Here is a 57671-nt window from a genome sequence, read left to right as displayed (position 1 = left end):
GGAAAAGTCGCCCCTGGCGACGCGCCGGTTCGACCACAGCATCAGGCCCACCGACAATCCCGTCAGCGCGAGGCCGAGTGCCCACGCCAGTGCGCCCAGGACCACCATGGGCGTAGCCCAGGACAGGTTCGTCCCGAAGAACCACACCGCCTCCGCGCCCAGGGCCAGCGACGCCATCGCCGGGTAGATGAGGACCATCGGCTGGATCCAGGTCTTCGCCAGGACGCGTCTCAGCCGCAGGTCGCCCCGCCGCTCCGTCAGCCACTGCTCGTAGCCGAGCCCGCCGGGTACCTTGGGGCCGAGCTCGGTTCTTATGTAGTGCGCCGCCCGGTTGATGAGGTCGTGGCTGTGGACCCATTGGGTGCAGAGCAGGTAGGCGGCGAACGGGATGATCAGCAGCAGCGGCATGCGTCCGCTGCCGGAGAGGGCGAACCCGAACACCGCGCCGGTGGTGGTGATCAGCACCGTGGTCGTCTTCCACTGCTGCTCGGAATGCAGCACGATTTCGGCGCGCAACGCGGTGAATTCGGCCAGGGGCCCGGCGTGGGTCTCGGCGGCACGTCTGCGAAACATCATTCCCTCTCCATCCACCAAGCGGACAAGAACTGACCTGTATCGCCGTTACCGTGAGGTCACCAACTCGAAGGGAACTCACGATGACCGCTACCCCCGACGGCTACACCACGGTCGCCCCCTGGGTCGTCACCAAGGACACCGGTGCGCTGCTGGACTTCGTCGCCGCGGCCTTCGACGGCGTCGAACTGGGCCGGGTTCCGCTGGAAGACGGCAGCATCGGGCACGCCGAGATCCGGATCGGCGACACGGTCGTGCTCGCGTTCGACCAGCACGACGACTGGCCCGACCTGCCGTCGCTGCTGCGCGTCTTCGTGCCCGACGCCGACGTCGCGTTCGACGCCGCGCTGCGGGCGGGCGCGAGCGAGGTCACCGCGCTGTCGGACAACGCGTTCGGCCAGCGTGGTGGCCGGGTCCGCGATCCTTTCGGCAACATCTGGTGGATCACCGCCGCCGTCGAAACCGTGGCGGCGGACGAGGGCATGCGCCGGCTGGGTGAGCCTCGGTACCAGGAACAGATGCGGGTCGCGCAGGAAACCCTCGACGCCGAGCTCAGCGGCCGCGCCCGCGGGCGGGCGAGTGCGGTGCTCACGTCGTAGGCGTTTCCCCGGGCCGGCCTCGCTCTGTCCACTGAGGACAGGGCGAGGCCGATCGCGCGACGCCGGTCCGCGAGTTCGTGTGCGGCTCGCCGACAGGTGGTGGAATACGCCCTCGCCCTGCTGGGGGTCAGCGACTCCCGCGCCTTGGTCGCGGACGACGTCACCACACCGTCGATGGCCATTGTGGTGTCGGCGATGGAGCGGGCGGCCGGCGGCGCGGGCGCTGGTGCTCACCTCCGGCCGGGTCGAGGCCGGCGCGCTGGCCGGACGGCTGCTCGCGGAGCTGCGCGCGTACGAGCACGACGGCGGCCGCGTGGTGATCGTGGGGGACACGGACCTGCCGTTCCACTCCGTCCGGTTCGACAACCGCGGGGCGGCGGCCCGGCTCGGCCGGTACGTGGCCGGGACGGGGCACCGGCGGGTCGTGATCGTCGCCGGCGCGCCGGGGCAGGCCGCGCCGGAGGCTCGGACGGCGGGGCTGGTCGAGGGCCTGCGCGCGGGCGGCGTCGACGAATCCGCCGTGCGGATCGTGCCCTGCGCGGTGAGCCGGGAGGGCGGGTACGAGGCGGCGCACCGCCTGGCCGCCGAAGGGCTGCGGGGGACCGACGCCGTCCTGGCGGTCAACGACCTGATCGCCGTCGGCGCTGCGCGCGTTGCGCGAGGCCGGGGTCGCCGTGCCGGCTGACGTGTCGCTGACCGGGTTCGACGACATCCGGCCGGCGGTCAACGTCACGCCGAGGCTGACCACGATGGCGCTGCCGCTCGCCTACGCCGGCACCGAGGCGATCGGGCTCGCCCTCGGCGAACCCGGCGCGATCACCCACGTGACCGTCGAAGGGCGGCTGGTGGTCCGGGACAGCACACGGGACCGGGCGGCCGGCTGATCCGGAGCGCGGAATGCGTTTTCCGCCGAAGCGGGCGAAGTCGCGCGGTGAAGCGGGTCAGGCCGGCTCGGCGTCGGCCATGAGGGCGCGCAGCCGCGTGCCGTGCTCGGCGACCTCGCCGAGCAGAGCGTGGCCGGCCTCGTCGCCCCACAGCTTGCCGACGAGCCGGCGGTACTCCGGCAGCCGCGGGAGCTTGCTGTCGAGCCGGAAGAGGATGGCCAGCGGGCGCCGCTGCCACCAGCGGCGGATCCAGTCGACGGGCTGCGTCACCAGCAGGGCGCCGTAGCTCGTCGGCAGGGCCGGGCCGGCCGCCGCCTTCACGGCCTTCTCGGTGAGGTTGAGCATCTCGGTCAGCGACACGGTTTCGCGGTCGGGGCCGCTGGCTTCGGCCAGCAGCGTGCGGTACCTGGCCAGCAGCTTCCGGCGCTCCCGGACCGTGTCGGCGGTGCGCAGCGCGGCCTTGAAATCGCCGAAGTAGCGGCGATAACGGCGGAATTCGTCGCGCACGCGCAGCAACTGCTCCGGGACGTCGTCGAGCGACGACGCCCGCGAGAGCACCAGCGCGCTGATCGGCGGGATCGGGACGGTCGACATCGCCGCCCACTCGGCGACGAGATCGCCGCCGTTGAGCGGCTCGTCGAGCGATTCGCTGACCTTGTCGTACAGCTGACGCGGCAGCGACCGGTACGTCTTCTGCAACGTGCCCGCGACGAACGGCACCCGGTCGAAGTCCGGGAAGTAGTCGAGGCCGTGCGCGGCGGCCACGAGGAGGTAACCGTTGCCGCGGTACATCCGCTCCTTGACCGAGCCGTCCCGGCTGCGGCTGCTGGCGTACCCGCCGAGCGCGTCGACCTGGGCGAGGAGGTTGTTCAGCCCGGTCGTGTAGTCGAGGCCGGTCACCGCGCCGGTCGCGTCGACGGTGGGGCCGGGACCGCCGGCGTCGAGGGTGATGCGCTTCGCGAGCTCGTCCGGCAGCCGCAGCATGACGCGCCGGAGCTCGTCGGCGGACAGGGCCGGCCGGAACGTGCGGTAGAGCCCTTCCCCGCCGAGCCGCCGGCCCAGGACGGTTTCGCGTTCGTCCGCCGCGTCGAGCGCTTCCAGCCGGTCGAGGAGCACGACCGCTTCGCAGAGCGCGCAAAGATCGAGGAAGAACGGCAGGGTGAGGGCGTCCGGACGAGTCAGGACCGTGCTCGCGTTGCCGACCAGGGTCTGGGTCACCAGCGCCACGTTTTCCCCGGTTTCGGCCACGTCGCCCATTCTATGCTGGGGCGGTGACGTTCCTCCTCGAACTCGGTGCGACGCGCGTCGAAGCGACCGAGTTCGCCGGCACCGACCTCCCGGCCGTGCGCGCACTGGTGGAGCGGGGCGAAATCGTGCTCCTGCGCGACGAAATCCCCCAGGACGGCACCTTCGACCAGTGGCCGCGGGACGTCGCGGAGTCGATCGGCGAGTGCGCGGTGGTGCCGCTGTCGGCCCTGACCGGGGCGGGCGGCCCGCGGTACCCGCTGGTGGTGGGCCGGCGCGAGAGCATCCGGTTCCTGTGTTCGTACGCCGATCGGGTGCCGGTGCCGTGCGAGGCCCAGCCGGTGGTGACGGACTACCGCGAGTTCCGGCACCTGTGGGTGAGCGACCCCCAGCCACCCGACCCGGACGGCTGGGCGATCGGCACCACGCTCGCCCGGATGCACGCCCGCAACGTCCTGCACGGCGACGCGCACCGCGGGAACTGGCTCTTCGACCGCGACGGCACGGCGCTGGTGCACGATCCACGGCCGGTCTTCCTGCACTGCCGGCCGAGCGCGGAGCAGTGCGCGACGGACATCCGCCCGCTGCTGCCGTCCCTGACGCCGGCCGGGTGGCAGAGCTTCCGCCTCGGCTACCGCCGGTCCTGGCCGGCGGAGGGGCGGGTCATCGACCTGATCCAGCTGAGCGACCTGACCGGCTGGGCCGCCGCCTTCCGCGCCGGTGAGTTCGCCCGGGCCGTCGAACTCACGGCCGGCCAGCTGGAGACCGAGGACACGCCGATCGTGCGGGTCATGCTGCTGGCGAACCGCGCGATGGCGCTGAGCCGCACCGGACGGCACGACGAGGCACTGCGGGACTGTCGCACGGCCTTGGAACTGGCGAAACGACGTTGCCCGCACGTCGGCAACGGGCTGGGGATCACCTTGGCCATCGTGCTGGCGGGCCAGGGGCACCGGAGCGAGGCGGTGAACGTCCTGCGCTCGGTGAGTGGTGAGCCGGAGCGGATGCTGGCGCGGCTGGAGCGGCCGGGCGTGCAGCTGCCGATCATGAACCTGTGACCGGCCGGCGGAGGATCGTGATGGAGTGGCCGACCTCGTCGATCGGGGTGCTGGTGCGGATCAGCGCCGCCAGGCGGTCGTCCGCCTTGGCCAGCGCGGAATCCGAGACGACGAGCAGCCCGTGCACGGACTCCGGCGGCACCGCGAGCGGGTCGGCGGCCTGGATGCCGTAGAACGACGGCACCCCGCTGCCCTTGTAGACCAGCCACGCCCGCTCACCCGGGTACCGCTGCCGCAGGCGGTCGGCCAGCCGGCCCAGGTCCTGGCCCCAGTCGACGTTGGAGTCGTGCAGCTGCCGGTGGGTCCGGGCCGGGCCGCCGAACGCCTCGTTGGAGTACGGCAGGTAGTACGGGAACGTCCGCAGCGAGCTGACCGCCACCAAGGCGACCAGGCCTGCCACGAGGCCGTGCGCCCACCGCCGCCGGACGGTGACCACCCCCGCCGCCGCGACCGCCAGGAACATCGGCACGAAGATCGCGTACCGGACGCCGAGGTCGCGGCTGCCCGTCATGGCCGCGGCCAGCAGCACGGCCGCGGGGACGAGGACGTAGGGGGCCGCCGGGCGCAGCCGGGGCACCACCACCATCGTGACGGCGCCGGCCGCCCAGAGGGCCAGCGCGCCCAGCGGTGTCTTCACCAGGAGCGCGGCCGGCAGGTAGTACCACAGCGCGCCGACGTGCGGCTCGCCGAACAGGAACGTGGTCCACACCTGGTCTTCGAAGCCGAACTGGACGCGCATGCCGCCGAGGTACGGCTCGGGCAGCGGCAGCAGGCCGGCGAGCGCGCGCAGGCCCTCGACCGGCGGCAGGCCCGGTGGCGCAACCCAGCGCAGCCGCGGATCGACGGCCAGGTAGGAAATCCACACGACGGCGACCGCGAGCAGCCCGACGCCGAGGGCGGCCGCGACGCCGGTCCCGAGGCGCCGGACGGTCCGGTGCGGACCGGTGGCCCGCCAGGCGGAAAGCACGGTCAGGAGCAGGACCACCGGAACCGCGGCCAGGGCGCTCATCTTCGTGGCCACGGCCGCGCCCAAAGCGAGCCCCGCCAACGGAAGGTAAAGAACGGGACGTCGCCGGGCGCGCCACAGCAGCCACGCCGACGTCACCAGGAACCCGGCCATCGGCACGTCCAAGGTGGCCAGTGAGCCGTGCGCGATGATGTCGGGAGAAAGCGCATACAGCGCCAGCGCGACGACCCCGCCGGCCGGGCCGGCCAGATCGCGGGCGAACGCGAAGACGACCAGCCCGAACAGCAGCGTCAGCACGATCACCGGCAGCCGGGCGGCGAGCAGCAGCCGGCCCGGGTCCTGGCCCGACTCGTACAGCAGGTGCCGCCCGAGCTGAGTCTGGTCTCCGGTGAACCCGGCGTCGACGTGCGCGCCGGTGAAGGCCAGCCCGGTCGCGATGATCAGCTTGCCCAGCGGCGGGTGCTCGGGGTTGTACCGCAGGCTGTGGTGTTCCAGGGAGAACACCGCCGCGCCGGCGTACACCGGCTCGTCGATGGTCGGGGTCTGCTCGACGGCCGTCGTGATCATCGCGACCGCCATCTCGGCGAGCAGGACGACCACGGCCGACGCGAGCAACCACCGCCGCCACCGGCCGGGCGGACGCACGCCGGCCCGCGGCGGGACGTCCGCCCGGATCGCTTCGGTGATCATCTCCTGAAGACGTCCGGCGGCGGCGATGGTTCCGTGCGGAGAGCCGGCCGGGGCGGCAAGTAACTTTCACGGGTTCCGCCAGGCCGGGTGCCAGTGTTCCGAAAGTCGGCCGAAACTTTTTGCGCGGCGCTCCGGCGGCGTGTTGTTCTGCTGGCACGGGGGGAATTCACCGAAGGAGAACACGGATGGCGGAAAGTTCGTCGGACCTGCGCCGCAGGCGCTGGTGGCGGTCGACGACCACTCGAGTGCTGGCGGGCGTGGCGAGCGTGGCGGCGACCGCAACCGTTCTGGTGACGGCGCCGGCGCCCGGCGCGGACGCCGCGGCCAGTACCCTGGGCGCCGCGGCCGCGCAGACCGGCCGGTACTTCGGCACGGCGATCGCCGGCAGCCGGTTGAGCAACTCCGCCTACACCACGATCGCGGCCCGCGAGTTCAACATGGTGACGGCCGAGAACGAGATGAAGCCGGACGCGACCGAGCCCAACCAGAACCAGTTCAACTTCTCCGCGGGCGACCAGATCTACAACTGGGCGGTCAGCCGCGGCATGAAGGTGCGCGGGCACACCCTCGCCTGGCACGCGCAGCAACCGGGCTGGATGCAGAACATGGGCGGCAGCGCGCTGCGCAGCGCCATGATCAACCACATCCAGAAGGTGATGGCCCACTACCAGGGCAAACTCGCGCACTGGGACGTCGTCAACGAGGCCTTCAACGAAGACGGCAGCCGGCGGCAGTCGAACCTGCAGGGCACCGGCAACGACTGGATCGAGGTCGCGTTCCGGACCGCGCGCGCGGCGGACCCGTCGACCAAGCTCTGCTACAACGACTACAACATCGACAACTGGAACTACGGCAAGACGCAAGGCGTCTACCGCATGGTGCAGGACTTCAAGGCCCGCGGCGTGCCGATCGACTGCGTCGGCCTGCAGGCCCACTTCACCGGCGGCAGTTCCGTGCCGAGCAGCTTCCAGACCACGATCTCCAGCTTCGCGGCGCTCGGCGTCGACGTGGCGCTCACCGAGGTCGACGTCACGAACTCGAACACCTCGCAGTACCAGGCGCTGACGCAGGCGTGCATGAACGTCGCGCGCTGCGTGGGCATCACGGTGTGGGGCGTGCGGGACAGCGATTCCTGGCGGGCCAACGAAAGCCCGCTGCTGTTCGACGGCAACGGCAACAAGAAGGCCGCCTACAACTCGGTGCTGAACGCGCTCAACGCCGGCAGCCCGACCACGACGCCCACGACCACCCCGACGGGGCCGACGACGTCCACCACGCCGACGACACCCACCACGCCGGGCGGCGGCAGTTGCACCGCAACGCTTTCGGCCGGGCAGTCCTGGGGTGACAGGTACAACCTGAACGTCTCGGTCAGCGGCTCGTCCACGTGGACGGTCACGATGAACGTGCCCAGCCCCGCGCGGATCAGCGCGACCTGGAACATCAACGCCAGCTGGCCCAGCAGCCAGGTGCTGATCGCGAAACCGAACGGCAACGGCAACAACTGGGGTGTCACCATCATGCACAACGGGAACCGGAACTGGCCCAGCGTCAGTTGCAGCGCCTCCTGAGTGGCGCGTTCCCGCCCCGCTGGGGCGTGGTGGGTGCGGCGCTGGGGTTCCGCCGCACCCACCACGGGACCGGTGTTGCCGGTGCTTCACCGCCCCAAGGGCACGGGCACCGGGCGCACCGCGACATCGCGGTAGACCCCTTCGAACGTGTCCACTGTGGAATCCAGGTCGTGCGCGGCGATCAGCTCGAGACTGGCCCGGCCCATCGCCGTCCGGGCCGGCTCGTCGGCCAGGACCGCGGTCAGCCGCCGGGCCAGTTCTCCGACGTCGCCGGGCGGGTAGAGCCAGCCGTTGTGCCCGGGCCGCACCAGGTGGGGCAGCGCCATCGCGTCCGCGGCCACGACCGGCTTGCCCGCGGCCATCGCCTCCATCGTCACCAGGCTCTGCAGCTCGGCGGTGCCCGGCATGCAGAACACCGCGCACCGCCGGTAGGCCCGCACCAGCTCGGCGTCCGGGACGAAGCCGTGGAAGGTCACCCGGTCCGCGATCCCCAGCCGCGTGGCGAGCGCTTCCAGCCTGCCGCGTTCGCTGCCGTCGCCGACCAGCTCGACGTGCGTCTCCGGGGGCAGGGAGACCGCCGCTTCGAGGAGCTCGTGGACGTTCTTCTCCGCGTCCAGCCTGCCGACGAACAACACCGACGGCGCTCCGGCGGGTTCGGCGGGCGGGCCGGCGTAGTGCGCGCGGTCGACCCCGCAGGAGATCGCCAGCACCGGCCGGTTCAGGCCGTTCCGCTCGAGCAGCCGGGCCGCCCGGGGCGTCGGGGTCGTGCACACCGTGGCGCGGTCGAAGACGCGGACGAGGTCACGCCACGCCAGCCGGGTGAGGGGGCGGTGGGTCCAGCGGGGCAGCGGCCCGTAGCCCAGCAGGTTCTCCGGCATGAAGTGGTTGGTGGCGACCACCGGGACGCCGGTCGCGACGGCCGCGCGCACCGCCCGGCGGCCGACGAGGAAGTGCGCCTGGGTGTGCACGACGTCGGGGTCGATCGCGGCGAGCAGCGCCGGCACGGCCTGGGCCGTCCGCCACGGCGGGCAGATCCGGAACGTCGGGTGGAAGGGCGTGCGCCGCGACCCGATCCGGTGGACCGTCACGCCGGCCGTCGTCTCGGTGAAGGTTTCGCCGCTGGGTGACGGGCAGAGGACGTGGACGTCGTGTCCGCGCGTGGCCAGCCCGGACGCCAGCCGGTAAGCGAAGTTGGCGGCGCCGTTGACGTCCGGCGGGTAGGTGTCCGCGGTGATCGCGATGCGCAGCGGGCCTTCGCGCCGCTTCGGGCGGGCGGGCGCGGCGGGTGACGGCAGTGCGCGGGTCAGCAGCACGAGCCCGGCCACCGCGACCACCCCGGGCAGGGCCAGGCCGCCGAGCCGGCCCGGAGTCAGCTCGCCGTAGGCGAAGACGCCGATGAGGACCGCGCTGAGCGGGTCGACGATCGTGGTCGCGCCGGCCACGACCGGGGCCGGTCCGCTCGCGTAGGCCTGGTGCAGCAGCCACGCGCCGGCGAGGGTCGCCGCCACGGCCTCGGCCACCACGAAGACGGTGAGGCCGCCGCCGAGCGGGGCGACGGCCGCCGCCCGGATCAGCGCCGAGGTGAACCCGAAGAGCACCGCCGTCGCCAACGCGGACAGCAGGGAGCGGGCCCGGCCGCGGGTGGACCGGGCGGCCGCGGCCAGCCCGGCCGCGCCGAGCAGCGCCCACTGCGCGGTCCCGAGGCCGGGGGCCGGCAGGGCGGCGTCCGTGGCCGTGGCGGCCAGGGCGACGAAAGCGGCCAGGCCGGCGACGCTCATCGCGAGCGCGGTGAGCACGGCCCGCGTCAGTGGCGTCCGCGCGAGCAGGACCGTGAGGACGAGGGTGAGCACGCCGATCGGCTGCACGACGGCGAGCGGGGCCAGGGTGAGCGCGAGGACGTGCAGCAAAGCACCCAGCCCGGCGAGCCCGATCCCGGCGTACCAGCCGGGCGTGCGCAGGACCGCCCGCAGGCCCGGCAGCCGCAGCACCGGACCGGTCACCGCCCGGTGGACGGCGCGGTGCTGTAGGTGGACGGTGCCGGCGAAGCAGCACGCGCCCGCGGCGGCGAGGCCGATGGCCAGTGTCAGCATGGTTTCCTCCCGGAACGCAGGACGGCGAGGGCCGGCTCGCCGAGCAGGACGAGGTAGACGACGAAGACGAGCCGCTCGGCGAGCCCTTGGAACAGCGGGCCGTCGAAGCCGCCGGGCGGCGCGAGGAGCACCGGCAGCTGGCTCAGCAGGAAGACCGCGAGGGCGGCCCACGCCCAGCGCGTGTACCGCCGCAGCCGGCCGGCCAGGCCGCGGTGCCGCGGGTGGTGCGCGGCGCTCCGGGCGAGGAGCCCGGCCGCGGCCGGCAGGCTGACGAACAACACCAGGCCCGCGTAGCGGTGGACCTCGGCGGAGAAGGTCATCGGCGCGCCGGTGGGCGTGGTGGGGAAGAACGCGCACAGCGTCAGCCCGGCACCCCAGCAGCCGGCCAGCGCGACGACGGGCCGGGACACGGCCAGCCCGGCCCGGTCGAGGCCGGCCAGCAGGCAACCGGTCCCGGCGGCGAGGGCCAGCACGCAGACGGCGAATCCCCCGGCGGCGGGGGACAGGGCGTAGTCGCTGATGACCTGCCGGACCGGATCGACCACGGCGGCCTGGGTGACGTGCAGGACGAGGGCGGTCACGACGGACAGGCCGAAGCACGCGATCGCGGCGGTGGCCCACACACCCGCGGTGCCGTGCCGGAGGCCCGCGGGGGCGGGACGGATCGTTTCGACGGTGGACACGATTCGAACTTCGGGTCCGCGGATGAAAGAACCTTAAGAACCGCCGCCGAGCGGATTAAGAAAAGCGGGCGGCCTCCGACGGCAGCCACACCCGCAGCTCCGCGCCGCCGCCCTCGGCCGCCCCGGCCACCACCGTGCCCGCGTGCGTCGCGACGATCTGGGCCACGATCGCCAGCCCGAGACCCGAGCCGGGCATGGACCGGGCCGCGGTGGCCCGGTAGAAGCGCTCGAAGACCTTCGGCCGGTCCTGTTCGTCGATGCCCGGCCCCTCGTCGGCGACCGTCAGCTCGGCGTGTCCGTCCGTTGTGGACAGAGCCACCCGGACCGTGCCGCCCGGCGGGCTCCACTTCGCCGCGTTGTCCAGCAGGTTCAGCACCACCCGGGACAGCCCGCCCGCCTGCCCGGTCAGGGGCGCGGGCGCGGCCGCGACGGTGAAGACGACCTGCGGCCAGCGGGCCCGGGCGCGGATGACGGCGCCGTGCACGACGTCGGCGAGGTCGAGCGGGCCGGACGGCTCGGGGTCGGTGTTCTCCGCGGCCAGTTCGACCAGCTCGGTGGTGAGGGTCGTCAGCTCCTCGGCCTGGACGCCGAGATCCCGCAGCAGCCGGGCGCGGTCGTCCGCGGCGAGGGACCGGCCGGACGCGAGCTGCTGCTCGGCGTAGGTGAGCAGCTCGACGTTGGTGCGCAGGCTGGTCAGCGGGGTCCGCAGTTCGTGCCCGGCGTCCTGGACGAGCTGCTGCTGCGCGGCCTTCGACGCGGCGAGCGCGGTCAGCAGGTGGTTGACGGCGGTGGCGAGCCGCGCGATCTCGTCGCGGCCGGACACCGGGATCGAGCTGTCCAGGTCCTGCGTCTCGGCCACCTTCTCGACGGCCCCGGTGAGCCGGTGCACCGGCCGCAGGCCCGTGCGCGCGACAGCCCAGCCGACCACGCCCGCGAGGGCCGTGCCGACGAGCCCGATCCAGGTGAGCAGCGTCCGGAGGTCGTCGAGCGTCTCCTCGATGCCGAGGACGCGGGTCGCGACCTGGACCGCGCCGCCGGGCCGGGGTGTGGTGCTCACGCGGTAGACCGTCTCGTCCCCCGGACCGGCGTCGGCGAGGTCCTGGCCGCTCCCGCTCGTCGCGACGCGGGCGGCGGGCGAGGACACCGGCCCGAGCCACGCCGCTCCCGCGGTACTGGAGACGGCGTGCCCGCGGTCGTCGAGGAACCGGACGACCGCGGGCGGCGGCAACCCGGCCAGCCGGAGCAGCCGCCGGATCTCCGAGGGCGGGTCGTCGTCGTCGGACCAGGTCCGCGGCAGTTCGTCGGCACTGCGCAGCGCGCGCAGCGCTTCGTCGGGGGTCGCGGCCGACACCGCCGCGGCGGTGTCGGCGCTCAGCCGGCGGTCCAGGTCCTCGTACATCCGGCCGTGCATCAGCCACCAGCCCGCCAGCGACACGACGACGACGGCGAGCGCGACCCCGAGCGTCGAAAGGAGCGCGACCCGCGCGCGCAGGGTGAGCTTGCGCCGTCCCAGGCCGCGCAGCAGCCTCACAGGGGGTCCTCGCGCAGGACGTAGCCGACGCCGCGGACGGTGTGCAGCAGCCGCCCGCCGCCGCCGGCTTCCAGCTTCTTGCGCAGGTAGCCGAGGTAGACGTCGAGGCTGTTGGAGCTGCTGCCGAAGTCGAAGCCCCAGACGTGTTCGAACAGCACCGACCGGGTGAGCACCTGCCGCGGGTGGCGCAGGAACAGCTCGAGGATCGCGAACTCGGTCCGCGTCAGCCGGACCGGACGGCCCGCGCGCACGACCTCCCGGGTGGCCGGGTTGAGCGCGAGGTCGGCGAAGCGGAGGTCGGCGGGGGATTCGGGGACGGCTTCGTACCGCGCGCGCCGCAGCAGGGCACGGACCCGCGCGAGCAGCTCCTGGAGGGAGAACGGCTTGGCGAGGTAGTCGTCGGCCCCGGCGTCCAGCCCGGCGACCCGCGCGGTGACGTCGCCGCGCGCGGTGAGCATCAGCACCGGCACGAGGTTTCCGGCGGCCCGCAGCCGCCGGCAGGTTTCCAGCCCGTCGAGCACCGGCATGGTCACGTCGAGGATGACGCCGTCGGGCTCGCGGTCCCGGATGACGTCCAGGGCCGCCTGGCCGTCCTTGGCGATCTCGACGGCGTAGCCCTCGAACCGCAGCGTGCGCGACAAGGAGTCGCACACGGCGTCCTCGTCGTCGGCGATCACGATCAGCACCCTGCCGATTGTCCGAGGCAGCGGAGCCGGCGGCCAGGCGCGGTGCTAAGAAACGGTTAAGAACCGGGCCGGGCGGTCCCGGTGGCGGGCGCGACCCCCAACGCCGCGCCCGCCACCGGGTCGCCCCGGCATTCCCCCTCGGCCACCGTGCCCCTAGGGTTTCCGACGCCGTCCTCGTTTCGTCCTCGCGCCGGCATCCGCCGCTCCACCTGCGCGTTTCGAAGGCCGGGCGCGGGGCTGGGCCGTGACGAGGTGGGGGGATGCGATGAGGTTCCGGATTCTCGGGACGCTGGAAGTGCGGGCGGACGGGGCTCGGGTCGGCCTGGCGAGCCCGCGGCAGCAGCGCGCGCTCGCCGTCCTCCTCCTCAATCCCAACACGGTCGTCCCGGTGGAGCGCATGATCGACGCCCTCTGGGACGACGAGCCGCCGGCGACGGCCGTGAAGCAGGTGCGCAACTGCGTCTCCGCCCTGCGGAGCCGGCTCGGCGAGGCCGGCGGGGCGATCGTCACCGACGGCCCCGGGTACCGCCTGCGCGCCGACGCCGACGAGCTCGACTCCCTCCGCTTCCGCCGGCACGTCGCGGCCGCGCGGGGACTCGCCGCGCAGGCCAAGCTCGCCGACGCCGTCGAAGAGATCCGTGCCGGGCTCGCCCTGTGGCGGGGTCCCGCGCTCGACGGGCTGCGGACGACCACGCTGGCCGGCCGGGCCGCGCTGCTCGACGAGCAGCGCGGCGACGCCGTGGAGCTCGGTGCCGGCTGGCGGCTGCGGCTCGGCGAAACGGGCGAGGTCGTCCGCGAGCTGACCGAGTTCTGCGGCGAGCACCCGACGCGCGAGCTGTCCCACCTGCTCCTGATGCGCGCCCTCGCCAAGGAGGGCCGCTACGCCGAGGCTTCGACGGTGTTCCACGGCCTGCGCCGCCGGCTGGCCGGCGAACTCGGCGTCGACCCGAACCCGGAGCTCCGGCGGCTCCACGACCGCATTCTCGCCGAGGCCGCGCCCGAACCCGCTGACCCCGAGCCGGAAGCCGAGCCGCCCCACCGGCTCGATCGCGCGGTGACCGAGCTGGCCGAAGCCGTCACGTGGCAGTGGCGTGCCGAGGCCGAGCTGCGTTCGCTGCACCGCCCCCAGCCGATCATGCTGCGTTGGTCGGTGGCCGCGCGCCCGGGAAAGCGCGTGCTGCGGGGCGATCTCCACGACATCGCCGGGACGTTCGCCGCGTTGCCCGTGCGGCAGCTGGTCGTGCTCGGCGACCCCGGCTCCGGCAAGTCGGTGCTCGCCCTGATGCTGACGCTGGAGCTGCTGCGCACCCGCACGCCGGACGCGCCGGTACCGGTGCTGCTCTCGCTGGCTTCGTGGGATCCGCGGCGGGAACACCTCGACAGCTGGCTGGCGGGCCGGCTCGCCGAGAACCACCCGGCCCTGCTCAACGCGCGCGAGTACGGGGCCGGCGCGCCGACCCGGCTCGTCCTCGGCGGCCACGTCGTCCCGGTCCTCGACGGCCTCGACGAGATGCCCGCCGACCTGCGCGTCGTCGCGCTCGACGCACTGGACCAGACGATGGCGGTGGGGCGCTCGCTGGTGCTGACCTGCCGTTCCGCCGAGTACGAGCAGGTGACGCGCGAATCCGGCGCGGTGCTGAGCGCCGCCACCGTGGTCCGGCTCGAACCCGTCGCCCGGGAGGAGGCGATCACCTACCTGTCCGCGCGGCAGGGCGAAGACCGCTGGCTGCCCGTCGCCGAGCGGCTGCGCCGCGATCCGGACGCGGCACTGGCCCGGGTGCTGCGGACGCCGTTGATGGTCGACCTCGCGCGGATCGGCTACGGCCGGCCGCACGCCGATCCCGCGGAACTGCTCGCCGCCGCGGACGCGGACGCCCTCGAAGGGCAGTTGCTCGATTCCTTCGTCCCCAACGCCTACGCGCGGGTGCCGCAGCCGCCGGGGCGGAACCCGAAGACCAGCCCGACCGGGCGGTACACCGCGGAGCAGGCGACGCGCTGGCTGGGGTTCCTGGCCCGGCATCTCGAGCGGGCGCGCAGCCGGGACCTCGCCTGGTGGCAGCTGTACCGCGCGGTGCCCGCCGGCACCCGCGCGAGCTTGATCGGCGTGCTGATCGCGGTGTTCTTCGTCGTCACCGGCTGGGTCGCCGACGGACCGGAGCTGGCGGCGGTCTACGGCCTGTCGTTCGGGGGCGCCGGCTACCTGACCCACCGCTTCGGGCGGCCGCCCGAGCCGCTGCGCACCGAGCTGCGGTTCGCCGGCGCGGCCCGGAAGTTCGCCGGTCGCTTCGCGATCGGCGCGGCGGTGGGCGTCCTGCTCGGCCTGGGCTGGTCGCTGGCGGCCGGCCTGGTCGGCTTCCTCGCGCTGGTGTTCGGCCTGGTGTTCGCGGTGCACGTGTGGCTGGCGAAACCGGTCGACGCCAGCCGCGTGTCGAGCCCCCGGACGATCCTGCGCAACGAGCGGACCGGCGCGATCGCGTTGTCCGTCTCCTTCATGGTGTCGCTGGGGCTGTTCGACGGGATGGCGTTCGCGTTCACGGCCCAGACGCGGTTCCTGCCGGTGCTGGGCGGTCACTACGACCTGGCGCTGGCCGTCGCCGGCGGGGTGGCGGGCGTGGCGTTCGGGTTCTTCATGGCCCGCGGCGTCGCGGCGGCGTGCTACGGCGTCGCGGGCGCGCTCGCGGGCGGCCAGGTGTTCCCGGCGGCGACGAACGCGGTGCTGCCGATCGTGGCGGGGGTGTGCTTCGGGGCCGGGATCGGCCTGGCGGTCCTGGTGACGCGGGCCTGGGGCAACTACTTCGTCCACCACCTGTGGCTCGCGGCCACGGGCCGCCTGCCGTGGCGCCTGATGCACTTCCTCGACGACGCCCACCGCCGCGGGGTCCTGCGGCAGGCCGGGGGTGTCTACCAGTTCCGCCACGCCCGGGTGCAGGAGCGGCTGGCCGCCGTCACGGGCGAGGACTAGCGGGCACGGCGGCGCGTTCGGCCTCGGCGACCGCGCTCGCGCGCACCTTCGTCGCGCCGAAGGCGGTGGCCGCGGCCAGCAGGCCCATCACGGCGAACACCGCCGGCAGGCCGAAAAGCTCGGCCAGCAGACCACCCGCGAGGGCGCCGAGGGGCTTCGTGCCGTACGCGACCAGGCGGTGGGAACTGTTGGTGCGCCCCAGCAGCCGGTCCGGGGTGACGCGCTGGCGCAGGGAGACGGTCGTGACGTTGGCGACGACCAGCCCGGCGCCGCCGGCGAAGAAGGCGGCGCCGATGATCACCGGGTTCGTCGTCACCGCCGGCACGCCCAGCGAGGCGGCGCCGACGAAGAACGCGATGCCGATGGCGCGGGCCGTGCCCAGCAGGCGTTCGGCAGGCTCGGCGAAGAACGAGCCGGCCAGGCACCCGGCGGCGACCAGGCTGAGCAGCCAGCCGTAGCCCGCCTCCGACAGGCCCATCGCCGAAGCGGGGCCCACCGCGTACAGCACCAGCACGGCCTGAGTCGCGCTGCTGGCGAAGTTGAAGACGCCGGTCATCACGGTGAACGTGCGCAGGATGCTCGTCCGCCACACGAACCGCAGGCCTTCGGCGATCTCGGCGCGCAGCGCGGGCCGCCGGGCGGGGGCCCGCACGGTGAAGGACCCGCGGACGAGCAGGAGGACGGCGACCGCGGCCGCCCAGAGGGCGATCGGTGTTCCCAGCGACAGCGTCGCCGCGGCGGCGACGAGCAGGCCGGCCGCCGGGGGACCGGCGAGTTCGAGCGCCGTCGTCTCCGCCGCGTACAGCCGGCCGTTCGCCCGCGGCAGCTGGTCGCGCCCGACCAGCTGGGGCACGATCGCCTGGGACGCTGTGTCATAGAAGGTTTCCGCCACGCCGGTGCCGAGCGCGGCGACGTAGAGGAGCCAGACGGAGCCGGCGTCGAGCAGGACGGCCACGAGGAGCCCGGCGAGCAGGGTGGCGCGGGCGACGTTCGCGAGCAGCATCACCGAGCGCCGGTCCGCGCGGTCGGCGATCGCGCCGGCCGGCAGGGCGAAGAGCAGCCACGGCAGGGTGAACGCGAGGGTCAGTCCCGCGATCAGCGCCGGCGACCGCGTGTAGCCGATCGCCAGCAGCGGCAGCGCGAACTTGAGGATCCCGTCGGCGAGGTTGGACAAGGCGGCCGACGTCCACAGCCGCCAGTACCCGCCCCCGAGCGATGTCCGCATTGATGGAGAGTTTCACATCGATGGAGAAAAGTCCATCAGTCCGGTGTACTAACCTGCGGCCATGGCTGATCACGCTTCGTCCCCGGTTTCGCGACGCGAGGCCACGGTCAGCGAGGCCAAGGCCCTGGCTCATCCACTGCGGCTGCGCATCCTGCGGCTCTGCTGGCAGGGCGAGCTGACCAACAAGCAGCTCGCCGACCGGCTCGGCCGCGACCCCGGAACGGTGCTGTACCACGTCCGCCAGCTGATCGACGCGGGCCTGCTCGAACCGGCGCCCGTCCGCACCGGCGAAAGCGGCGCCCTGGAGAAGCCGTACCGCGCGAAGGCCCGCTCGTGGTGGCTGGACGACCCGCCGAACACCGAAGCCGACGCGGCACTGGCGCCCATCGAAGCGGTCCAGGACGAACTGCGCGCGGCGGGCCCCGGCTCAGTCCGCATCTTCCTCCGGTTCGCCGCGCACCTGTCCGCCGAGGACGCCGCCGAACTGGAGCGCGGAATCCTCGAGCTGGTCGACCGGTACGTGTCGACCGACGCCGAGCGTTCCGGCGAGCCGGCGTACGGCGGGATGATCGTGCTGCACCGCCTGGCCGAGTAGCGCGGCGGGGCCGTCCATCCCGGGTGCGTCTGCGTCGCCCTTGCCGCGAACACCACAAGCTCCGGGAATACCCGGCCGTTCCGGGTGACCCGGCTGCGGTCTTCGAAGGCCCTGCCCGCCGCGGTGGGGGCCCGCTGACCAGTGAGGTGGGCACCCGGCCCGCGCCCGCCGTGGCGGTGCTCGTCGCTGATCGGCACGTTGCTCGCGTTGATGCGCATTTCCGGTCGTGATCGGCGACCTGGCGCGGGCGCTCGACCACCCCGGCACGCCCGCACCAGGGCCTTTGTCGACCGAGTCCCGTGGCGACAGTCCATTGAGGAGTCATGAGACCGAAAGCGCTCGCCGCGTGCGGCGGCCCCGGAGGCCGCCACGCCAGTGGACCGGCCCAGCGGCAGGCCTCGGACACGGTGATCGGGAACGGTCGGTACGCGGAGGCCGCAAGCGCCGGAACCTGCCGAAGGCCTTCGAGGAGCCGCCCGCCTGCGGCGGGCCGCCGAATGGAGGTGGCCCCGCCGGTGGATCTTGGCTAGCGTGAGCCTCGCCAGACTGCACGCGAGGGGGACGCAGGAGTGCTGGGAGTTCGACCTGCCGTGGGGCGCGCCGCCCCGGACGGCCGGGCGCGGGCGCCGCCGCCGCGCCGTGTCACCGTCGTCCTCATTTCCCAGCACCAACAGGGGGAACCCCATGCGAAGATCCCGTATTCCGTTCGTCGCCGCCGTCGTCTGCGCCGGGGCGGTCCTCGTCCCCGCGTCCGCCGACGCCCTCGCCGGCGGGCAGCCGGTCACCGACGGGGCCGACCGGTTCGCCGTCAAGATCACGACGGGCGCCACGGCCTGCTCCGGCGCCCTGATCGCGCCACAGTGGATCGTCACGGCGGCGGCCTGCCTCCCCGGCGCCACCGCGCAGCCGGCCGCGCCCGCGAAACCGGTCACCGTGTACGCCGGGCAGGCCGACCTGCGCTCGGCGAGCGGGCAGGTCCTCCGGGTGTCCACTGTGGTCGCCCGCGCCGACCGGGACGTGGCGCTGGCGAAGCTGACCCACCCGGTCCTGGACGTCACCCCGCTGCGGGTCGGCAGCCGCGAACCGGCCGCGGAGACCGTGCGGATCACCGGCTACGGCCGCACGGCGACCGAGTGGGTGCCGAACCGGCTGACGACCGCGTCGTTCTCCCTCGGCACCGCCACGCCGACGACGGTCGCGGTGTCGAGCCCGACCGGTCAGGACCCGTGCCTCGGTGACGCGGGCGGGCCGCTGCTGCGCACGGACGCCACCGGCGGGCTCGAGCTCGCCGGCGTCCTGAGCCGGTCGTGGCAGCACGGCTGCCTTGCGGTGACGGAAACGCGCCAGGGCGCGGTCGCCGCCCGCACCGACGACCTCGCGGGCTGGATCGCCGGCCAGGTCACGCCGCGGTCCGTCCGGTTCGTCAACCACTACTCGAAGCGCTGCCTGGCCGTGCAGGGCGCGAACACCGGCAACGACGCGCCGGCGTTCCAGTTCGACTGCCCGGCCGCCTACGCCGACCAGGCGTGGGACGTCGAACCGCAGGCGACCGGCGGCGCGTTGCTGCGCAACCAGGCCACGAAGAAGTGCCTGATCGTCCACGCGGCCGGCAGCGGCAACGGGACGCCGCTGCTGCAGTACGACTGCCTGCCGCAGTTCACCGACCAGCTGTGGGACATCGTGGGTGTCGACGGCGGTGTCCAGCTGAAGAACCGCGCGACCGGCGCCTGCGCGGTCGTGTTCGGCGCGAACAACACCAACGGGGCCGGCGCCGCCCAGTACGAGTGCCTCCCGCAGTTCTCGGACCAGGTCTGGGAAATCACCCCGGTGCCCGACCCGGTCCAGGTGGTCAACCGCGCCTCGGGCCGCTGCCTGATCGTGCACGGGGGGACCAACGTCGACGACGCGCCGGCGTTCCAGTACGAGTGCCTGCCCCAGTTCTCCGACCAGGCGTGGGAGATCGACCCGCAGGCCGGCGGGGGCGTGCTGGTGCGCAACCACTACACGAAGAGGTGCCTGATCGTCCACGCGGCCAACAACGTCGACGGGGCGCCGCTGCTGCAGTACGAGTGCCTGCCGCAGTTCACCGACCAGCTGTGGGACATCGTCGCGGCCGACGGGCACGTCCAGCTGAAGAACCGGGCCACCGGCCGGTGCGCGGGGGTGCCGCCGTCGGGCACCGGCAACGACGTCGCCGCCGCGCAGTACGACTGCGGCCCGCGGTCCGGGGACCGGGTGTGGGATCTCCTCCCGTTCCCGGCGACGCGGTAACCGTTTCCGGGTAGGGGTTCGCCCTCGGTGTGGTCCGCCACGCCGAGGGCGAACCCGTTTCCCGGCGGCGGCAGTTTCCTGTTTTCCGTGATATCCTGGTCGCGATCGGACCACTCGATTACCGAGATATCCCGCCCGGCCGGCGAGATCTGCCTGATTCGACGACAGTCTCCGGTTTCCGACGGCATCGCCCAGCTCTGATCCCTGTCCGGTGTGACGCACGAGCCCGCTGTTCCACGCGAGCGTGCGCGTGGACCGATGTGAAGGGGAATCTCCATGAGTGACGCAGTTCTGGCACAGGCAGTCAACATCAACCCCGGCCTCGCCGCCATCGGCTACGGCTTGGGAGCCATCGGCCCGGGAATCGGCGTCGGCCTGATTTTCGCGGCCGTCATCAATGGTGCCGCACGTCAACCGGAAGCGCGGGGGAAACTGCAGACGTTGGGGTATTCGACCTTCGTGCTGAGCGAGGTGCTCGCGTTGATCGGGGTAGTGGTGTATTTCATCGCGTCCAATCGCTGAACCGGCCACTGAACCGGCCGCCCGCGTTCGGCTCGGTGAGAAGGGCCGAGCGCGGGCGGTGGCCCATCGCCGGCCACGCGGCCGCGCCCGAGCTCGGCCGGCCATCCGGCCGAGCCGGGAAAACCGCCGAAACCGGGTAGGATCGTTCCGGTCCGAACGATGGAGGTGCACCGTGCCCTCGCGTCACCTGCTTTCCGGCTACCTCGGCACCGAACCGGCCCGGGATGCCGTCGTCGTGCACGCCGCTCGGGCGCCGCGGGTCGTGCGGAAAGCTCGGCTGGGGCCGCTCGGGCTGTGCGTCCTCGAAGGCGGCCGGCTCGATGCCACGCCGCTCGGCTCGCCGGCGCCCGGCGGGCTCGTTGTCGGCTACCTCGTCGACGGGGAGATCGCCGTCGAACAACCGGGCCACACCACGCGGCTGCGGCCCGGCGAGTTCGTCGTCTACGAGACCGCCTCGCCCTTCCGGGTCCGCGCCGACCGGCCGCACCGGTACATGGTCCTCGGCCTGCCGCTGCCGGCGACCCGGACCGTCGCCACGCGGTGCGCCGGGGAGCGCCCGTCCGCCCCGCTGCTCACAGCGCTCCTGCACGGCCTCGCCGACCAGACCGACCCCGTGCCGCCCGCGTCCGCCGCGCTGATCGGCGAGGCTACCGCCGCCTGCCTGCACGCTGTCCTGCTCGAAGGGGCGCCGGCGACCGGCGCGCTCTTCGACCGGCTCACCCGCTGGATCGACGCACACCTCGCGGACGCCGACCTGACCGCGGAAATGGTGGCCCGCCACAACTTCCTCTCCGCCCGGTACGTCCGCCGGATCTTCGCGGCCGAGGGGACGACCGTCTCCGGCCACGTCCGCGACCGCCGCCTCGACCGGATCCGCCACGACCTGCTGGACCCGGCCCAGGCCGGCCGGTGCGTGTCGGCGATCGCCGCGAACTGGGGACTGCGGGAGCCGAGTGGGTTCGGCCGGGTGTTCTCCCGGCGGTTCGGGGACAGTCCCGAGCGCTACCGCAGGGCGAGGCTGCCGTCGGCGACCAGCGAACGGTAGTGCGGGTACCGGCCGCCGAGACCCAGGAGCACGACCCCGGTCAGCCGCCCGTCGCGGTGGTAGCCGACGGCCACCTCGCCGTCCACGTCGCCTTCCAGGACGCGGACCTCGTCGCCCAAGCCCACCGCGCCGTAGGACTGGAGGCGGTAGTCGTACTGGTCGCTCCAGAACGACGGCACCGGGGTGAACGGCGTCTCGTCCGCACCGGCGCCGGTGAGGTGGCGGCCGAGGGTCGCCCCGGCTCGCTTGCCCGTGTCGGTCGCCATCGTCCAGTGTTCGACGCGGCGGGGGACCGCGTCGAACAGCGGGTTCGGGAAGCGGGCCAGGTCGCCGCACGCCACCACGTCGGGACGGCCGCCCGCGCGCAGGGCGTTGTCGCACAAGACCCCGTCGGTGAGGTCGAGGCCGGTGCCCGCCAGCCAGTCCGTCGCCGGCACGCACCCGACCGCCTCGACCACCAGGTCCGCCGGCAGCTCGGTGCCGTCGGCCAGCACCACCGACGAGTCCCGGTACGCCACCGGCACGGTGCCGAGGTGGAACCGGACGCCGTGGGCCTCGTGCCGTCGCCGCAGCGCGGCCCCCAAGAGCAGCCCCAGCGGGCGCTCGACCGGGACGCGCTCCGGGGCGACGACGTCGACCGAAGCCCCGAGCGCCCGGGCGGCCGCGGCCACCTCGCACCCGATGAACCCGGCGCCGACGACGACCAGCCGGGCTCCCGGCCGGAGGCCCGCGCGCACCCGGGCGGCGTCCTCGATGGTCCGGATGACGCAGCGGTCCGGCCCGGGCAGCGGGAGCCGCCGCGGCCGCAGGCCGCTGGCGATCACCAGCCCGGACCAGTCGAGCACCTCCCCGCCGGCCGACGTCACCGTCCGCGCGGCGAGATCCGCCGCCGTCACCGCCTCGCCGAGCCGCCAGGTGACGTCGCGGGCGTGCCGGGGGATCCGGAACGCGAGATCGGCCGGCTCCGCGCCGAGCGCGGTCTTGGACAGCGGCGGCCGGTTGTACGGCATGTGCGGCTCGTCGCCGATGACGACGACTTCACCCGCATACCCGGCTTTCCGCACGGCTTCGGCCGCGCGCAGCCCGGCCATCGACGCGCCGACGACGACCACCCGGTCCGTGGCCACGTCAGTCCTCGACCGTGATCGCCTGGAGCGGGCAGACGTCCGCGGCCTCTTCGACGTCGTCACGCCGGTCTTCGTCCAGTGGCGGCGAAACGTAGGTCGCGGACGCGTCCGCGCGGAAGGACAGCTTGCCCTGTCCGTCCAAAGTGAACACCGACGGCGCGGAGAACACGCACTGCCCGTGGTCCTGGCACTTGTTCAGATCGACGACGATGTGCACCTTCACTCCTACGATCGGCGGGGCGGCCGGACGCCGCGGAACTCCCAGTCGCCGCCCAGCGCGGTCGAGAGCACTTCCTCGCTCTCCGTCGGCTGCGCGCCGACGTCCGTGCGGATCGGCACCGGGCCGGAGACGATGTCGTTGGTCAGGGTCCCGAGCCCGTCGACCTCCACGGAAACGACGTCGCCGGGCCGAACCGGGCGCGAGCCCGCCGGGGTGCCCGACAGCAGGACGTCGCCGGGGAAGAGCGTGATCGTGCGGGCGATGTCCGCGACGAGGTAGTGCATGTCCCACTCCATCTCGTCGGTGCTGCCCTCCTGCCGCACCTCGCCGTTGACCAGGGTGCGGATCGCCTTGCCGCGGAAGTCCCAGTCCTCGACCAGGCCCGGGCCGAGCGGGCACAGCGTGTCGGACCCCTTGACGCGCAACATCGAGCCGGCGTCGGTGTCGCGGAAGTCGTGCAGCCCGAAGTCGTTCGCGATCGTGTAGCCGGCGATGTGGTCCGCGGCTTGCTGCGGCGAGACGTTGCGGGTGACGCGGCCGATCACGATGGCGATCTCGCCCTCGTAGTTGAGCCACTTGCAGCCTTCGGGCCGCACGACCGCGCCGTGGTGCGCGTTGAGCGAGGACGTCGGCTTGTGGAAGTACGTCGGCGCCGCCGGGAGCTTCGTGCCGAACTCGGTCACCCGGCTGCGGTGGTTGAGGTGCACGGCGATGATCTTCGACGGCACGACCGGCGGCAGGTGGACCGCGTCGTCGGCGAGGACCTCCCGGCCGTCCGCGGCACGCAGGAGGTCGCCGTCGCGGACGACGTCGACGATCGCGCCGTCGAGCAGGATGCGGCGGTGTTCGGTCACAGCGACACCTCAGTGCGTCGGGGGCGGGGGAAGCCGTCGGCGGGCCGGTCGAACCACAGGTGGACCTGGCCGGTGCCGACGGAGTTCTCGTATTCGCCGTACTGGCGGGCCTTCGCGGTGCAGTCGCCTTCGCCGAGCGCGCCGATCATCATCAGGTAGTGCCCGAACCGGGCCTCGGGCTTGAACCGCAGGAACTCGGGCATCGTCGCGAGGACGCGCTCATGGTCGCCGCCGGCGAACCACTCGAGCCGTTCGGCGTCGGCGGCCGCGGCCTCCGGGCTGAAAATGTGCTCGACGCCCGCGGCTTCGTGGTCCCGCAGCTGCCGCAGCGGCCAGAACGTGTGGCTCATCGCGCCGGAGGCGATCAGCAGCACCTTGCGGTCGAGTCCGGCGATCGCGTCGCCGAGGGCCCGGCCGAGCCGCAGGCTGTCCTCGGTGTCGGCGGTCTGGCACATGCCGATCGACACCCAGCGCTTGTCCGGCAGGCCCTGGCCCAGGTATTCCCAGAGGTTGGTGGTGGCGTAGAAGATCGGCAGGTGGTGGTCGTCGATCGCGGTGATCCACGTCCCGTGCGCGCCGGCCTGGGCGGCGACGGCGTGGGCCAGCTCCGGATCGCCGGGGAAGTCGTACGGCCGCCGGCACATGCCCCGCGGCAGTTCCTCCGACGTGAACAGGCCCGAACGGCGGTCGTGCGCGGTCACCACGAATTCGACGGTCGTCGCCCAGTGCGAGTCGAGCACGACGACGGTGTCGTAGTCGAGCGTCTCGAAGACCTCGGCGCGCAGCTGCCGCAGCCCGGCGACGAGGGTGGTGTCCTCGCCGTGGTTGAGCGCCCGCCGGTCGGCTTCGGGCAGGGCGATGGTGGGGACGTGGGCCAAGAGCCCGGCGCCGACGATTTCACCCATCACGACCTCCAGCCAACCGGTGCGAACACGGAGTTCTTGACCTCGCAGTAGAAGTCGAACGACCAGGTCCCGCCCTCCCGGCCGATCCCGGACTGCCGGGCGCCGCCGAAGGGGGCACGCAGGTCGCGGACGAAGAAGCAGTTCGCCCACACGGTCCCGGCGACGAGCCGGGCGGCGACGCGCCCGGCCCGCTCGGGGTCGCCGGTGAAGAGCATCGCGGCCAGCCCGAACGCCGAGTCGTTGGCGGCCGCCACGACCTCGTCCTCGTCGCGGAAGGTGTGCAGCACCAGGACCGGTCCGAAGACCTCTTCGGTGGCGATTTCGCTGTGCGGGTCGACGTCGGTGAAGAGCGTGGGCCGGTAGTAGAGCCCGCCGAGGTCGGTGTTCGGCCCGCCGCCCAGCAGCACCTTCGCCCCGGCCTGCTTGGCACGCTGGACGAAACCGTCCACCCGGGACACATGGTCGGGGTGGATGGACGGCCCGATGTCGGTCGCCTCGTCGCGTGGATCGCCTTGCTTCAGCTGTCCGGCGCGGTCCAGGAAGCGCCGGACGAACTCGTCGCGGACGGACTCTTCGACGTACAGCCGGGTCCCGGACAGGCAGACCTGCCCGGCGTTGTCGTACTGCTCGACGGCGTTGGCGACGGCGAGGTCCAGGTCGGCGTCGGCGAACACGAGGAACGGCGACTTCCCGCCCAGCTCCAGGGAAAGCGGCGTCAGGTTGGCCGCCGCCGCGCGGGCGATCACCTTGGCGGTGGGCACCGAACCGGTGAAGGAGATGCGCCGGACGCCCGCGTGGGCGACGAGCGCGGCGCCCGCCTCCTCGCCGATGCCCTGGACGACGTTGAGGACGCCGTCGGGCAGCCCGGCCTCGGCGGCGATGTCGGCGAGCAGCGACGCGGTGAGCGGCGACCACTCGGACGGCTTGAGCACGACGGTGTTCCCCGCGGCCAGTGCCGGCGCGACCTTCCAGGTGGCCAGCATGAGCGGGGCGTTCCACGGCGAGATGAGCACGCAGACGCCGGCCGGGTCCCAGCTGACGTGGTTGCGGTGGCCGCGGGTCTCGAAGTCCGGGTGGCCGAGTTCCTGCGCCACAAAAGAACCGGGGTCTGGGAACTGAGTGGCCGGTTCGACGACGAGACCGGCACCCGCGCCCACGCCCTGCTGGATGCTCTGGCCGAGCGGCGCACCGGCGACGAGGGTCCCGACTTCCGCACCACCCCGCAGCGCTACGGGGATGCCTTCTCCGATGCCGTCGACCTGGCTCTGAATTCTCCGGAGTTGCCGATGCAGGCCGGGGAACGCGCCCACGTCATGGTCGCCGTGTCATTGGAGGACCTGAAGTCCGGCGTCGGCAAGGCCACCCTCGGCGACACCGGGACGATGACCGCGGCCGAAGCGCGGGTGCATGCCTGCGACGCCATGATCATCCCGGCGGTGCTGGGCGACAAGAGCGAACCGCTCAACCTCGGCCGCCTCCGCCGCCTCATCTCCGCCGGACTGCGCCGAGCATTGTTCCTCCGGGACCGGGGTTGTGCCTTCCCGGGCTGTCATCGTCCACCCCGGCACTGTCAAGGCCACCACATCCGCCACTGGGCAGACGGCGGCCCCACCGACCTCACCAACCTGGTCCTGATGTGCGCCCACCACCACCGGCTCCTGCACCGCTCCGGCTGGGAAGTCCGCATCGCCCCCGACGGGCTCCCCGAATTCCTCCCACCGGCGTTCATCGACCGACGCCGCAAACCAAGGCGCAACAACCTCCACGAACCACTCCCATTCACAGCCTGACCACGGGACAGGCCCGCAGCCCAACGGCTACGGGCCCACACCCACGAGCACACCAGCTCGACACGACTTCAATACCGGCCTAGGCGGTCAGTCCGGCACCGCGGTGGACCTGTTCGGCCAGACGGCAGCAGCACAGCCCCTGCTGGAGGCAGCTCGTCGCCTGGCTGTGGCTGAGCACCGCCGCCGCTTGCGCTACCGACGATCCGGCGTCGTACACGACGTCTCCGCCGACGATGGTCGCGCTGATCTTCATGCCTGGCAGGTCGTGCGGGTCCGCGCCGAGAATGTCGCCGTCGACGATGGTGATGTCCGCGGTGTTGCCCTGCTGGAGCGTGCCCTTCCAGCTCTCCGCGCGGTCCTGCCAGGCCGGGGTGCGGATGTAGCTGACGAGCGCCTCCTCCACGGTGATCCGCTCGGCCTCGCCGGCCACGCCGCCGAACTGGCCCTCGCGCAGCACCGACCCGGCGACGCCCTGAAGCCAGTTCGCCGGGGTGACCGGGGCGTCGGAGGCACTGCACACGCGGACGCCGGCGTCGAGCGCCGTGCGGTACGGCCACTGGTAGTCCACGCGCGCCGGCCCGATCGTGGTGTCGAGGGTGCGGCCGAGCAGGTACTTGATGGTGGCGTTCATGGTGACGCCGATGTCGTGCCGGGCCATGGTCCGCAACGTCTTCCGCGGCGTGAGGTCGCCGTGGATGACGTAGTGGCGCAACGGGTTCCGCCCGGACGGCCCCAGCGCGGCGAGGTAGCCGGCGACCACCGCGTCGATGGCGGCGTCGCCGGTCGAGTGCGTGCCGACCTGGAACCCGTGCCGCGTGGCGACCTTGATGAGGTCGTGCAGGGTGCGCACCTGGTCCTCGATGGTGGCGCCGTCGAGCAGCGGGACGCCGTTGGTGCCGTCGAGGTAGGGCTCGTGCAGCCAGGCGGTCCGGGCGGCGGTCGGGATGCCGTCGGCGATGAGCTTGATCTGGCTGACGCGCAGCCGCCGCGGATCGACGTCCCGCAGTGGCCGGTACTGCGCGAGGAGCGCGTCGAGCTGGCTGCGGGCGGTGCCGCCGCGCAGCATCATGGTGAACCGCAGCGGGAGCTGCCCGGCGTGGTACTTCTCCGCGTAGAGGTCGAGCAGGTCGAGGCCGATGCCGGGCTCGGTGACGCTGGTGATGCCGAGCGAGTGCAGGGCGGCGGCGGCCGCGTCCATGCCCTTCGAGATCTCCGCCTTCGTCCAGGGCGGGACGATCTTCGCGACCAGCCCGATGGCGGGGCCTTCCCGGAACACCCCGGTCGGCTCGCCGTCGGCGTCCCGTTCGATCCGGCCGCTGGGCGGGTCCGGGGTCGCTTTCGTGACGCCGGCCAGCCGCAGCACGGGTGAGTTGACGGCGACGGCGTGGCCGGAGAAGTCCATCAGGTAGATCGGGTGCTCGGTGGAGACGGCATCGAGGTCACGCCGATCGGGTGGCTTGGGCAGCCGGTTGTCGTTCCAGCCGCCTCCGCGCACCCAGGCACCGGGCGCCGCCTCGGCGACGGCTGTGCGGAGGACGTCCTGCAGCTCGGCGATGGTGGCGGTGTCGACGGGATAGCTGAACGGCGGCGCTTGCAGGCCGACGGCGTTGAAGTGCAGGTGCGAGTCGTTGATGCCGGGCAGCACGGTGCCCCCGGCGGCGTCGACGACCCGGGTGTGCCGTCCGGCGAGCCGCCGGATCTCCCGGGTGGTCCCGGTGGCGAGGACCCGCCCGTTCTTCAGCGCGACGGCTTCGGCCCGCCGGAACCGCCGGTCGAGCAGGAGCACATTGCCGCGCACGACGATGGTGTCGGCGGCACGCGACTGTGCTGCGGCGACGGAGGGCCGGGCCACACCGGCGGCGACGACGGTGACGGCGGCGGCACCGAGCAGGCTCCGGCGGCTGATGCCGTTGTCGTTCATGAGCACTCCCACGGGGCTGGGGAAGGGGACCCCGGGGATGCTGTTTGGATCCGAAAGGCCGGTCAAGGGGCGGGCCGGGCAAGTGGGCCGCTGCGGTCGAGAGGTGGGCCGCTGAGGTCGATCGGGCAGGTGGAGTCAGCTCGACCGCATCAGGATGAAGTCGCCGTGGCCGCCGTAGCCGAGGACGTCCTCCGCGTACTGCGTTCCGTCGAACGTCGGCAGCCACCAGCTGCCGCCGATGCGGACCAGCATCGGGTGCGGGATGTTCGTGCCGTACGGTGCGTTCAGCTTGCCCAGCTTGCGCATTCCCAAGTCGTACACCGGGTACTCGCGGGCGTCGCCGTCGCTGGCGAACACGTACCAGCGGCCGCCCACCCGCTGCAGGATCGTGCCCTCCGTCTGCTTCACCGACAGGTCGGCGCCCAGCAGCGTCAGCCCCTCGTCGTAGTCCGCGCCGCGCGGGGCGGCCGCCAGGGCCGGGTGGAACACGAACGCCGGTTGCTGGGCGGGGCTTTCGACGAACGCGAGGTGCCAGCGGCCGTCGATCTTCGTCAGGGCCGGGTCCCACGAACTGACCGTCGTCGGCAGCGGCAGCCGCTCGGTGGGCAGGACGTGCACGCCCGACAGCACGTCGGCGCGGGTGACGGCGTGGCGCACGTGGACGCCGTTGAACGAGAAGTCGCCCCACGAGCTCATCAGCAGGACGAAGCGGTCGCCGTCGCGGATGATCTGGCCCGCGTGGTCGCCGAGGACGACGCCGTCGCGTGCGAAGAACAGCGTGGCCACCTGCTCCAGCTTCGCCGGGTCGGCCAGGTCCAGCGTCCACACCGCCCAGTGCGCCTGCTGGAAGAACCCGAGACCGGCGTTCGTCATGGTCAGGTACAGCTTGCCGTGCCGGATGTAGGGGCGGCCGTCGGCGTACTGGACGACGTGCGGATCGCGGACGCCGGCCTGGCCGAAGTAGCCGGCCCGGACCCGGCCCAGCCGCGCCGGGCCGCGGCTGCCGTAGGTGTAGCCCAGCCGGCCCAGCACGGCCGGGTCGCGCAGGTCCACTCGGGCGCGGACCTGGTCGCGCTCGGTCAGCAGCGGCTGCCAGCCGGTGCCGCGGTCGGCCAGCACCGTGACCGCGTTTTCGTTGACCACCACGGCGAAGCCGAACGGCGCCCGCAGGTCCGCCGGCGCGGTCTTGACCACGGTGGTGCCGCCCGGCGTGGTGATCTCGATCCCGGCCTGCCCCGCGGCGGCGTCGTAGGTGCCGAGCACCGAAACCCCGGCGCCGGCCAGCCCGGCGACGACCGGCGCGCGGTCGTCGAGCACCTGCACGGTCTCCCGTAGGGCGCCTTCGGCCGGATGCCGGTCTTGACGAGCGCGCCGGGCCGGGCGGGGGAGTCGAGCTGGACGAACCTCGGCGCGATCAGGTCGAACGGCCGGAACTGCTCGGTGACGGCGAACTTCAGGTCCAGCGGGCTCGTGCCGGCCGCCTCGGCGGTCCCGCCGAAGAGGCTCGCGGTCACGCCGGTGACCCCCAGCGCGGTGAGGGCACGGAGCACGTCGCGTCGATCGAAGCCGGTCACCTTTGACCTCCGAGGGGGGACGGCGGGGGCCCCAGTTTGCAACGTGGCATGCAACGTGGCAACCGCCGTCGGGTGTCAATCCTCGACGAGGAACTCGAGGAGCCCGCCCGCCAGTTCCTCGGCCGGCCGCGTCCACTGGCGGCGCAGGGCGCGGAACAGCGCCGCGGCCCGCGTGCCCGGCCAGTCCGGCGGCAGCAGGGCCGGCGGCAGGACCGGGTCGCGGCGGATCAGCAGGAGCCACTCCGCGCCCAGCCGGATGCGGCAGGACAGGGCGTCGCCGAGGTCGCCGGGCGCGCGGCCGCCCCAGCGGCGGAGGAACTGCTCGTAGCCGGCCGCGATCCGGGGCAGGTCCCAGGCTTCGCGGGCGATCCGCGCGGGGTCGGTCCACATGAACGGTTCGGCGCGGAACACCTCGGCGTGGTCGATGAGGTCGAGCTCGGCCAGTGCCGCCGAGATGTCCGCGGCCGACGCCGAAACCCACAGCCCGCTGCGCAACGGGCCGAACCCGAACCAGCCCAGCCGGGTGCGCAGGGCGTACCGGTCCGCGCGCCGGGATTCCGGTACCGAGAACGTCAGCAGCGTCCACCGGCCGTCCCAGTGCCGGTCGACGACGTCGCCGTCGAGCTTGCGCTGCCCGTCGCGCAGGACCGCCGTGCCGTGCGCGGTCAGCGCCAGGAACGCCTGACGCCCCCGGCGCACGGTGCGGAGCAGATCGCGGCGGGTCATCCGGCTGAGCGTGGCCCGGGTCGCGTGCGCGCCGACGCCGAGCCGGTCGAGGACGGCGATGACCCCGCCGGTCGACACGGCGACCCCGCGGTCCAGCACGTGATCGCCGAACAGGGTGAGCAGCAGGGCCTCGGGCCGCACGCCCGGCGCGCTTTCGTCCTCCGCCCGGCCGACCGCTTCGAGCATGCGCCACCCTCCTGCCATCGCCGGATTCTTCGCTGTTTTCGCGACGATCATCAATAGATTGTTCGGCATTTCGAGGGTATCACTGAGTTCGAAAGTTTCGGTACCGCAGAATAGTCGATGAATCGTTGACGGTCGTTGTGAATCTGCCTAACCTCGGTGAGCGAGGGGGATCGCCGACCGGAGGTCACCGATGAGTGGATTCAGAACGGCGTTCGTGACCATGGCCAGTGCCCTGCTGATGGCCGTCACCTCGGCCGTCGTGCCGTCGACGGCATCGGCCGCTTCGCTGGTGGAAGTGACCGGCTTCGGGAACAACCCGGGCGGGATGCGCATGCACATCTACGTGCCGGACGCGCGGCCGGCCAATCCCGCGATCGTGGTCGCCATGCACGGCTGCGGTGGTTCGGGGCCCGGCTTCTACTCCGGCAGCGAGTTCGCTTCGCTCGCCAACCGCTACGGGTTCCTGGTCATCTACCCCAGCGCCCAGCAGCAGGCCGGCTTCGGCAAGTGCTTCGACACCTGGTCGGATGCCGCGAAGCGCCGGGGCGGTGGCAGCGACCCGGTGTCGATCGTGTCGATGGTGACGTACGCGCAGCAGCGCTACGGTGGCGACCCGAACCGCGTCTTCGCCACCGGGTCGTCGTCGGGCGGCATGATGACCAACGAAATGCTCGCGCTGTACCCGGACGTGTTCAAGGCGGGCGCGGCGTTCATGGGCGTTCCCTTCAACTGCTTCGCGAACGCGGCGGACTTCCCGCCGTGGAGCAGCAAGTGCACCGGCAGCGGCGGCGCGAACCGCACGCCCCAGCAGTGGGGTGACGCGGTCCGCCAGGCCTACCCCGGCTACACCGGCGCTCGCCCGCGTGTCCAGCTGTGGCACGGCACGAACGACACGCTCGTGCCGTATTCGTTGCTGCAGGAGGAGATCGAGCAGTGGACGAACGTGTTCGGCCTGAGCCAGACGCCGACGTCCACGGACACGCCGCAGGCGAACTGGAACCGCCGCAAGTACGCCGACAAGGTCGAGGCCTACAGCATCCAGGGCGCCGGGCACAGCCTGCCCTCGACCGGGATGGCGGCCGCCGCCATCGCCTTCTTCGGCCTGTCCTGAGACCGGCGCTCAGCCGCGATTCACCGTGACGCAAGGGGGGCAGCCGAGGAGTGCTGCCCCCCTTGCCTCAGCGGTGGCCCGCGCCGGTCAGGGGTGCCGGGCTGTAGCGGAGATAACGGCCCGGCGCGCCGAGTGCGGCCGCGGCCGCGTTGAGGCGCTCCGGCCTCAGGTCGGGCCAACGGCCCGTCTCGATCCGGGACTCCAGCGCGTGCAGGGCCGCGATGGTCTCCGAAGGCCGGAACGCGCAGTGCCCGGCCGCGCCGACGTACGCCTGACGCAGCAACGGTTCCCGCCCCGCCGAGCGGACCCGGTGGGCGTACCAGTTCTCCTGCTCGACCGGGACCAGGTGATCCGCCGTGGTGTGGATGGCCAGCGAGGGCACGCGAAGCCGCCCGGTCGCCTGCGACGTGCGGGCCAGCGTCGCGACCGCCTGCCGGTCGGGCGTGATGTCCGCGTGGCGGGTCAGCTCGCCCAGGTCGGCGTCGAGGTCGAGGCCCGCCGCCCGGTACAGCGCCCGGACCTGGCGCGCCAGCGGGCTGCCGGACAGGAGTGCCCGGTAGTCCACGCCACGGTTGTACGCGCTGTTGCCGCCGGCTGCCAGCTCGATGTGGTAGCGGCCGGAGACGACGAAGCCGAGCACGAACTGGGCCAGGGCCTGCTGCTGTTGCTGCTGCTGGCCCACGTAGTCGGCCGGGCCGGGCGGGGTGTCGCCGGTCAGCCAGGCCGGCATGTTCAGCAGCGCCGCGCCGAGGGCGATCCGGGCCCGGCCGGCCGCCGTGCCCTGGGCGTCGGTGACGAGCTTCGTCAGCGCCGCGCCCGACGCGGTCGCCTCGTCGGCGTTCGCGAAGCGGACCAGCTTCACCGGCTGGGCCGGGGCGAGCAGCCGCGACAACGCGTATTCGCCGTCGAGCTGGTAGTTGTTCAGGTTCAGCGCGCCGGCGACCAGGCCGCACGTCGTCAGCGCGCCGTCGAGCCGCCGGTGGCCGGATTCCGCTTCGAGCGCGCTCACGAGGCCGCCCATCGACGTGCCCCACGCGATGGTGCGGCGGGGCTCGCCGATCTTCCGCACGAGCTCGTCGAGGGAGGCGAACTGGTCACGCGGGGCGGAGGCGAGCGCCCACCACGACGGCCCGCTGTAGGACGAGCCGATGAGCGCGTAGCCGGCCTCGAGCAGGGCCTGCCCGGTCGGCTCGTCCGGCGCGTTGCGCGCTTCCAAGGGGCCGAAGCCGTGGCTGTAGAGGATGACCGTCCCGTTCCAGGCGGCCGGCACGTCCGCCACCCAGGTCGCGCCGTCGGGCAGCTGCCCGGTGTAGTGCGTGGGGGTGGCGGCCTGTGCCGTGCTTCCGGTGGTGAGGCCGATCGCGGTCAGTGTCGTGACGACCAGGGCGCCGACCCGGCGGAGCCAGCCGCTCATCCTCGGTTTCCTTCCCGCTGGGCGGCCGCGGGGACACCCGGCTCGGGGGTGAGGTCACGGCGGTGGGTCTCCCGCAGCGCCAGCACGCAGACCGCGGACAGCAGGCAGAACGCGGCGATGGTCCACGACACGGGGGTGGTCGAGCCGCCGCCGTTGACGCGCTGGAGCTCGGCGAAGATCAGCGGGGCGAACCCGGCGCCGAGCCCGGCGAGCTGGTAGCCCAGCGACGCGCCGGTGTAGCGGCTTTCGGTGTCGAACAGCTCGGAGTAGAGGGCGGCCAGCGGGCCGTACATCATCGGGTGGATGACGCCCTGGCCGATCACCAGCGCCAGGACGAGCAGGAACCCGCTGTCGCTGCGGACCATCGGGAACAGCAGGAACCCGAACACCGCCATCGCGGCCACCCCGGCGAGGACGACCGGGCGGCGGCCGATCCGGTCGGACAGCGCCGACCACAGCAGGATTCCCGCGACCGCGCAGGCCGACGACAGCGTGAGCGCGTTGAGCATCTCCGGCCGCGGGTGTCCCTGCTGGACGCCGTAGGCAAGCACGAAGGTGGTCAGCGTGGCCTGGACGACGAACGCGGCGAGCCCGACGCCGACACCCAGAAGCAGCACGCGCGGGTGGTCGCGCAGCACGGCGACGACCGGCAGCCGGCGGCGCTTTTCCTTGCTGGCGGCCAGGAACGCGGGCGTCTCGTCGACGCGGGAGCGCACGAACAGGCCGACCGCGAGCAGGACGATGCTGAGCAGGAACGGGATCCGCCAGCCCCAGGCGAGGAAGTCCGCTTCGGACGTCAGCGCCGCGGTGGCGGACATGGCGAGCGTGGAGACGACCATGCCGCTCGGGGCGCCGGCGTTGGTGAAGGCGGCCCACAGGCCGCGGCGGCTCCGCGCGTGCTCGGCGGACATCAGCACGGCGCCGCCCCACTCACCGCCGACCGCGATGCCCTGGACGACGCGGAGCAGCACCAGGCCGAGCGGGGCGATCGGGCCGATCTGGGCGTAGCCGGGGAGCAGGCCGATGAGGAAGCTCGCGACGCCCATCAGGCTCATGGTGAGGATGAGCATCCGCTTGCGGCCCAGCCGGTCGCCGAAGTGACCGAAGATCAGGCCGCCGAGCGGGCGGGCGAGGTAGCCGGTGGCGAACGTGCCGAAGCTGGCGACCGTGGCCAGTGCCGGATCGAGGTCGGCGAAGAAGACCTTGCCGAAGACCACCGCGCTCGCCGTGGCGTAGAGGAGGAAGTCGTAGTACTCGATGAGACTGCCGAGGTAGCTGGACGCGACCGCTCTGCGGAGCTGAGTGCTCATGAGGTTCACCCTCGTCTTTGGGGGCAGGGTCTTCGGGGCGCTGCGGAGGGAGCAGGTTCGTCCGGGGCGGACGACGGGGGAGCGGGCCCCAACGTTAGTCATGGCCATGACGGCCGTCAATAATCTGCACAACATCAAGTGATCGCCCGCCGGGTTACGCTGACGCTCGTGACGTCATCCGCCGAGACCGGCTCCGGGCCACGCCCGAAGTCCGTCATGCTCACCTTCCTGGGCATCCACCTGCTCGGCCGGGCGAGCGCGATCTATTCGGGCAGCGTGATCGACGTGTTCGGCCGGGTCGGCGTCTCGGAGGAGGCGGTCCGTTCGACGCTGACCCGCATGGCGGGCACCGGGCTGCTGACCCGCCACCGGCACGGGCGGAAGGTCTACTTCGGTCTCAGCGAGCGCCTCGCCGCCGTCCTCGAGGACGGCAGGCGGCGGATCTGGGAGACCGGCGCGGTCAACCGATCGGCCGACGGCGGCTGGACGCTGGTCGGCTTCTCCCTGCCGGACACCCGCCGCGGCGACCGGCACGACCTGCGCCGCCAGCTGACCTGGGCCGGGTTCGGCCTGCTGCAGAACGGGTTGTGGGTCGCCCCGGGCGTCCGGGACGTCACGGCCATCGTCGAGCAGCTCGGGCTCGACGGGCACGTCACGGTCTTCACGGCGCACCCGGCGAAGCCGACGGAAGCGGCCGAGCTCGTCCGCAAAGCCTTCGACACGGCGACGATCGCTTCGCGCTACCACGACTTCATGGAGAAGTGGGACGCCGGGAAGCCGCCGTTCCCCGACGACCTCACGCGCCGGCTGATGCTGCACTCGGACTGGCTGCACGTGGTCCGTCGCGACCCGCACCTGCCGGCGGGCCACCTGCCGGCGGACTGGCCGGCGATCGAGGCCGAGACGTTGTTCCGCAAGCTGGACGCGGACTTCCGGGAGGGCGCGGACCGGCTGGCCGCCGAGACGCTCGAACTGCTGCCGACGGCAAGCTAGCTTGCGGGGTAGGAGTGCAGGCCCCGGCCGGTTTTCCGGCCCAGCCTGCCGGTGCCCACCAGCTCGGTCAGCAGCGGGCACGGGCGGTACATCGGTTGTCCGGTGCACTCCAGCAGCACCACCAAGGTGTCCAGGATGACGTCGAGCCCGATGAGGTCGGCGGTGCGCAACGGGCCCATCGCGTGCCCGAAGCAGTTTTCGAAGACCCGGTCGACGGTGCCGGCGTCGGCGATGCCGTCGCCGACCGTCGCGATCGCCTCGTTGATCGTGGCCATCAGCACGCGGTTGGCGACGAACCCGGGGCCGTCGGCGACGACGATCGCCCGCTTGCCGAGACCGGCCAGCACGTCCGTGGTGGTGCGCAGGGTTTCCTCGCCGGTCGCGGCCGCGCGGACCACCTCGACGGCGTCCTTCAGCGGGGCCGGGTTCATGAAGTGGGTGCCGATGACGCGGTCCGCGCGGGCGGTCGCGGCGGCCAGCCTGCCGATCGGGACGGCGGAGGTGCACGAGGCGAGGACCGTCGCGGCGGGACAGAGCTCGTCGAGCTCGGCGAACAGCTTTTCCTTCAATGCCAGCCGTTCCGCCGCGCACTCGACGACGAACTCGCTGCCGCCCAGGTCCTCGAGCCGTCCGGTCCAGCGGATCCGGTCCCCGGTGGCGGCCGGTGGGCGGGCGCCGAGCAGCGCCGCCATCCGCAGGCCGGTCCGGATCCGCTCCGGGCCCCGGTCCAGGGCCCGCGGGTCGGTGTCGGCGACGACGACGTCGTGCCCGGCCGCCGCGAAGCACTGCGCGACACCGGTGCCCATCACTCCGGCACCCACGACTCCGACCTTCACCGGGCCCTCCCGTCGACGATCCGGACGTGCGCGGGTGTCGCGGGTGGTGGCCGCCGCGGGTCGAAGGCCAGGGTCTCGTCACCCGCCGGCTCGAAACCGGCGAAGCGCAGTGTCACCAGCATGATCCGGTTGGCCGCCGTCGGCACGAAGCGCGCGACCGGACGCCGTCCGCGCGCGAGGATGTCCCGGACCAGGTAGCCGAGCAGGACCGTGCCGATCCCGCGGTTGAGCACCCGGCACGAGGTCAGGAGCAGTTCGAGAACGGCGTCAAGCCCGTCGTGGTGCAGCACCGCGAGCCCGACCGTGCCGTGCGCTCCGAAGCGGTCGGTCACGTCGGCGACGAGCACCTCGTGCTCGCGCGACGCGCACAGCTCGCGCAGCTGCCCGGCGTCGAGGGTACGGCCGGTCGTGTTGAGCTGGCTGGTCCGGAGGGTGAGCTCGTGCGCGCGCGCGAAGTCGTCCTCGGTGGCGGCGCGCACGGTCATCGTGAGCCCGAGCGAGGCGAGGAATTCCGGCGGTGAGCCGGGAAAAGCGCGTTCGGCCGCGGCCCGCGAGCGTTCGGCGAGGTACCGGTGCCGGCGGCGGCGCGACTCGCCGGTCACCAGCTCCGGCCGGAACTCGGCGAGGCCGGCGAGCTCGCCGACCCGCGCGGCGGGGTAGCAGCGGACCATCGGCAGCGCGGCGGCGACCTCGGCGCGCTCGGCCGGGTCGTTGTCGGCGAAGGCGATGGTGTCCAGGCCGATGTTCAGCTCCGCGGCGATGCGGCGGATCGCCGCGGACTTCTCGCCCCAGCCGACTTCGACCGCGCAGAACAGCTCCGCCAGGCCGTGTTCGGCGAGGTGGCCGGTGGCACGGCCGGGCTCGCCGCGGCCCGCCACGGCGTGCAGGATCCCCCGCCGATCCAGCGTGTGCAGGGCCTCGATCGCGGCGGGGAACGGCCGCGGCCGGTCTCCTTCGAGGACGACGCCGTCCCAGAGCGTGTCGTCGAGGTCCCACACCAGGCACTTGACGGTCTTCACGGCCGCCACCGCAGCGCGTACTCGCCGAGCCGCTGCTCGGCGACCTCGTCGGCGCCCTCGATGATCCGCATGACCTTGGCATCGCGGAAGAACCGGCCCACCAGGCTGTCTTCGGCACAGCCCGCCGCCCCGAGGACCTGCCCGGCCCGATCGGCGACCGCGGCGGCGGCCCGCGCCGCGACGTACTTGGCCAGCACGGTCGCGGCCACGGCTTCCGGATCGCCGGCCGCCCGCAGGGCCGCGGCGCGGGCGCACAGCTCGCGCGCGGCACTCGTGTCGGCCAGGCTCCGGCCGAGCAGGGCGCGCACGGTCTGGTGCCCGGCCAGCCGCACCCCGCCCTGCATCCGGTCCGCCGCGTGCTCCGCGGCCGTGCGCAGGCACGCCTCCGCCATGCCGGCGCAGCCCCAGGCGACGGTGAACCGCCCGTGGTCCAGCGCCGTCGCCACCACGTGGGAGAGGCCGAAACCCGGTGGCGCGAGCAGGTTTTCCGCGGGCACGAGCACGCCGTCGAACCGGACGTGGGCGAGCTGCGCCGCACGCATCCCGAGCTGGCCGCGCACCGGCTCGACGGCGGTACCCGGCCGATCGGCTTCGACGAGCACCGTGACGGGACGCCCCGCAGCCGTGGCGAGCACCAGGAAGACGTCGGCGACCTGCCCGAAGGTGACCCACAGCTTCCGGCCGCGCAGGCGCACCTGCCCGCCCTCGCGCTCGGCGGACGTCGTCACGGCGGACAGGTCGCTCCCGGCGCCGGGCTCGGTGGCCGCGAACCCGGCGAGGACGTCACCGCGCGCCAGGGCCGGCAGCCAGCGCTCGCGCTGGGCGGCGGTGCCCCAGCGCCGGACGGCGGCGGCGACCATGTCCTGCACCGTGATCAGGGCGCGCAGCGAACTGCACACCCCGCCGAAGTCGGCGCACAGCCTCCCCAGCTCGGCCGGCGAGCGGCCGGTGTCCAGGAAGCCCTCGTGGGCCACGGCTTTGACGACGTCCGGCGGAAGGCCGCCGCGGGCGTCCCACTCCGCCGCCTCCGGCCGCACCGCCGCCGCGAACGCCGTGGAGTCCATTATGGTCACGGAATTCCGGCCGATCGTTTCCGGAGCACGAAGGCGGTGACGCGGTTCATGGTCCGGAAATTGTCGAGGTCGAGGTCTTCCACCGCGACTTCGATGCCGTACCGGCGTTCGATGTGCGCCACCAGCTCCAGGGCCAGCAGTGAATTCACCAAGCCCAGTGCGAAGTAGTCTTCGTCGGGGTCGGGGGTGTTCCCGGCCGTGGCGGTGGCGAAGAACCCGGTCAGTTCGGCCAAGATCTCCTCGGCGGTGATTTCCGCGCCCACCGGCTGCCCGCCTGCCACGCATCCTCCCCTCGACGAATGCCACCCCCGTTCGAAGCTAACACGGCTTCCGGTGCACGGACGGCGCCGAACGGCGTAATCGCTTGCCCGTGATTTGAACGTCCTTAGTGGACGATCAATTCAAGTGGTGGTCAGCGCCAATTATGGACAGTGATCGCCGGTCCCTCGATCGGCGGCTTGCCGTCGGCGCGAAGCCGCTGGAAGTATCCGGAGTTCGTCACCGCCGGGATTTCCGGCATCGTGCACGGGGGAATTCTGGGGATGACTACCACGACTGGACCATTGAGCAGCGTGGGCGATCTGCTGGCCCACCGGGCGGCCCGCGACCGCGCGGAGACCGCGGTGGTGTGCGGCCGCACCCGGTGGAGCTACGCGGAACTGGCGGCCCGCAGCGACGCGGTGGCGGCCCGCCTGGTCGAGCGGGGCGCGGGGCTGGAGACCCGGGTCGGGCTCCTGCTCGAGCGCGGGGCCGACATGGTCGTGGCGGTGTTCGGCATCCTGAAGGCGGGTGCCGCGTACGTGCCGCTCGATCCGGCGCATCCGCCGCGGCATCGGGCGTCGCTGGTCGAGGACGCGGGGATCACGCTGGTGCTGACCCGGCCGGAACTGGCCGGCGGGCTGCCGCCGGAGTGCGAGCCGGTGTTCGTGCCGGGCGGCGGCAACTCCGCTGCCGCCGTGCTTCCGCGGGTCCGGCCCGACAACCTCGCTTACGTGCTCTACACCTCCGGATCGACCGGCCGGCCCCGGGGCGTGCTCGGCACCCACCGCGGCCTTCTCGCCCTCTTCGCCGCCCACCACGCCGGGATCTTCGCCACCGCGGGCGAGCGGCGGCTGCGGGTGGCGCACACCACCAGTCTTTCCTTCGACGCCTCCTGGGTTCCGCTGCTGTGGATGCTCGCCGGGCACGAACTGCACGTCGTCGGCCAGCCTGCCCGGCTCGACCCGCGGGAGACCGTCGCCGCACTGGCCGCTTCACGGATCGACGTGCTCGACGTGACCCCTTCGTACCTCCGCATGCTCCTCCTCGCCGGGCTCCTGGACGGTCCCGCGCGACCGCGGATCGTCGTCACCGGCGGCGAGCCCGTGGATCCGGACCTCGGGAGCGCGCTGGCGGCCGCCGGAGTCGTGGTCCGGAACGCCTACGGCACCACCGAGACCACAGTGGACAGTCTCGTCTGCGGCACCGTGCCCGAAGGCCGCGCGGTGCTCGGCCGGCCCGTCGCGGGAACCCGCGCCCAGGTGCTGGACGCCGGGCTGCGGCCGGCCGCGGAGGGAGAGCTCTGCCTGGCCGGGGCCGGTCTCGCCCGCGGCTACCTCGGCCGGCCCGGGGCGACCGCCGCCTCCTTCGTCGCCGATCCGGCCGGCCCGCCCGGGGCGCGGATGTACCGCACGGGCGACCGGGTGCGCCGCCGGGACGACGGGCTGCTGGACTTCCTCGGGCGCGCCGACGACCAGGTCAAGATCCGCGGCATCCGCGTCGACCCCGCCGAAGCCGAAGCCGCCCTGTTGAGCCACCCGGGGCTGGCCGCCGCGGCCGTCGTGGCCGGCCGGAACGGTCACGGCGATCGGTTGGTCGCGTACGTCGTGCCGAAGACCGCACCGGTCACCGGGCTGCGGGCGTACCTGCGCGACCGCGTTCCGGACCACCTGGTCCCCGCGCGGTTCGTCGAGCTGGCCGCCTTGCCGCTGACCGACAGCGGCAAGGTCGACCGCCGTGCCCTGCCCGAGCCCGGCCGCCTCGGCGGCACCGCTCCCCGCAACCCGGCCGAAGACCTGGTCGCCGAGGTCTGGCGCGAGGCGCTCGGCCTGGACCACGTCGGGACCGATGACGGCTTCGTCGAGCTGGGCGGGGACTCCATCGTCGCGATGCGGGTGGCCGGCACGCTCAACCGCCGCCTGGGTACCGCGCTGCCCGCCCAGGCCGTGTTCGAGCACCGGACCGTCGCCGGGCTCGCGGCCGCCCTGCCCGCCGCGCACGGCAGTCACGCGCCCGCGCGTTCGACGCCGGGAGCCGCGTTGCCGCTGTCGTCCGGGCAGCAGCGGCTCTGGTTCCTCGACCAGCTGGCGCCGGGCAGCGCCGAGTACAACACCAGCGCGGGATTCCGGCTGCGCGGACCCCTCTCGCTCGACGCGCTGACGAGCGCGCTGACCGCACTGGCCGAACGCCACGAGTCGCTGCGCACGACGTTCCCCACCGTGGCCGGGCGGGGTGTCCAGGTCATCGGGCCGCCACCGGAGATCCGGCCGGACGTCCGCGCCGCCGTGGACCTCGAGCGGGAGCTGATCGCGGAGGTGGAACGGCCGTTCGACCTCGCCCGCGGCCCGTTGTTCCGGGCGACGGTGTTCGAGCTGGGGCCCGGCGACCACGTGCTGGTGCTGGTGCTGCACCACATCGTCACCGACGGCTGGTCGATGGGCGTGCTCGCCGGCGAGCTCGGCCTGCTGTACTCCGGGGCGCCGGCCGAGCTGCCCCCGTTGCCGTTGCGCTACGCCGACTTCGCCGCCTGGCAACGGGAGCGGCTCGCCGGACCGGAGCTCGACGACCGGATCGCCTACTGGGAGCGGCAGCTGGCGGGGGTGCCGGTGCTGGAGCTGCCTGCCGACCGGCCGCGGCCCGCGGTGCGGGGGACGGCGGGCGCGACCCACCGGTGCACCGTGCCCCCGGCCGTGACCGCCCGGCTGACCGAGCTCGGCCGCGCGCGCGGGGCCACGCTGTTCATGACCCTCGTCGCGGCCGCGCAAGTGCTCTTCGCGCGCTACACCGGGCAGCGCGACATCGCGCTCGGCACGGTGACGGCCGGGCGGTCCTGGGCCGAGCTGGCCGATCTCGTCGGCTTCTTCGTCAACACCGTCGTGATTCGTTCCCGCCTCGACGGCGACCCCGCGTTCGCGGACTTCCTGACCGGCGTCCGCTCGACCGTGCTCGACGCGATGGCCCACGACGACGTCCCGTTCGGCCGCCTGGTGGAGCTGCTCGCCCCGGACCGCGACGCGAGCCGCTCACCGCTGGTGAACACCATGGTTGTGCTGCAGAACGCGCCGGCGGCGCTCCCGCGGCTCAGCGGGCTGGCGGTCGAGGAGCTCGACCTGCCCCGGCGGTCCGCGCCGTTCGACCTCACGCTGGAGTTCGAGCCGCGCGACGGTGGCCTGCGCACCACGATCGAGTACCGCACCGAGCTCTTCGACGCGGACACGATCCGGCGGCTGGCCGAGAACCTCCTGGTCCTGCTGGAAGGCATCGCCGAAGACCCGAGCCGGCGGTTGTCCCGCCTGCCGTTCCCGGCGCCCGCGCAACGGCGCGAGCTGCTGGCGGCGGGCCGCTCGACGGCGGACGGGCCCGGCCTGACCGTCCTCGACGTCTTCGCCGAGCGCGTCGGCGAGCGCCCGGACGCGATCGCCGTGACCTGCGCCGGCACCGCGTCGACCTACCGGGAGCTGGACACCCGGGCGAACCGGCTCGCGCACGGCCTGATCGCGCACGGCGCCGGCCCGGACGTCCGGATCGGCCTGTGCGTGCCGCGGGGGATCGACGCGATCACCGGCATGCTGGCCGTCCTGAAGGCCGACGGCGCCTACGTCCCGCTCGACCCGCGCTACCCGGACGAGCGGCTGGCGTGGCTGCTGGCGGATTCCGGGGCGGCGACGGTGCTCACGACGCGGGCGGCCCGCGACCGGGTGCCCCGCGGGGCGCGTGTGCTGTTCCTGGATGACGACGGGGAGCCCGCCGGGGCCCCGCCGTCCCGGGTCCGGCCGGCGAACCTGGCCTGCGTGCTCTACACCTCCGGCTCGACGGGCCGGCCGAAGGGCGTGCTGATCGAGCACCGGGCGGTGACCCGGTTGTGCGCCGACCCGTACGCCCGCCTCGGCCACGACGACGTCTCGACGCAGTACGCGCCGCTGTCGTTCGACGCCTCGACGCTCGAAATCTGGGGTGCGCTGCTCTCCGGCGCGCGGCTGGCGATCGACCCGGAGGACCTGCCGTCGGTCGACGCCCTCGGTGCCTTCCTCCGCGCCGAAGGGGTGACCTCGCTCTGGCTCACCGCGGGGATGTTCCACGAGGTGGCGGCGGCCGACCCCGGGGTGTTCGCCGGGCTGCGGCGGCTCGTTTCCGGCGGTGACGTCCTGTCGCCACGGCAGTGCGCCGCGGTCCTGGACCGGTGGCCGGACCTGGAGCTGGTCAACGGGTACGGGCCCACCGAGGGCACCACCTTCACCAGCGGCCACCGGGTCCGCCCCGGCGACGCCGGGCGGCCGGTGCCGATCGGGCGGCCGATCACCGGGACGCGCTGCCTGGTGCTGGACCGCCACCTCGAGCCGGTGCCGGCCGGCGTGCCCGGTGAGCTGTACATCGGCGGGAGCGGGCTGGCCCGCGGCTACCTGGACCGGCCCGGCCTGACGGCGGACCGGTTCGTCGCCGACCCGTTCGGCCACGGCACCCGGCTCTACCGCACCGGCGACGTCGTGCGCTGGCGGTCGGGGGAGGAGTGGGTGCTCGACTTCCTCGGCCGGTCCGACGACCAGGTCAAGATCCGCGGCTTCCGGATCGAGGTCGGCGAGGTCGAGGCGGCACTGCGGCGGCACCCGGACGTCGCCGAAGCCGTCGTGCTGGCGCGGGAGGACACCCCCGGCCACAAGCGCCTGGCCGGCTACGTCGTGCCGCGCCGTCCGGTCGAGCCCGGCGCGATGCGGGAGTTCCTGGGCCGGAGCCTGCCGGGGCACCTGGTGCCCGGCGCGCTGGTGGTCCTCGACCGGTTCCCGCTGACACCGCAGGGGAAGATCGACCGCCGGGCGCTGCCGGCCCCGCGGCCGCGGACCGCCGGCGCCCGCACCGCGCCCCGGGGGCCGGCCGAGGAGCTGCTGACCCGGGTGTGGGCCGAGGTGCTCGGCGTCGAACAGGTCGGGGCGCAGGACAACTTCTTCGAGCTGGGCGGGGATTCGATCCTCGGCATCCAGGTCGTCGCGCGGGCCCGGCAGCTCGGGCTGCGGCTGAGCGCCAAGGACGTCTTCCTCCGGCAGACCCCGGCCGAGCTGGCCGCGGCGGGCTCCTGGGCGGAGCCGGCGGCGCGCGCGGCGCCCCGGCCGGCCGGGGCGGTGCCGCTGTCGCCGATCCAGCACTGGTTCTTCGAGACGGTCACCGAGCACCCCGGCCACTTCACGCAGTGGGTGTCGGCCGAGCTCGCCGCGGACGTCGACCGCTCGGCACTGCGCACGGCCGTCGAGGCGCTGGCCGCCCACCACGACGCCCTCCGGCTGCGCTTCCGGCGCGTCGGCGGCGAGTGGCGGCAGGAGTACACGGAGTCCATCGCGGCGTTCCGCGCCGGTCCGGCGTCCACTATGGACTTCTTCGAGCTGGACGGCGGTGCGTTGTTCACCGCGGTCCTGGACGGCTCGCGGCTGCTGCTGGCGGCCCACCATCTGGTCGTGGACGGCGTCTCGTGGCGGATCCTCCTCGCCGACCTGCGCACGGCCTACCACGCGGCCCGCGCCGGGCAACCGGTGGAGCTGCCGCCACGGACCACGTCGTTCGGCGACTGGTCCCGGCGGCTGGCCGGGCACGGGTTCGGCGACCAGCTGGCGCACTGGCGGAGGCCGGTCGAGGGCGCGGGGCCCGACGGCGACCCGCGGCCGCCCCGCACGGTGACGGTCCGGCTGGGGGCGGAGGAGACGGCGGCGCTGCTGCGCGACACCCCGGCCGCGTACCGGACGCGGATGGACGAGGTGCTGGTGAGCGCGCTCGCCCGGGTCCTCGGCGGGTGGCTGGACCGGGACCGGGTGCTGCTGGAGCTGGAAGGCCACGGTCGCGAGGACATCTTCGACGACGTCGACCTGTCCCGGACGGTGGGCTGGTTCACGACGCTGTACCCGTGTCCGGTGGAGGTGCCACGGGACGGCGGCTGGGGCGCGGTGCTGAAGTCGGTGAAGGAGTGCCTGCGGGCCATCCCGGACCGCGGCCTGGGGTACGGGGCGCTGCGGTACCTCGGGAAAGCGGAGTTGCCGGCGGTCCGGCCGGTGGCGGCGTTCAACTACCTCGGCCGCTTCGACGCCGGGCGGGAGACCGGCGAACTGTTCCGTTCCGCGCCCTCGGCGATCGGCCTGAGCCGCGCACCCCACGTCACCGGGACCGCGCGGTTCGACGTCACCGCGGCTGTCACCGCCGAAGGCGAGCTCGAGTTCGAGTGGACCTACTCCCCGGGCGTGCACGAACATCACACGGTCACCCGCCTCGCCACCGACGTGCTCGCGGCACTGCGGGGAATCGCCGCCCACTGCGCCGAACCCGGCGCCGGCGGCGGCACCCCCTCCGACTTCCCGCTCGCCACCGTGGACCAGGCGGAGCTCGACCGGCTCCTCGGCGACGGCCGCAACGTCGAGGACGTCTACCCGCTGACCCCGATGCAGGCCGGGATGCTGTTCCACAGCCTGTCGGAACCCGGCACCTACCTCGAGCAGATCTGCTTCACCCTGGCCGGCGTCGACGACCCCGCCGTCCTCGAACGGGCCTGGCGGCGGGCCGTCGCGGAAATCCCCGCCCTGCGCACCGCTGTCCGCTGGACCGGGCTGCGCGAACCGGTGCAGGTCGTGCACCGGACCGTGACCCTGCCGGTGACCGTGCACGATCCGGGCCCGTACGACGAAGCCGCGCTGCTCGCCGCCGATCGCGAAGCGGGGTTGGACCCGGCGGTGCCGCCGCTGCTGCGGGTCACCCTGATCCGGCTGGCCGGCGCCCGGATCCGGGTGCTCTGGACGTTCCACCACGTGATCCTCGACGGCTGGAGCGTCTTCGAGGTACTCACCGACGTCCTGGCGCACGTCGCCGGCGTGCCGGTCCGGCGGAGACGTCCGTTCGCCGACCACCTGGCCTGGCTGGCCCGGCAGGACGTCGGTGAGCACCTCGAAGCCCACTGGCGGCAGGCACTGGCCGGTCTCACGCCCACCCGGCTGCCGTTCGACCGGCCGCCGGGCCGGGCCCACCGCACCCGCTCGACGTCCACAGTGGACAGGAAGCTGTCCGCTGTGGACTCCACCCGGCTGGCCGCGTTCGCCCGCCGCCACCGGCTGACGGTCAACGCGGTCGTGCAGGGCTCGTGGGCGCGGCTGCTCGCCCGCCACGGCGGCGATCCGGACGTCTGCTTCGGCGCGGTGGTGGCCGGCCGCCCGCCCGAGCTGCCCGGCGTGGCCGCGATCGTCGGGATGTTCGTCAACACCGTGCCGGTCCGCGTCACCGTGTCCGAGGCGGGGGACCGGCCGGCCTGGTTCCGGCGGTTGCAGGCCGACCAGGCCGAGGCCCGCCGGTTCGGGCACGTCTCGCTCGCGGCGCTGCGCCGCTGGAGCGGGCTGCCCGCCCGGGAGAGCCTCTTCGACAGCATCGTGGTGTTCGAGAACTACCCCTTCGATTCGGCCGGCCTCGCCGCGCGCGGACTCCACGTGGCGGAGCTGACCGCCATCGAGATCACCAACTACCCGTTGGCCCTCGTCGCCCACGGCGGCACGCGCGAGGACGAGCAGCTGACGCTGCGGCTCGGCTACGACCCCGCGCTGTTCGACGGCGGCACGGCCGAGACCCTCGTCGGTGAGCTCGTCGACCTGCTGCGCGACCCGGCCGGCCCGTCCGCGCGGCCGGCCGTGGCCGAGCCGGCCGTGGCCGAGCCGGCCGGGCCGGGTGCACCCCCGGGCGAACCGCACGCCCCGGCACCCGGCGAGAGCGGGCCCGCCTACCTCGCGCCCCGCACCGCGACCGAACGGGCGCTGAGCCGGATCTGGGCCGAGGTGCTCTCCGTCGACCAGGTCGGCGTCAACGACGACTTCTTCGCCCTCGGTGGCGATTCGCTGCTGTGCCTGCGGGTCACCGCCCGGCTGCGCGCGGACTTCGGCGCTGCGCTGCCGCCGCGGGCGCTGTTCGACAACCCCACCGTCGGGGCGCTCGCCCTGATGCTGGAGCACCCGACGCTCGCCGCGCTGGGCCGGGCGGTGGACCGCGGCCTCAACCCCCCGAAGGACTACGAGCTCTAGGAGGTCGGCGCCGGTGCGCAACGACGACGTGGCGATCATCGGGGTGTCCGCCCTGCTGCCGGGCGCCCACGGGCTGGACGCCGTGCACGAGCTGCTCGCCGAGGGCCGCGACGTGGTCGGGCAGCCCGATCCGGAGCGGCTGCGGGAAACCGGCTTCGCGGACGGCCCCGGCTACCTGCCGATGGGCTACCTCGACCGGATCGACCGGTTCGACCACCGGTTCTTCGGGGTGCCGCCGGCCGAGGCCGCGTGGATGGACCCGCACCAGCGGCTCATCCTGCAGTTGGCCCACGAAGCCCTCGAAAACGCCTGCTACGCGCCCCGGGCGCTGCGAGGCTCGCGCACCGCCGTCGTGCTCGGCAGCTCGCGCTCCGACTACGACGACCTCTTCGAAGAGGAGGACCCGCAGCAGATTCTCGGCATCCTGACCGCTTCACTCGCGGCGCGGATCAGCTACCGCCACGACTTCACCGGGCCGGCGCTCGTCCTCGACACCGCGTGCAGCGGCAGCCTGGTCGCGATCGCCCACGCCGTCGCCCTGCTGCGCAGCGGGACCGCGGAACTGGCGCTGGCGGGCGGGATCAGTGTGCGGCCGGTGCCGATCCGGGAGGCCGGGCACGTCCCGGTCCGCGGGGTCGAGTCGCCCGAGGGCCGGTGCCGGCCGTTCGACGAGAAGGCCACCGGCGCGGTCGGCGGCGAAGGCGGCGGGATCGTCGTGCTCAAGCCGCTGCCCGCCGCGCTCGCCGACGGCGACCACGTGCACGCGGTGCTCAAGGGCATCGCGGTCAACCACAACGGCTACCGGATGGCCAGCATGAGCGCGCCGAGCCGGGCGGCGCAGACCGAGGTGATCACCGCGGCCTGGCGGGACGCCGGCGTCGACGCGGCCACCGTCGGGTACGTCGAATGCCACGGCTCGGCCACCCCGCTCGGCGACGTCGTCGAAGTCGAGGCGCTGCGCCAGGCGTTCCTCGACGCCGGCGTGACGACCCCGCACTGCGCGATCGGCTCGATCAAGGGCAACATCGGCCACCTCGACAACGCCGCCGGGGTGGCCGGGCTGGTCAAGGTGCTGCTCAGCGTGCGGCGCGGCGTCCGGTACCCGACCGCGCACTTCGAGACGCCCAACCCGCTGATCGACTTCGACGGCCCGGTGCGGGTCAACCCGGCGTTCGGCCCGTGGGACGACGACGCGCCGCGGCGCGCGGGCCTCAGCTCCTTCGGGCTGAGCGGGACCAACGTGCACGCCGTCGTCGAACAGGCCCCGCCGGCCCCGGTGCCCGACCAGGAAACCGGAACCGAGCACCTGGTGACGGTCTCGGCGAAGACGGCTTCCGCACTGCTCCGCTACCGCGACGAACTCGCGAAGTTCGCCGAAGGGAGCGGCCACGGCGTGCTCGCCATCGGGCACGCGATGAACCGGGGCCGCGACGACCACCCGTTCCGCGTCGCCGTCGTCGCCGGCGAACCCGAGGCCCTCGCCGCGGCCCTGCGGTCGGCCGCCGTCCCGGACGCGCCCGCGGCGGACGACCCGCCGGTGGTGCTGCTCTTCTCCGGTGACGGCGGGGTCGAACCCGAGCTCTGGCCCGAGCTGTGCGCGGCGTGGCCGGTCCTCGGCACCGTCCCGCTGCCCGACGAGCCGGGCCCCCGGCTGGTCGCCGTGCACCACGCCCTGCACCGGCTGGCCCGGTCGCTGGGCATCCCCGACACCCACCTCGTCGGGTCGGGCGCGGGCAACCTGTCCGTGCGGATCGCCCGCGGCGAACTGTCCTATGCGGACGGACTGGCCGCCGCGGCGGGCCGGGACGTCGGCGCCGCACTGGACTCCGGCCGGCTTGCCGAGGCGGTGCGCGGGTTCGTCCGGGACGGCGCGGTGCTGGTCGAGCTGGGCACCGGCGGCGTGCTGTCGCGGACGATGCGCCGCCTGGCGCCCGAGCTCGGCTGCGTCGAGCTGATCGCCGGTGCCGGACGGCGGGCGGTGCTGCGGCAGGTCGCGTCGCTCTACCGGCTCGGTGTCCGGCTCGACTGGGACCGCCACTACGCCGACGTGGCCGTGCCGCGGATCGAAGCGCCGGTGTACCCGCTGGAGAGCGTCCGGTGCTGGTGCCGCCCGCCGGGCGCGCCGGCCGCCGAAACCCGCGCGCCGGAACCGCCGGCCGCCGTGGTGCCCGACGGGGACACCGAGCGGCGGGTCGCCGAGATCTGGGCCCGCGCGCTGGGCGAGGACGAGCTCACCGCGGAAGCCGACTACTTCGCCCTCGGCGGGACGTCCATCGCGGCGATCACCGCGCTGCGCACCATGGAACGCGACTTCGGCGTCGAGCTGACCTTCGCCGACCTGTACGCCCACCCGACCGTGCGGGCCTTCGCCGGCCGGATCCACGCCGCCCGGGCCGAGCGCGGCCCGAGCGCCGACCTGCCCGCCATCGAGGTCCTCCCGCGCGGCGGGCCGCTGCCGCTGTCCGCCGGCCAGGAACAGCTGTGGTACGTCGACCGGCTGAACCCCGGCACCGCGCTCTACAACATCCCGCACGACCTGCGGCTGACCGGCCCGCTGGACGAGGCCGCGCTCACCGGCGCGGTGCAGGACCTGCTCGACCGGCACGAGGTGCTGCGCACCTGCGTCCCCGACGACGACGGCGTGCCGTTCACCCGTCTCGCCGAACCCGGGCCCCGGCTCGTGGTGCACGACCTGAGCACGCTGCCCGGACCGGAGCGCGACGCGCTGGCGCACAAGCTGGCCGACGAGGAAGCCGTCCGCCCGTTCGACCTGGCCACCGGCCCGCTGGTGCGCATCACCCTGCTGCGCCTGGCCGCCGACGACCACGTCCTGCTCTGGACCTACCACCACATCGTCTTCGACGGCTGGTCGCCGACGATCTTCTTCCGCGACTTCACCGAGCTCTACCAGGCCCACCTGGCCGGCCGGGCCCCCGAGCTGCCGGAGCTGCCCTTCCAGTTCGCCGACTTCGCGGCCTGGCAGCGGAAGCGGCTGACGGGGGAGACCCTCGAACGCGGCCTGCGGTTCTGGCGTGCCGCGCTGGCCGGCCTGCCGGCCGCGCAGCTGCCGCTGGACCGGCCGCGCCCGCCGGTCCAGACCTTCGACGGCGGCCTCGTGGAGTTCTCCGTCGCCGAACCGGCGGCCGAGGCGGCCCGGGCGTTCAGCCGCGAGCACGGCGTGACGACGTTCGTCACGATGCTCGCGCTCGTCGACGCCCTGCTGCACCGCTGGGCCGGGTTCACCGACGTCGTCGTCGGCGTGGCCACCTCCGGCCGGACGCACCCGGCGACGCACGACCTCATGGGGTACTTCAACAACCTGCCGCCGTTCCGCACCCGGGTCGAGGGCTCGCTGTCGTTCACCGACCTCGTCCGGCGCTGCGCGGACACCGTCGCCCAGGTCCTCGACCACGAAGAGATCCCCCTGGAGAAGATCGTCTCCGCGGTGTGCGGGCCGCGCGATCCCGGCCGCCAGCCGCTGTTCGACGTCGGCTACACCTACCAGAACGTCCCGCAGGACACCGCCGAACTCGGCGGTCTCGAGTGCTCGCGCTTCTCGGAGAGCGGCACGGTCGCCGGGATCGCGCCCGGCACCGCGAAGTTCGACCTCACCGTCGGCGTCATCGACCAGCAGGACGGGCCGATGGACGGCTACTTCGAATACGCGACGGCCCTGTTCGACCGCGAGACGGCGGAGGCACTCGCCCGGCTGCTGCCCGGTCTGCTCGACGCCGTGCTGCGCGAACCCGGCCGCCCGCTCGACACCTTGCCGGCCGTCGACGGCGAGCCGGTCCCCGCCACCACCCACCGGGAGCCCGCCATGCCCGCACCTTCCTTTGTGGACAATGACACCGTCGCCCACGCCGAACGCGTCCTCACCGCGCTCTGCGTGGACCTGCTGGCCACCGGCCCGGTCTCGCCGGAGGACAACTTCTTCGACCTCGGCGGCGATTCGGTGCTCGGCGTCCGGGTGGCGGCGCGGGCGGCGAAGGACGGCGTCCACTTCACGCCGCAGCAGCTCCTGCAGTGCCGCACGCTCGCCGAGCTGGCGCGGGCCGCGGTCGTCGACGGCCCGGCGCCGGTGTCCGCGTCCGTGCAGCCCGTCTCCCCGGCCGCCGCCGCACCCGAGTCCCCTCGCGCGATCCCGCCGACCCCGATCATGCTCAGCTTCCTGCGGCAGCTGCCGGACGACGTCGGGGACTTCGTCGACGTGCACACCGTGGAAACCACGCCCGAGATCGGCGCGGCCGCGATCCGGACGGCGATCGGGCACCTGCTGACCCTGCACGAGCCGCTGCGCTACCGGTTGCGGCGCAACGCACTGGGCGCCCGCCTCGAGGTCGCGGACGTCACCGTGGCCGACGTGTTCGACGCGAAAGTGCTCCCGCCGTTGAGCGACGACGAGGAGCTCGGGATCGTCGCGGACGACTGCCTGGCGCTGAAGGCCGAGATGGATCCCGCGCGCGGCCCGCTGTTCCGCGTCCGCCACTACGATCGCGGCCGCGCCCGCGGCGGCCTGCTCGTCCTGCTGGTCAACCACTTCGTCTTCGACAACATGTCCACTGTGGTCGTGCTCGACGACCTCGACGTGCTGCTTGCCGACCTGACCGCGGGCCGCGCCCCGGCCCCGGTGCCGCGCCCGCCGCGGTGGCGCGAATGGGCCGAGCACCTGCGGGCGATGGCGGTCTCGGACGAGCTGTCCGGCGAGCTGACCTACTGGACGGCAACCCTGCGGGCGGGGGGAGCCGCCGGAACGATCGGCGGCTCGCCCGGCGACGGCATCACCGCCCGCACCCTCGACGACCCCGCCGTCGCCACGTTGTTGTCCGCCGGGGGCGCGGACGGCCGGGAGGCGGCGCTGTGCGCGGTGTCCTGCGGCCTGGCCCGGTGGCAGGACGCGCCGAGCGCCTTCGTGATGACCGAGGGGGAAGCCACCCCCAACCCGTACCGGCTGGCCGGGCGCGGGCCGTCGGTGGGCTGGTTCACCACCCTGCACCCGCTGGTGCTGCCGGTCGGGCCGGGCACCACGGCCCGGGACTGCCTGCCGGAGATCACCGACCGCGCGCGGTCGGTGCCGAACGACGGCGTCGGCTACGGGATCCTGCGGCATCTCTCGCCGGACACGCCGGGCACCGCGCAGCTGCGCGCCCTGCCCGAACCCGAGGTCCTGGTCCTGCACGGGCCGAGCGACACCTCGGCGTTCGACTCCGGTGTCCGCCTGCTGCGGACCCGCTGGGACCTGTCGATGAACCTCAAGCGCGCGGTCGCGTCCTGGTTCCCGCTGGTCGTCACGAGTGCGGTGCGCGACGGTGCGCTGCGGCTGGCGGTGTCGGGCGGTGTCGGGCAGGAGCGTCTCGAAGCGCTCGCCGACGAGATCTTGGGCGCCTTCACCGAGCTGCCCGGCGCGTGATCGCGCTCGCCGCGTCGGCGTGGTACCTGCCCGAGACGTCCCTCGCCGTGGCCGAACTGCCGGAGCTGGCCTCGCTGTCCGACGCCGAACGCGCGACCTGCGCCGCGCTCGGCATCGACCGGGTGCCCGCCGACGACACGCTCACCGCGGCCGAGCTGGCCGTCCGGGCGGGCCTGCGGGCGCTGGCCGGCGCGGGCCTCGACGCGGATGACGTCGACGTCGTCCTGACGGTGGAGCCGCGGGCGCCGCAGACGCTGGTCAGTTCGGAAGCGACCCGGCTGCAGGCGATGCTCGGCGCCGGCCGGGCGATGGCGTTCTCGGTGGGGGGTCTCGGCTGCGCGTCGCTCACCCCGGCCCTGCTCGCGGCAAGCGGGCTGCTGCGCGCCGACCCGGATCTGGCGAACGTGCTCGTCCTGCACGGGAGCAAGCCCGCCACGCCGGGGCGGTACCGCCACCCCGTCACGGTCAACGGCGACAGCGGCGGCGCGCTCCTGCTGCGCCGGCAGGGAGACCTGCGGATCCGGGACATCCTGCTGGAGACGAACGGGGCCTACGCGGACCTGTTCCGCGTCGAGTACCGCGACGAGGGCTTCGCGCGCTGGCGGGAGGAGTGCACCGATCCGGCGGTCTATGCGTTCCGGCTGGCCGTGGAGACCCGCAACCGGCTGCGCGCGCTGGTCACCCGCCTGCTCGACCGCAACGGCCTGAGCCCGGCCGATGTCACCTGCTGCCTCGCCCAGAACCTGTCCACGGCCGCGTTCCGGAACTGGTCGGAGGCGATCGGTGTCCCGATCGCGAAGGCGTGCTTCGACAACCTGGCCCGCTACGGCCACCTCGGGCCCAACGACGTGTTCTTCAACCTCTCGAGCGCCCGGGAGACCGGGGAGTTCGATGGCCGCGCGGTGCTGCTCAACATCAGCCCGGCCGCGGCGTGGAGCGCGTTGCTGGTGACCACCGGCGAGACGACGGTCCACGAGCTGTGAGCCCGGGGCGGGCGGCGAGCGCCCGCCCCGGGTGGTTCAGCGGATCACCGCTTGCAGGGGTTGCCCGCCGGGTGCGCGGCGGTGCCGTGCACGTCGGCCTGGGACTCCGCGAGGACGATCTTCGCCAGCGGGGTCTCCAGTGCGACGGCCTGCTGCTTCACGACGCCGTTGGAGATGGTCTGGCCGTTCAGCTTCAGTGAGCCGATGACCAGCGCGATGGTCAGCGGCGCCGAGCCCACCGTGACCGAGACGCCGTTGATCTTCAGCGAAGCGACGTTCGAGCTGCCGGTCAGCGCCGGGGCGAGCCCGCCCGGGGTCGGCTGGCAGGTCGCCGCCGCCTGGGACTGGATCACGCCCAGCTCGATGGTCAGCCCGAGCGTGCTGATCACGGTCTTGTCGATCTTGGCCGTCGCCTTCGCCTGGTCACCGGCCGCCGGCGCCGCGGACTGGTTGTCCGGCGTCAGGTCGGTCGACGAGGTCAGGGCGTGGGTCTGCACCTTGATCAGACCGGCGTTGAGCGTCGCGTCGAGGACGGTCTTGCTGTCGTCGGCGCAGGGCAGGTTCGCCGGGTTCGCCACGGCCGCGGTGACGCCGATGACGTTCGCGGCGGTGCCGGTGCAGGAGAAGACGCCGTCGCGGTCGTCGTCGACGATCGTGCCGACGCCGGTCGGGTCGACCAGCCCGGCGCCGACCGGGGCCGACAGCGTGACGGTGAACGTCTCGTTCGGCTCGTCGACGGTGTCCGGGTTGACCAGCACGGTCACCGGCTTGGTCGTCTCGCCGGGCGCGAAGGTCACGTCACCACTCGCCGCCTGGTAGTCCGCCGGTGCGGTCGCCGTGCCGTTGGCGGTGGCGTAGTGGACCGACACCGGGTTCGGGCTGGCGCCGCCGAGCAGCGACACGGTGAAGGTGGCCGGCACCGGCGCGCCGCCGGAGCCTTCGTTCACCGTGACGTCGTTGATGCTCAGGCCGAGCACGCGCACGGTCGTCGTCTCGACGTACCCGCGGGACACGCCGTCTACCAGGTAGTCGACCGTGCAGTGGTAGGTGCCGGGCGCGGCGTCGGCCTTGGCGGCGACGGTCTCGGTGAACGTCGCGACGTCCCCGCTGGGGACCTTGACGCTCGCCGGGGCGTTGGTGACCGTCAGCTGCGGGTCGCAGGTCGTGACCTTCGGCGTCACCGTGACCTCGATGGACTTGATGCCGTCGAGGATGGCCTGCGAGACCTGGCTCGAAGGCACGTTGTTCAGCAGCACGCCGCCGGTGGCCGTGGCGATCGCGCTGGCCTGGCCCTGGGCGTCCAGGTTGCCGACGTTGACCGCGACCACCCGGATCTTCGCCGCCTTGAGCGCGTCGATGGTCTGGGCCAGGGTGTGCCCGCCGCTGGGGTCGTGCGACGGCGCGTCGCCGAACCAGGCGATGATGCGGGTGCCGTCCGGGCGGAAGGCGACCGCGCCGGTGGCCAGCTCGTAGAGGGCGTTGAGATCGGCCTCCGGGAAGTCCCCGCCGCCGGACGCCGTCCACTGGTTGATGCCGGCCTGGACCGCGGCCGTGTCGCCGGTGATGCCCTGGTTGACCTTGAACGGCACGGAGTCGGTGAAGTCCTTGTACTCGGCGACGCCGAACTGGGCGGTCGGCTGCGCGGCGAGCACGTCCCCGGTGATGGCGTTGGCGTTGGTCCGGACGTTGGCGATGGCGCCGCCCATGCTGCCGGTCGTGTCGGCGAGCAGCACGAGGTCGGGGTTCGGCGGGACGGCGGAGGTGGTGACGCGCTTGGTGACGGTGGTGCTCTGCCCGGCGGCGAGCGTGAGATCGACGGTGGCCGGATCCACCCCGGGCGGCGCCGCGGCCGCCACCGCGGCCGGGGTGAGCAAGGCGCTGACCGTGGTCAGCGCGACGAACAAGGATCTCCGCGACATGACTTCCCTTCCGAAGGCCGGATTACTGCGGGTTGCCTCGGGAAGACGGAAAAACCGGGAATTCGTTAGCGAGCCGGGAGAACGTCACTCGGAGCGCCCTGTGTCAAGGCGCTCAACGGGGCACGGCGGGGGACCCGGGCTACGGAAACCATGGTTTTGCTGGGCTGGACAACCGAAGACCGCGGTGGGGGCTTCACTCTTTCCGGCGACGCTCCGGCACGGCGGGTGCCGGGTGATCTTCGGGATCTCGGCGGTTTTCGCAGCGCGGGGAGCGAATTTCCGCCCGGATGTCGTAATGCGCCGGGCCTTCAGCTGTCCAGATCGGCCAGTACCGCCCGGGCCGCCCGGGCACCGGAGGCGAGAGCGCCCTGGAGCGAACTCGTGTCGCGGTGATCGCCGCACACGTACCGCCCGTCGCCCAGCCGCACCTCGCGCCGAAGCTCGTGGGGAGGCGGCATCGCCGGCAGCGCGTGGGCGATCTCGTACCGGGCGACCACCGGCCAGCGCGTCGCGTCCGTGCGGTACAGCCGGCCCAGCGCCCGCCGCACCTCGGTCTCCGGCAGGGCCGTCAGGGCCGACGCGCTCACGAGCGCGGCCCCGGGCGGGGCGTAGGCCGGGCACACCTCGCTGACCACGCTCGTGTTGACCACCGGCCCGCCGCGCGCGTCGATCACGATCACGGGTTCGCGCAACGGCGACCGCGGCGGGGCGAAGTACCAGGTAGTCCCACTGTTCCAGCGCGGCTCCGCGACACCGGTGAGCCGGGCGGCCGTCGAGCCGTCGGTGGCGACGACGACCGCGCGGGCCGGCCAGACCTCGCCGCCGGCGGTGCGGACCCGTCCCGGCCGGACCTCCTCGACGGGGGTGTCCAGGTGGATCGCCGACGTCGGCAGCGTCCGGGCGAGCTGCCGGGGCAGCTCGCCCATGCCCAGCGCGGGCAGCGACGGGGCCGACCGCAGGAAGCTCCGCCACACCAGCTGGAAGAAGCGGGCCGACGTGGTCAGCTCGCGGTCCAGGAACACCCCGGAGAGGAACGGCCGCAGCACGGTTTCCACGGCCCGCGCCGAGATCCCGGCGTGACGCAGTTCGTCGAGCGTCGTGCGGTCGGCCCGGGCGGCGATCGCCGGGGCCGGTCCCGCGGCGACGCGCGCGGACAGCGTCCCGAGTGCGGCCAGGTCTTTCGCCGACAGGTAGCGGCGCGCCGCGATGTCGCGCAGGGCCTTGGGCGTGTCGACCGGGTGGCCGAGCAGTGAGACGCGGTCGTCGTCGGCCACCCGGACCGCGCGCCAGAACCGGCCGAGGTCCAGGGCGTCGACGTCGGCCAGGCGCCGGATCGCCGGGTAGGCCGGGTTGAGGATCTGGAAACCGCGGTCGAGCCGGAAGCCGTCGACGACGTCGGTGCGCACTCGGCCGCCGACGTCGTCGGAGGCCTCAAGAACCGCGCATGGAACTCCGGCCCGGTGCAGCGTGACGGCCGCGGCCAGGCCGGCGAGCCCGGCGCCGACGATGACGACGTCGGTCATGTCGCACACCTGCCGAACCAGCGGGTCGCGGCGAGCCGGTTGAGCAGGCCGATCCGGCCGCGGTTGGGCACCGACCGCAGTGGGTGCCCGGCGAGTCCCCAGCTCCGCAGCAGCGTGTTCGCCGCGGCCCAGCCGGTCGTCGCCGCGCGTTCCATCAGCGCCACCGGCAGGTCGATGCGGACTCCGTCGCCGGCCAGCGCGAGCGCCGGGTCCGGCGTTTCCACCGTCGGCCGCCGGGCGAAGCCGCCCAGCCCGAAGAGCGGGCAATCCTCGCGCCACAGGGAAATCGACGCGGTGACCCGCGCGCCGAGGGTCTCCGGGTAGATCGCGTGCAGGCGGTCGTCCACGGCCTTCGCCAGCGTCTCGCGGTCGTCGGTCGCGGCCGCGTAGGCGTGCAGCTCCACGACCGAGCCACCGGTGCGGGCCACCCACCGCCGCGCTTCGCCCTCGTAGCGGTCCAGCACGCTGATGTTGTCCAGCGGCGGCACGCTCCCCGTGCCCAGGAAGGCCGGCCGGGCCGCGTCGACCGGCCGGTCGAGCCAGAGCCGGCGGACCAGGAACGGCGGCGCGGTGCGCAACCCGGCCACGGCGGCGCGCCACTCCGGCGTACCCAGACCGGGGGACGCGGCGACGATCTCCCGCAGCCCTCGCACGTCACAGGCGAGCACGACGGCGTCGAACCGCTCGGTCCCCTGAGCCGTCGTGACCGCGAAGCCGTCGGCGGTGCGGTCGAGCGACGTCACCGGGGTGCCGGTCCGGAGGGTCACCCGGCGGTCGGCCAGGTAGCCGGCCAGGGGATCCCACAGCGCCTGCGGGAACGGCTCGGCCGGCACGTCGAACACCAGGCCTTCGCTGGAGCCCAGGAAGTACAGGTGGAACATGGTCGCCAGCTCCGCCGCGGACAGCTCGCGCGGATCGGCGAAGAAGCTGCGCGAGAAGACCTCGAACGCCAGGTGCTTGGCGGCCGCGGGGAAGTTGATCGCGTCGAGGAAGCTCGCGGCGTCGGTGCCGTCGAGCCGGTGGTAGGTCTCCGGGACGCTGACCGTCGCCAGCGGCAGGGCCGCGCGGCCGTTGAGGCGCGCCAGGTCCCGCGGGGTGAACGTCGGGCTGCGCCAGGCGAACGCCAGCGCGTTCCACGGCGGCGTCCGGGGGAGTCCCGCGAAGGTGTCCGTGCGGCCCTCGGCGTCCAGCAGCGGGTAGTCGGTCAGCGGGGTCAGCCGGTCGAGCCCGGGATCGGTGCGCATGAGCAGCGCCCGCAGGTTGTAGTACTGGCGGAAGAAGGCGTGGAA

General features: G+C 73.5%; 39 protein-coding genes and 1 pseudogene (2 of these 40 cut by a window edge). 15 read left to right on the top strand and 25 right to left on the bottom strand.

Annotation, left to right across the window (positions count from 1 at the left end; translation table 11 throughout):
- Window positions 1-573, bottom strand: the 5' portion of a protein-coding gene (locus I4Q55_RS05115; protein ID WP_206784831.1) for a hypothetical protein. It extends 6 nt beyond the left edge of the window; the window shows 573 of its 579 coding nt (coding positions 1-573); the start codon lies at window positions 571-573; its stop codon lies off the left edge, out of view.
- A gap of 83 nt (window positions 574-656) precedes the next feature.
- On the opposite strand from I4Q55_RS05115, the gene I4Q55_RS05110 reads away from it, so the two are divergent.
- Complete coding sequence (locus tag I4Q55_RS05110) at window positions 657-1172, top strand: VOC family protein (RefSeq protein WP_206784830.1); 516 nt, start codon at window positions 657-659, stop codon at window positions 1170-1172.
- Window positions 1069-2056 (top strand): annotated as a pseudogene (locus tag I4Q55_RS50900) (substrate-binding domain-containing protein). The gene I4Q55_RS05110 and the pseudogene I4Q55_RS50900 overlap by 104 nt, the downstream one beginning before the upstream one ends.
- A gap of 57 nt (window positions 2057-2113) precedes the next feature.
- On the opposite strand, the gene I4Q55_RS05095 reads toward I4Q55_RS50900, so the two are convergent.
- Entirely contained in the window at window positions 2114-3304 is a 1191-nt protein-coding gene (locus tag I4Q55_RS05095) for a hypothetical protein (protein ID WP_206784827.1), read from the bottom strand.
- A 23-nt stretch (window positions 3305-3327) separates the two neighbouring features.
- On the opposite strand from I4Q55_RS05095, the gene I4Q55_RS05090 reads away from it, so the two are divergent.
- Complete coding sequence (locus tag I4Q55_RS05090; protein ID WP_206784826.1) at window positions 3328-4359, top strand: tetratricopeptide repeat protein; 1032 nt, start codon at window positions 3328-3330, stop codon at window positions 4357-4359.
- Here I4Q55_RS05090 and I4Q55_RS05085 read toward each other — a convergent pair.
- The gene (locus tag I4Q55_RS05085; protein WP_206784825.1) at window positions 4346-6016 is read right to left on the bottom strand and encodes a phospholipid carrier-dependent glycosyltransferase; all 1671 of its coding nucleotides are present in this window, start codon (window positions 6014-6016) and stop codon (window positions 4346-4348) included. The genes I4Q55_RS05090 and I4Q55_RS05085 overlap by 14 nt on opposite strands.
- Window positions 6017-6201: 185 nt before the next feature.
- On the opposite strand from I4Q55_RS05085, the gene I4Q55_RS05080 reads away from it, so the two are divergent.
- A complete protein-coding gene (locus I4Q55_RS05080; protein WP_206784824.1) occupies window positions 6202-7587 on the top strand; it encodes an endo-1,4-beta-xylanase in 1386 nt (461 codons plus the stop codon).
- A gap of 86 nt (window positions 7588-7673) precedes the next feature.
- Here I4Q55_RS05080 and I4Q55_RS05075 read toward each other — a convergent pair whose 3' ends face one another.
- Genes I4Q55_RS05075 through I4Q55_RS05060 form a run of 4 tightly spaced genes read right to left on the bottom strand, consistent with a single transcriptional unit; the run spans window position 7674 to window position 12577 of the window.
- Complete coding sequence (locus I4Q55_RS05075) at window positions 7674-9677, bottom strand: glycosyltransferase (protein WP_206784823.1); 2004 nt, start codon at window positions 9675-9677, stop codon at window positions 7674-7676.
- Complete coding sequence (locus I4Q55_RS05070; RefSeq protein ID WP_206784822.1) at window positions 9671-10360, bottom strand: DUF998 domain-containing protein; 690 nt, start codon at window positions 10358-10360, stop codon at window positions 9671-9673. The genes I4Q55_RS05075 and I4Q55_RS05070 overlap by 7 nt, the downstream gene beginning before the upstream one ends.
- A gap of 55 nt (window positions 10361-10415) precedes the next feature.
- On the bottom strand, window positions 10416-11891 hold the full coding sequence (locus I4Q55_RS05065) for a HAMP domain-containing sensor histidine kinase (RefSeq protein WP_307793119.1): 1476 nt from the start codon (window positions 11889-11891) through the stop codon (window positions 10416-10418).
- Window positions 11888-12577 (bottom strand): response regulator transcription factor, encoded by a 690-nt coding sequence (locus tag I4Q55_RS05060; protein ID WP_206784821.1) that lies wholly within the window; start codon window positions 12575-12577, stop codon window positions 11888-11890. The genes I4Q55_RS05065 and I4Q55_RS05060 overlap by 4 nt, the downstream gene beginning before the upstream one ends.
- A 265-nt stretch (window positions 12578-12842) precedes the next feature.
- Between I4Q55_RS05060 and I4Q55_RS05055 the strand changes: the two genes are divergently transcribed.
- A complete protein-coding gene (locus I4Q55_RS05055) occupies window positions 12843-15539 on the top strand; it encodes a BTAD domain-containing putative transcriptional regulator (protein ID WP_206784820.1) in 2697 nt (898 codons plus the stop codon).
- On the opposite strand, the gene I4Q55_RS05050 is transcribed toward I4Q55_RS05055, so the two are convergent.
- Window positions 15523-16764 (bottom strand): MFS transporter, encoded by a 1242-nt coding sequence (locus I4Q55_RS05050; protein WP_206784819.1) that lies wholly within the window; start codon window positions 16762-16764, stop codon window positions 15523-15525. The genes I4Q55_RS05055 and I4Q55_RS05050 overlap by 17 nt on opposite strands.
- 61 nt (window positions 16765-16825) lie before the next feature.
- On the opposite strand from I4Q55_RS05050, the gene I4Q55_RS05045 reads away from it, so the two are divergent.
- The 4 genes from I4Q55_RS05045 (at window position 16826) to I4Q55_RS05030 (ending at window position 21197) form a co-directional block, all read left to right on the top strand.
- Window positions 16826-17359: a transcriptional regulator gene (locus I4Q55_RS05045; protein ID WP_206784818.1), complete on the top strand. Its 534-nt coding sequence runs from the start codon at window positions 16826-16828 to the stop codon at window positions 17357-17359.
- Window positions 17360-18043: 684 nt separating this feature from the next.
- Window positions 18044-19630, top strand: coding sequence for an RICIN domain-containing protein (locus I4Q55_RS05040; protein WP_206784817.1), 1587 nt, complete (start codon window positions 18044-18046; stop codon window positions 19628-19630).
- 276 nt (window positions 19631-19906) lie between these two features.
- Window positions 19907-20152, top strand: coding sequence for an ATP F0F1 synthase subunit C (locus I4Q55_RS05035; RefSeq protein ID WP_206784816.1), 246 nt, complete (start codon window positions 19907-19909; stop codon window positions 20150-20152).
- A 172-nt stretch (window positions 20153-20324) separates the two neighbouring features.
- A complete protein-coding gene (locus I4Q55_RS05030; protein ID WP_206784815.1) occupies window positions 20325-21197 on the top strand; it encodes a helix-turn-helix domain-containing protein in 873 nt (290 codons plus the stop codon).
- Here the strand turns inward: I4Q55_RS05030 and I4Q55_RS05025 are convergent.
- Genes I4Q55_RS05025 through I4Q55_RS05005 form a run of 5 tightly spaced genes read right to left on the bottom strand, consistent with a single transcriptional unit; the run spans window position 21155 to window position 25397 of the window.
- Window positions 21155-22324 (bottom strand): FAD-dependent oxidoreductase, encoded by a 1170-nt coding sequence (locus I4Q55_RS05025; protein ID WP_307793118.1) that lies wholly within the window; start codon window positions 22322-22324, stop codon window positions 21155-21157. The genes I4Q55_RS05030 and I4Q55_RS05025 overlap by 43 nt on opposite strands.
- Window position 22325: 1 nt before the next feature.
- Window positions 22326-22541: a ferredoxin gene (locus I4Q55_RS05020; protein WP_307793117.1), complete on the bottom strand. Its 216-nt coding sequence runs from the start codon at window positions 22539-22541 to the stop codon at window positions 22326-22328.
- 8 nt (window positions 22542-22549) lie between these two features.
- Window positions 22550-23398, bottom strand: a complete 849-nt coding sequence (locus I4Q55_RS05015) for a fumarylacetoacetate hydrolase family protein (RefSeq protein WP_206784813.1) — start codon at window positions 23396-23398, stop codon at window positions 22550-22552.
- Window positions 23395-24303 carry a catechol 1,2-dioxygenase gene (locus tag I4Q55_RS05010; RefSeq protein ID WP_206784812.1) on the bottom strand — a complete coding sequence of 303 codons (909 nt, stop codon included), beginning with the start codon at window positions 24301-24303 and terminating at the stop codon, window positions 23395-23397. The genes I4Q55_RS05015 and I4Q55_RS05010 overlap by 4 nt, the downstream gene beginning before the upstream one ends.
- Complete coding sequence (locus I4Q55_RS05005; RefSeq protein WP_307793116.1) at window positions 24303-25397, bottom strand: aldehyde dehydrogenase family protein; 1095 nt, start codon at window positions 25395-25397, stop codon at window positions 24303-24305. The genes I4Q55_RS05010 and I4Q55_RS05005 overlap by 1 nt, the downstream gene beginning before the upstream one ends.
- Here I4Q55_RS05005 and I4Q55_RS50500 point away from each other — a divergent pair.
- Entirely contained in the window at window positions 25377-26093 is a 717-nt protein-coding gene (locus I4Q55_RS50500; RefSeq protein WP_374194445.1) for a DUF222 domain-containing protein, read from the top strand. The two genes, I4Q55_RS05005 and I4Q55_RS50500, sit on opposite strands and share 21 nt — an antisense overlap.
- A gap of 79 nt (window positions 26094-26172) precedes the next feature.
- Here I4Q55_RS50500 and I4Q55_RS04995 read toward each other — a convergent pair whose 3' ends face one another.
- The 3 genes from I4Q55_RS04995 to I4Q55_RS04985 form a co-directional block, all read right to left on the bottom strand.
- Window positions 26173-28014: an amidohydrolase gene (locus I4Q55_RS04995; RefSeq protein ID WP_206784811.1), complete on the bottom strand. Its 1842-nt coding sequence runs from the start codon at window positions 28012-28014 to the stop codon at window positions 26173-26175.
- Window positions 28015-28149: 135 nt separating this feature from the next.
- Complete coding sequence (locus I4Q55_RS50495) at window positions 28150-29337, bottom strand: hypothetical protein (RefSeq protein WP_307793132.1); 1188 nt, start codon at window positions 29335-29337, stop codon at window positions 28150-28152.
- 326 nt (window positions 29338-29663) lie between these two features.
- Complete coding sequence (locus I4Q55_RS04985; protein WP_206784810.1) at window positions 29664-30518, bottom strand: PaaX family transcriptional regulator C-terminal domain-containing protein; 855 nt, start codon at window positions 30516-30518, stop codon at window positions 29664-29666.
- A 172-nt stretch (window positions 30519-30690) separates the two neighbouring features.
- Here I4Q55_RS04985 and I4Q55_RS04980 point away from each other — a divergent pair, with 172 nt between their 5' ends.
- Complete coding sequence (locus I4Q55_RS04980; protein WP_242545300.1) at window positions 30691-31611, top strand: PHB depolymerase family esterase; 921 nt, start codon at window positions 30691-30693, stop codon at window positions 31609-31611.
- A 67-nt stretch (window positions 31612-31678) separates the two neighbouring features.
- Here the strand turns inward: I4Q55_RS04980 and I4Q55_RS04975 are convergent, their stop codons facing one another.
- Window positions 31679-33025 carry an alpha/beta hydrolase gene (locus I4Q55_RS04975; protein WP_206784809.1) on the bottom strand — a complete coding sequence of 449 codons (1347 nt, stop codon included), beginning with the start codon at window positions 33023-33025 and terminating at the stop codon, window positions 31679-31681.
- Complete coding sequence (locus I4Q55_RS04970; protein ID WP_206784808.1) at window positions 33022-34335, bottom strand: MFS transporter; 1314 nt, start codon at window positions 34333-34335, stop codon at window positions 33022-33024. Before I4Q55_RS04970 ends, I4Q55_RS04975 begins: the two co-directional genes overlap by 4 nt.
- Window positions 34336-34503: 168 nt before the next feature.
- Between I4Q55_RS04970 and I4Q55_RS04965 the strand changes: the two genes are divergently transcribed.
- On the top strand, window positions 34504-35328 hold the full coding sequence (locus tag I4Q55_RS04965; RefSeq protein ID WP_307793115.1) for a PaaX family transcriptional regulator C-terminal domain-containing protein: 825 nt from the start codon (window positions 34504-34506) through the stop codon (window positions 35326-35328).
- Here the strand turns inward: I4Q55_RS04965 and I4Q55_RS04960 are convergent.
- From I4Q55_RS04960 to I4Q55_RS04945, 4 genes are read right to left on the bottom strand one after another with little or no spacing between them, the layout of a single operon-like run.
- The gene (locus I4Q55_RS04960; RefSeq protein WP_206784807.1) at window positions 35325-36164 is read right to left on the bottom strand and encodes a 3-hydroxyacyl-CoA dehydrogenase family protein; all 840 of its coding nucleotides are present in this window, start codon (window positions 36162-36164) and stop codon (window positions 35325-35327) included. The two genes, I4Q55_RS04965 and I4Q55_RS04960, sit on opposite strands and share 4 nt — an antisense overlap.
- Entirely contained in the window at window positions 36161-37183 is a 1023-nt protein-coding gene (locus tag I4Q55_RS04955) for an HAD-IIIC family phosphatase (RefSeq protein WP_307793114.1), read from the bottom strand. Before I4Q55_RS04955 ends, I4Q55_RS04960 begins: the two co-directional genes overlap by 4 nt.
- Complete coding sequence (locus I4Q55_RS04950; protein ID WP_206784805.1) at window positions 37180-38247, bottom strand: acyl-CoA dehydrogenase family protein; 1068 nt, start codon at window positions 38245-38247, stop codon at window positions 37180-37182. Before I4Q55_RS04950 ends, I4Q55_RS04955 begins: the two co-directional genes overlap by 4 nt.
- Before the next feature lie 5 nt (window positions 38248-38252).
- On the bottom strand, window positions 38253-38537 hold the full coding sequence (locus I4Q55_RS04945) for an acyl carrier protein (protein WP_206784804.1): 285 nt from the start codon (window positions 38535-38537) through the stop codon (window positions 38253-38255).
- 291 nt (window positions 38538-38828) lie between these two features.
- Between I4Q55_RS04945 and I4Q55_RS04940 the strand changes: the two genes are divergently transcribed.
- Genes I4Q55_RS04940 through I4Q55_RS04930 form a run of 3 tightly spaced genes read left to right on the top strand, consistent with a single transcriptional unit; the run spans window position 38829 to window position 52940 of the window.
- Window positions 38829-46547: a non-ribosomal peptide synthetase gene (locus I4Q55_RS04940; RefSeq protein WP_307793113.1), complete on the top strand. Its 7719-nt coding sequence runs from the start codon at window positions 38829-38831 to the stop codon at window positions 46545-46547.
- A 13-nt stretch (window positions 46548-46560) separates the two neighbouring features.
- Window positions 46561-51957, top strand: a complete 5397-nt coding sequence (locus tag I4Q55_RS50490; protein ID WP_206784803.1) for a condensation domain-containing protein — start codon at window positions 46561-46563, stop codon at window positions 51955-51957.
- Window positions 51954-52940, top strand: a complete 987-nt coding sequence (locus I4Q55_RS04930) for a 3-oxoacyl-ACP synthase (RefSeq protein WP_206784802.1) — start codon at window positions 51954-51956, stop codon at window positions 52938-52940. Before I4Q55_RS50490 ends, I4Q55_RS04930 begins: the two co-directional genes overlap by 4 nt.
- A 44-nt stretch (window positions 52941-52984) precedes the next feature.
- Here I4Q55_RS04930 and I4Q55_RS04925 read toward each other — a convergent pair whose 3' ends face one another.
- The 3 genes from I4Q55_RS04925 to I4Q55_RS04915 all read right to left on the bottom strand — a co-directional run.
- Window positions 52985-54859, bottom strand: coding sequence for a Calx-beta domain-containing protein (locus tag I4Q55_RS04925; protein ID WP_206784801.1), 1875 nt, complete (start codon window positions 54857-54859; stop codon window positions 52985-52987).
- A 308-nt stretch (window positions 54860-55167) separates the two neighbouring features.
- On the bottom strand, window positions 55168-56382 hold the full coding sequence (locus I4Q55_RS04920; protein WP_206784800.1) for an NAD(P)/FAD-dependent oxidoreductase: 1215 nt from the start codon (window positions 56380-56382) through the stop codon (window positions 55168-55170).
- Window positions 56379-57671: the 3' portion of an NAD(P)/FAD-dependent oxidoreductase gene (locus I4Q55_RS04915; protein WP_206784799.1), read on the bottom strand. Its footprint extends 258 nt past the window's final position; the window shows 1293 of its 1551 coding nt (coding positions 259-1551); the start codon falls outside the window, past its right edge — the gene reads right to left on this strand; the stop codon is at window positions 56379-56381. Before I4Q55_RS04915 ends, I4Q55_RS04920 begins: the two co-directional genes overlap by 4 nt.

The organism is Amycolatopsis sp. MtRt-6 (assembly GCF_017308975.1).
Lineage (GTDB): Bacteria > Actinomycetota > Actinomycetes > Mycobacteriales > Pseudonocardiaceae > Amycolatopsis.
This window is presented reverse-complemented; position numbering and strand designations above follow the sequence as displayed.

Bases quoted from the DNA above. Each gene is read 5' to 3' on its own strand.
- I4Q55_RS05040 (WP_206784817.1), top strand. From the start codon at position 18,044: ATGCGAAGATCCCGTATTCCGTTCGTCGCCGCCGTCGTCTGCGCCGGG.
- I4Q55_RS04975 (WP_206784809.1), bottom strand. From the start codon at position 33,025: ATGAGCGGCTGGCTCCGCCGGGTCGGCGCCCTGGTCGTCACGACACTG.
- I4Q55_RS05050 (WP_206784819.1), bottom strand. From the start codon at position 16,764: ATGCGGACATCGCTCGGGGGCGGGTACTGGCGGCTGTGGACGTCGGCC.
- I4Q55_RS05045 (WP_206784818.1), top strand. From the start codon at position 16,826: ATGGCTGATCACGCTTCGTCCCCGGTTTCGCGACGCGAGGCCACGGTC.
- I4Q55_RS04985 (WP_206784810.1), bottom strand. From the start codon at position 30,518: ATGGCAGGAGGGTGGCGCATGCTCGAAGCGGTCGGCCGGGCGGAGGAC.
- I4Q55_RS05055 (WP_206784820.1), top strand. From the start codon at position 12,843: ATGAGGTTCCGGATTCTCGGGACGCTGGAAGTGCGGGCGGACGGGGCT.
- I4Q55_RS05085 (WP_206784825.1), bottom strand. From the start codon at position 6,016: ATGATCACCGAAGCGATCCGGGCGGACGTCCCGCCGCGGGCCGGCGTG.
- I4Q55_RS04980 (WP_242545300.1), top strand. From the start codon at position 30,691: ATGAGTGGATTCAGAACGGCGTTCGTGACCATGGCCAGTGCCCTGCTG.
- I4Q55_RS05010 (WP_206784812.1), bottom strand. From the start codon at position 24,303: ATGGGTGAAATCGTCGGCGCCGGGCTCTTGGCCCACGTCCCCACCATC.
- I4Q55_RS05075 (WP_206784823.1), bottom strand. From the start codon at position 9,677: ATGCTGACACTGGCCATCGGCCTCGCCGCCGCGGGCGCGTGCTGCTTC.
- I4Q55_RS04970 (WP_206784808.1), bottom strand. From the start codon at position 34,335: ATGAGCACTCAGCTCCGCAGAGCGGTCGCGTCCAGCTACCTCGGCAGT.
- I4Q55_RS04950 (WP_206784805.1), bottom strand. From the start codon at position 38,247: ATGGACTCCACGGCGTTCGCGGCGGCGGTGCGGCCGGAGGCGGCGGAG.
- I4Q55_RS05035 (WP_206784816.1), top strand. From the start codon at position 19,907: ATGAGTGACGCAGTTCTGGCACAGGCAGTCAACATCAACCCCGGCCTC.
- I4Q55_RS05110 (WP_206784830.1), top strand. From the start codon at position 657: ATGACCGCTACCCCCGACGGCTACACCACGGTCGCCCCCTGGGTCGTC.
- I4Q55_RS04925 (WP_206784801.1), bottom strand. From the start codon at position 54,859: ATGTCGCGGAGATCCTTGTTCGTCGCGCTGACCACGGTCAGCGCCTTG.
- I4Q55_RS05080 (WP_206784824.1), top strand. From the start codon at position 6,202: ATGGCGGAAAGTTCGTCGGACCTGCGCCGCAGGCGCTGGTGGCGGTCG.
- I4Q55_RS04995 (WP_206784811.1), bottom strand. From the start codon at position 28,014: ATGAACGACAACGGCATCAGCCGCCGGAGCCTGCTCGGTGCCGCCGCC.
- I4Q55_RS04920 (WP_206784800.1), bottom strand. From the start codon at position 56,382: ATGACCGACGTCGTCATCGTCGGCGCCGGGCTCGCCGGCCTGGCCGCG.